Genomic DNA, 55,220 nt, shown 5'->3' with positions numbered 1-55,220 from the left:
CGCGGCCGGCTGCGCGTGCACGGCCAGCTGATCGCCTGCTTCTTCTTCGGCGGGCTGGCCGGCGCGCTGGGCTTCAAGCACCTGGGTTTCATCAGCACCCTGCCGCTGGCGCTGATGCTCCTGCTGCTGGTGATGCGCCCGGCACTGGACGACTGGCAGCGGCTGCGGGCAGCCGCCTGACGCCGCCGCTCAGCGGTTCTTGTCCAGGTCCGGGTCGCGCACCGACATCGTGCGCACCACCTTGAGGTCGGCGTCGAACACCACGGTGAAGACCTGGGACTCGCCCACGTTCGGGCTTTCGAAGTAGCGCCAGTCGTAGTGCGTCTCGCGCTTGAGCGCGTAGGTGGTGATCTTCATGGGCTTGCCCAGCATGCGGCGCACCGCCTCCATGGGCATGCCGGGCTGCACCTGGGCAAAGGTGCGCGGGTTGAGCACCTGGCGCAGCGAGGCCATCTTGCCGTCCGGGCCGATGGTGATCATGTAGTTGGTGTGGCCCGCGGGCTGGCGGTTGTACTCGTAGATCTGCGCGCCGTCCTCGCCTTCCCACACCGCCTCGGGCGCGCCGAAGCGATCGCGCACGTCGGCCTCGGTGGACACACCCTCTTCCAGCTCGCTGATGTTCTGCGGGTCGCAGGCCGCGAGCAGGCCCGCCAGGCCGAGCCCGCCCAGCAACGCCAGCGCGCCACGCCACGTCTTGCCCATCGCCGCTGTTCGCATGTCGGTCCTTGTCCAGATCAAAAGGCCAGTCTAATGCCCGACCCCATGGCTCAAGCTTGGCGGGCGGCACGAACCGTAGCCAAAGGTAACATCGGCCCATGTTCCAAGGCCTGCCGCCCCTGGCGCCGTTCCGCCCCCGCCTGCTGAAAGACCTGCAAGGCTACAACCGCGACAAGCTCGCGCGCGACGTGGGTGCGGGTGCCACGGTGGGCATCGTGGCGCTGCCGCTGGCCATGGCCTTCGCGATCGCCAGCGGCCTCAAGCCCGAGGCCGGCCTGTGGACCGCGATCATCGCGGGCTTCCTGATCTCGGCCCTGGGCGGCACATCGATGCAGATCGGCGGCCCGGCCGGCGCCTTCATCGTCATCGTCTACGGCATCGTCGAGCGCTACGGCGTGGCGAACCTGCTGATCGCCACCGCCAGCGCGGGCGTGCTGCTGTTCCTGCTGGGCCTCTTCCGGCTCGGCACGCTGGTGCGCTACGTGCCGGTGAGTGTCGTGATCGGCTTCACCAACGGCATCGCGGTGCTGATCGCGCTGTCGCAGGTGCGCGACCTGCTCGGGCTGGAAATCGCGAAGATGCCAGGCAGCTTTTTCGGCCAGATGAAGGCCCTGGCGCTGCACCTCGACAGCTTCAACCCCTTCGCCTTCGCGCTCGGCGGCCTGTGCGTGCTGGGCCTGTTCGTCTGGCCGCGCCTGTGGGCGGTGGACTTCCAGTTCCGCCGCCAGATCGAGAAGCTGGACCGGGTGAGCGCGCTCAAGGCCACCTCGCGCCTGCCCGGCCCGGTGGTGGCCCTGGTCACGCTCACGCTGCTGGCCTGGGCCCTGAGCCTGCCGGTGGAGACCATCGGCACGCGCTTTGGCGGCATCCCGCGCGGCACGCCGGCCTTCGAGCTGCCCGACTTCTCGTGGGAGACGGTGCGCCTGCTGGTCACGCCCACGCTGACCATCGCGCTGCTGGGCGCCATCGAATCGCTGCTGTGCGCGCGCGTGGCCGACCAGCTGAGCGACGCGCCCAAACACGACCCCAACCAGGAGCTGATGGCGCAAGGCATCGCCAACGCCGTGGTGCCGTTTTTCGGCGGCATGCCCGCCACCGGCACCATCGCGCGCACCGTGACCAACATCCGCTCGGGCGCCGCCTCGCCGGTGGCCGGCATGGTGCACGCGCTCACGCTGGCCGCCGTGGTGCTGGTGGCCGCGCCCCTGGCGTACCACATCCCGCTGGCGGTGCTGGCCGGTGTGCTGCTGTTCGTGGCCTGGAACATGGGCGAGTGGCGCGAGTTCGGGCGCCTGAGGCAGTTCAGCAACCACTACCGGTTGATGCTGCTGTCCACCTTCTTCGTCACCATCGTCTTCGACCTCACGGTGGCGGTCGAGCTCGGTCTGGTGCTGGCGGTGGTGCTGTTCGTGCGCCGCCAGAGCGAGATCTTCCGCGCCGAGCCGGTGGCGCGCACCGAGCAGCAGGCCACCTACAAGCTCTACGGCTCGCTGTTCTTCGGCGCCGTCGCCAAGATCGACCCCATCGTTGCGGACGTGGAGCGCTCGCCCACGCCGATCAACGTGATGCTGGACGCCAGCCACATGATCTCGCTCGACACCACCGGGCTGGACGCGCTGGAACAGCTGCACAAGGCGGTGCACAAGCGCGGCGGCCACCTGGGCATGGTGGGCCTGCACGCCCAGCCGCGTTCGCTGATCGAACGCTCGGGCTTCGCGGGGCGGCTGAACACCTTCCAGTGAGGCCTCGGGGCGGCCCGGTAAAATCGGCCTCTTTCCCCCCGCGCACCACCGAGCCCACCATGTCCATCTTCCGCCGCCCCGACTACCAATCCGACACGACGCAGTTCATCGAACAGCTCAAGGCCGGCAAGCCGGGGCTGGAGCAGTCGCAGCGCCAGGGGCGCGCCCTGCTCTGGGACAAGCAGATCGACCGCGAATTCCAGGCCAAGGCCGAGGCCGCCCGCGTGCCCCAGCAGCCCTACGTCTACCAGACCGGTTCCGACCACGCCTGACCGGCCTCCTGAATGAGCGATCCGCACACGCTCAACGAGGCCCCTCAGGGCCTGGACGATGTCCTGCCATCGGTGGTGGACCACGTGGCGCTGGCGCGGCTCTACGGCGAACCGCTGTTCGCCATGCCGCGCGACCTGTACATCCCGCCGGACGCGCTGCAGATCTTCCTGGAGGCCTTCGAGGGCCCGCTGGACCTGCTGCTCTACCTGATCCGCAAGCAGAACTTCAACATCCTCGACATTCCGATGGCGGCGGTGACCCGCCAGTACCTCACCTACGTCGATGAGATCCGCGCCAGCAACCTGGAGCTGGCGGCCGAGTACCTGCTGATGGCGGCCATGCTGATCGAGATCAAGTCGCGCATGCTGCTGCCGCCCAAGAAGACGGCCGAGGGCGAGGAACCGGAAGACCCGCGCGCCGAGCTGGTGCGCCGCCTGCTCGAGTACGAACAAATGAAGCTGGCCGCGCACCGCCTGGCCGACAGCCCGCAGTACGGCCGCGATTTCCTGCGCGCCCAGGTCTATGTGGAACAGGCGCTGGCGCCGCGCTTCCCGGACGTGAACGCGATCGACCTGCAAAGCGCCTGGCGCGACATCCTCAAGCGCGCCAAGCTCGTGCAGCACCACAAGATCAGCCGCGAGGAGCTCTCGGTGCGCGAGCACATGAGCATCGTGCTGCGCCACCTGCAGGGCCGCAAGTTCGTCGAATTCGGCGAACTGTTCGATCCCTCGCAAGGCTCGCCGGTGCTGGTGGTCACCTTCATCGCCATGCTCGAACTCGCCAAGGAAACGCTGATCGAGCTGACCCAGGCCGAGGCTTTCGCCCCCATCTACGTGCGGCTCGCCTACACCCCTGCATGAGCACCCCCACGCTCCGCCGCTGCGCGGGTCGCTGCCCCCCGAGGGGGCTGGGCCGCCTTGGGAGCGGCCCGGCGTCGGCCCTGTCCCTCTTCCTCCTCTCTCCGCCATGACCGACCAACACCGCTTCGACGTCCTCATCATCGGCAGCGGCCTGGCCGGTCTCACCGCCGCGCTGCACCTGGCCAAGACCCACCGCGTGGCGGTGATCACCAAGCGCGCGCTCAGCGACGGCTCGAGCAACTGGGCGCAGGGCGGCATTGCCGCCGTGCTGGCCGAGGGCGACAGCGTGGCCTCGCACGTGGAAGACACCCTGGTGGCCGGCGCCGGCCTGTGCGACCTGGAAGCCACGCAGTTCACGGTGGAGAACGCCCCGGCCGCCATCGCCTGGCTGCAGGAACTCGGCGTGCCGTTCTCGCTGGAAGACGGCGAGCTGCACCTGACCCGCGAGGGCGGCCACAGCCACCGCCGCATCGTGCACGCGGCCGACGCCACCGGCGCGGCGGTGCAGGCCACGCTGATCGATCGCGTGCGCGCCACGCCCGAGATCCAGCTGTTCGAGCACCACATGCTGGTCGACCTCATCACCGACCGCAAACACCCGGGCACCGATGGCCAGCCGCGCTGCTTCGGCGCCTACGTGCTGGACACCGAGCGCGACGAGGTCCTGACCTTCAGCGCCACCCATACCGTGCTGCGCACGGGCGGCGCGGGCAAGGTCTACCTCTACACCACCAACCCCGACACCGCGACCGGTGACGGCATCGCCGCGGCCTGGCGCGCCGGCTGCCAGGTGGGGAACATGGAATTCATCCAGTTCCACCCGACCTGCCTGTACCACCCGCACGCCAAGAGCTTCCTCATCACCGAGGCGGTGCGCGGCGAGGGCGGCCACCTCAAGCTGCCGCCCCACCTGGGCAGCCACCGTTTCATGCCCGACCACGACCCGCGCGCCGAACTCGCGCCGCGCGACGTGGTGGCGCGCGCGATCGACTTCGAGATGAAGAAGCACGGGCTGGACTGCGTGCACCTGGACATCTCGCACCAGCCGCCCGAGTTCCTGCACGAGCACTTCCCCAACATCCTCGCGCGCTGCGCCGAGCTGGGCATCGACATCACGCGCGAGCCGATTCCCGTGGTACCGGCCGCGCACTACATCTGCGGCGGCGTGGTGACCGACCTGGCCGGCCACACCGACATCGCCGGCCTGTACGCGGTGGGCGAAACCACCTGCACCGGCCTGCACGGCGCCAACCGCCTGGCCAGCAACTCGCTGGTGGAGTGCATGGTGTTCGCGCAAGGCGCGGTCAACGCGATCCGCAACGCCCCGGCGGCACCCGCCGCGCCGGCCGCGCCGCTGTGGGACGACAGCCGCGTGACCGACGCCGACGAGCAGGTGGTGATCTCGCACAACTGGGACGAGCTGCGCCGCTTCATGTGGGACTACGTGGGCATCGTGCGCACCAACAAGCGGCTGGAGCGCGCGGCGCACCGCATCGCGCTGCTGCAGCGCGAGATCCAGGAGTTCTACTCGCAGTTCCACGTCACGCGCGACCTGCTGGAGCTGCGCAACCTGGTGCAGGTGGCCGACCTGATCGTGAAGTCCGCCCTGTTGCGGCACGAGAGCCGCGGCCTGCACTTCAGCCGCGACTACCCCGGGCTGCTGCCCGAGGCAAAACCGACGATCCTCGTTCCCCCGAGCCGATAAACCGGGTTCAGGCCGCGCCGATGTTCGGGATGAGCGCGCCGGGGTTCTGACCGTTGCGCTGCGCACCGGTGAAGGCCAGCATGCGGTCGATCGGCCGGCGCGCCAGCGGGATCAGCGCCGGGTCGACGTGGATCTCGTTGAGGCCTTTTTCCAGGATCTGCGCCACGCCCGCCAGGCCGTTCATCGCCATCCAGGGGCAGTGCGCGCAGCTCTTGCAGGTGGCGCTGTTGCCGGCCGTGGGCGCCTCGATGAACACCTTGCCCGGATTCTGCTGGCGCAGCATGTGCATCATGCCGTTGTCGGTCGCGACGATGAACTCGGGCGCGTCCAGCGTGCGCGCGGCCTTCAGGATGGCCGAGGTCGAGCCCACGGCATCGGCCAGCGCGATCACGTCGGCCGGGCTTTCCGGGTGCACCAGCACCTTGGCCTTGGGGTGCTCCTTCTTGAGCGCTTCGAGCTCGAAGGCCTTGAACTCGTCGTGCACGATGCACGAGCCGGTCCACATCACCATGTCGGCGCCGGTCTCGCGCTGGATGTAGGCCCCCAGGTGCTTGTCGGGCGCCCACAGGATCTTATGGCCCTTCTCCTTGAGCGCCTGCACGATGTCGAGCGCGCAGCTGGAGGTGACCAGCCAGTCCGAGCGCGCCTTCACGGCCGCGCTGGTGTTGGCGTAGACCACCACGGTGCGGTCGGGGTGGGCATCGCAGAAGGCGTTGAACTCGTCGATCGGGCAACCCAGGTCAAGCGAGCAGTTCGCGTCGAGGTCGGGCATGAGCACGGTCTTTTCGGGGCTCAGGATCTTGGCGGTCTCGCCCATGAAGCGCACGCCCGAGACCACCAGCGTGGTGGCCGCGTGGTCGCGGCCGAAGCGCGCCATCTCCAGCGAATCGCTCACGATGCCGCCGGTCTCGATGGCGAGGTCCTGCAGGTCGGGGTGCACGTAGTAGTGCGACACCATGACCGCGTTGCGCTCCTTCAGCAACTGGCGGATGCGCTCCTTGAGCGCGGCGCGCTGCTTCGGGCCGGGCTCGACCGGCACGCGCGCCCAGGCATGCTGCGTGGGGCAGGCCGGCTGTTCGTATTCCACGTCGATGACGGAAGGGTCTGCGGTGTTCATGGGGTCGTTGTGTCTCGGAGTTCCGACGCCTCAGAGCGTCTGGAAACGCATGGAAAAGTCGGTGGCCTTGACGTCCTTGGTGAGGGCGCCGACAGAGATGCGGTCGACCCCGGTTTCTGCAAGGGCCCGCACGGTGTCCAGGTTCACGCCACCGGAGATTTCGAGAATCGCGCGGCCGGCGTTGAGCCGCACCGCCGCGTGGAGCGTGGGAATGTCCATGTTGTCGAGCAGCACCATGGTGGCGCCGCAGGCCAGGGCCTCTTCGAGCTGGGCCAGGGTCTCGACCTCGATCTCGACGAAACGCGCCTCCGGCGCGGTCTCGCGCACGCGCTGCAGCACCTGGGCCACGCCGCCGGCCGCGGCAATGTGGTTTTCCTTGATCAGCACCGCGTCGTACAGGCCGATGCGGTGGTTCACGCCGCCGCCGGCCTTCACCGCGTATTTCTGGGCCAGGCGCAGGCCCGGCAGGGTCTTGCGCGTGTCCACGATCTGCGCGCGCGTGCCGGCCACGGTGTCGACGAAGGTGGCGGTCTTGGCTGCGACGGCCGAGAGCAGCTGCAGGAAGTTGAGCGCGGTGCGCTCGGCCGTGAGCAGCGCCTGCGCGCGGCCTTCGATGGCGAGCACGGTCTGGTCGGCGGCGCAGCGCTGGCCTTCGCCCACGTGCCAGGTCAGCGTGGCCTGGGGGTCGAGCGCGTGCACGGCGGCTTCCACCCAGGGCGTGCCGCAGATCACGGCCGCTTCGCGCGCCAGAATGCGCGCCTGCGCGGGGCGCTGCGCGTCCACCAGCGCGGCGGTCAGGTCACCCGCGCCCACGTCTTCGGCCAGCGCCAGCGCCACGTCGCGCCGGGCCAGCTCCTGCACGTCGGCCTGGGTGAATTCAGAGAGGTGTTTCATGGGGCGCAAGCATAGCGGTTTGGTCTATAGTGCCCGATTCTCACCCACCCCCAACCCCTGCGGGATTTCCAGATGAGCACCCCCACAAACCCCACGCCCATGCGCACCCCCTACGGCACCCTGCCCGCGGCCTCGCCCCTGCCCCAGCGCAAGCCGGTGAGCCTGCCCCGGTTGAACGAGCTGCGCGAGCGGGGCGAGAAGATCACCATGCTCACCGCCTACGACGCGACCTTCGCCGCCGTGGCCGACGCCGCCGGCGTGGAATGCATCCTGGTCGGTGATTCGCTGGGCATGGTGTGCCAGGGCCTGGCCAGCACGGCCGGCGTGACGCTGGAGACCATGGCCTACCACGTGGAGAGCGTGGCGCGCGGCCTGCGCCGCGTGCAGGGCACGGCCTGGCTGCTCGGCGACCTGCCGTTCGGCAGCTATCACGAGTCCAAGGAACAGGCCATGCGCAGCGCGGCGCAGCTGGTGCATGCGGGCGCCCACATGATCAAACTCGAAGGCGGCGGCTGGACGGCCGAGACCGTGCGGTTCCTGGTGGAGCGCGGCATCCCCGTGTGCGCCCACCTGGGCCTGACCCCGCAGACCGTGCACGCCCTGGGCGGCTACCGCGTGCAGGGCCGTGGCGACGCGGCCGCGCTCACGCTCAAGCGCCACGCGCTGGAGCTGCAGGACGCCGGCGCCACCATGCTGGTGCTCGAGATGGTGCCGGCCGCGCTGTCGGCCGAGATCACCGGCCAGCTGCCGCACTGCCACACCATCGGCATCGGCGCGGGCAAGGGCACGGCCGGCCAGGTGCTGGTGATGCACGACATGCTCGGCGTCAACCTGGGCAAGAACCCGAAGTTCGTGCGCAACTTCATGGAAGGCGCCAGCAGCGTGCGCGACGCCATGGCCGCCTACGTGGCCGCGGTGAAGGACGGCAGCTTCCCCGACGACAGCCTGCACGCCTGGTAAATCAACGATCCACCCATGAAACTCGTTCACACCATCGAAGAGTTGCGCGCCACGCTGCGGCCCTTCAACGCGCCTGCCCTCGTGCCCACCATGGGCAACCTGCACGACGGCCACCTGGATCTGGTGCGCGCCGCCAAACCCCTGGGCGACGTGACCGTGGCCAGCATCTTCGTCAACCGCCTGCAGTTCGCGCCGCACGAGGACTTCGATACCTACCCCCGCACCCTGCAGGCCGATTGCGACAAGCTCGCCGCCGAAGGCTGCGACGTGGTGTTCGCCCCGTCGGAAAAGGAGCTGTACCCCGAGCCCCAGGGCTTCAAGGTGCAGCCGCCCGCCGAGCTCGCCGACATCCTCGAAGGCCATTTCCGGCCCGGTTTCTTCACCGGGGTCTGCACCGTGGTGATGAAGCTGTTCCAGTGCGTGCTGACCGAGGGCAAGGGCCCGCGCCACGCGGTCTTCGGCCAGAAGGACTACCAGCAGCAGATGGTGATCCGCCGCATGGCGCAGCAGTTCGCCCTGCCGGTGACCATCGTGAGCGTGCCCACGCAGCGCGCGGCCGATGGCCTGGCGCTGAGTTCGCGCAATGGTTACCTGAGCGAGACCGAGCGCGCCGAGGCGGTGCAGCTCTCGCTGGCCTTGCGGGCGCTGGGGCGCGACGCCCTGGCCGCCGCCGATGGCCTGGCGCGGCACCTGCCGGGGCTGGAAGAACGCGCCATGAAGGCCCTGGCCGCGCGCGGCTGGCAGCCCGACTACCTCACCGTGCGCCGCCGCGCCGACCTGCAGGCGCCGCAGGCCGGCGACCCGCTGGTGGTGCTGGGCGCCGCGCGCCTGGGCAAGACGCGCCTGATCGACAACTTCGAAATCTGAGCTCCCGGAGGTCCGCCATGCTGCAACTGCGCCCCAATTGCGAATGCTGCAACCGGGACTTGCCCAACGAAAGCACCGAGGCGCGCATCTGCACCTTCGAATGCACGTTCTGCAGCGACTGCGCCGACACCCGGCTGAACCACATCTGCCCCAATTGCGGCGGTGAACTGGTGCGTCGCCCACGCCGGCCGGCGGCGGCGCTGGCGCGGCATCCGGCCTCGACCGAGCGCGTGCTCAAGCCCGAGGGCTGCGCATCTGCGGCGGCCTAGAGGCCTTCTTCTTTCGGGTCGCGCCCCATGAGCGCGGCCACGGCCTGCGCTGGCTTGAGCCGGCCTTCGATCAAGGCCACCACGCCTTCGCTGATCGGCATGTCCACGCCGAGCAGGCGCGCGCGCTGCACCGCGGTGCGGGCGCTGTACACCCCCTCGGCCACGTGGCCCAGCGAGTCCACCGCCTGCTGAAGGCTCATGCCCTGCGCCAGCAGCTGGCCGACACGGCGGTTGCGCGAGAGATCGCCGGTGGCGGTGAGCACCAGATCACCCAGGCCCGACAGGCCCATGAAGGTCTCGGCGCGCGCGCCGAGGGCCAACCCCAGGCGCGTCATTTCGGCCAGGCCGCGCGTGATCAGCGCGGCGCGCGCGTTCAGGCCCAGGTCCAGGCCGTCGCACAGGCCGGTGGCGATGGCCAGCAGGTTCTTCACCGCGCCACCCACCTCCACGCCCACGATGTCCTCGTTGGCGTACACGCGCAGCGTGGGGCTGTGGAACGCGGCCACCAGCATGTCGCGCACGCTGGCGTGTTCGCTCGCGGCCACCAAGGCGGTCGGTTGGCCCCGCGCCACTTCCTGCGCGAAGCTCGGGCCGCTGAGCACCCCGGCCTTGAGCCGTGGCGCCACCTGGGCGCGCACCTCATGGCCCAGCAGGCCATGGTGGCCCTCGCGCGGTGCCTCGAAACCCTTGCAGAGCCAGGCCACGGGCGCGGGATGCGATGCCAGCACCTGCAACATGCCGCGCAGGCCCGACATGGGCGTGCCGATGATCAGCAGGTCGGCCTCGGCCAAGGCCTTCGAGGACGCGTCCAGCGGACCGGCATCGATGCCCACCGAGGGCGGCAGGGCCACACCCGGCAGGTAGCGCCGGTTCTCGCGCTGCGCGCGCATGTCATCGGCCTGCTGCGCATCGCGCGCCCACAGCGTCACCTGGCGGAACTCGCCGCCCTGGGCGGCCGCGCCGACGGCCAGGGCGGTGCCCCAGGCGCCCGCTCCGAGCACGACGATGTTCATGGGTCCCCCGCGAGAGGACTTACTGCGTGACGATGCGCGGTGCGTCGTCGGCGGCTTGCGCCTGCTGCTGCTCGTACATGGCCTGGAAGTTGATCTCGGCCAGGTGCACCGGCGGGAAACCGCCGCGCTGGACGATGTCGGCCACGTTGCTGCGCAGGTAGGGGTAGACGATCTGCGGGCAGGCGATGCCCATGATCGGGCCCATCTGGTCCTGCGGCAGGTTGCGGATCTCGAAGATGCCAGCTTGTTTGGCCTCGACCAGGAACACGGTCTTGTCCTTGATCTTGGTGGTCACCGTGGCGGTGACGCAGACCTCGTACACGCCATCGGCCACCGGGCTGGCTTCCACGCCGAGCTGGATGTCCACCGTAGGCTGCTCCTGCTCCAGCAGGATGGCCGGGGAATTGGGTTGCTCCAGGGACGCTTCCTTGAGGTAGACGCGCTGGATCTGGAAGATGGGGTCCTGGTTTTCTGCCATGGTGGTGTCTCGAAAGATTCGGGGAGGAAAAAACAAACCCGCCGGGGATCGAAGTCCCTGCGGCGGGCACTGCCCGGGATTATGTCAGCCCGGCAAGGCGGCTTTGTGACTCAGGCCTGCAGCATCGGCACCAGGCCGCCGCGCCCATCGAGCGCGTGCAGGTCGTCGCAGCCGCCCACATGGGTGTCCCCGATGAAGATCTGCGGCACGCTGGTGCGCCCGGTGAGCTGGGTCATCTGGGCGCGCAGTTCGGGCTTGCCGTCCACGTACACCTCTTCCAGGTCGGACACGCCCCGCCGGTCGAGCAGGGCCCGGGCCCGGCTGCAATACGGACAGTACGCGCTGGTGAACATCTTGACCTTGGCCATGCGGAAATCCTGTCGAACCCGATGAAAAACAAGCCCAGATGATCAGGCTTTTTCCACGGGCAGGTTGGCGGTGCGCCAGGCACCCATGCCACCGGTCAGGGCATGCGCGTTCTCGTAACCCAGCTTCTTGGCGATGGCCACGCCCTTGTTCGCGCTCGCGCCATTGGCGCACACGAAGATCAGCGGCAGCGCCTTGTTCTTGACCGTGGTGGGCAACTTGGCCTCCAGGTCGGCCAGAGGCAGGTTTTTCGCGCCGATCACGTGGCCCGACGCAAAACCGTCGGCGTCGCGCACGTCCACCACCACCGCCTTGTCGCGGTTCATGAGCTGCACGGCCTCGGTCGTGTTGAGGGACCCCGCGCGACCGCCGGCAGAGGCCAGCGGCCAGAGCAGGAAGGCCCCCGACGTGATGGCCACGGCAATCAGAACCCAGTTTTCGATGAAGAAACTCACAGATACACCTTTCGAGTAAGCCCGGGATTTTAGAATGCTTGGCTGTGCCGCGCCGGCCACACCCCGGTGGCACGTCACCCGACAGGCCGGTTGGCCCGGCTTGTGATCCCCCCGTCCGTCCCCATTTCCGCTCTTCAACGCACGCCCTGCCCATGTACAAACTCGTCCTGATTCGCCATGGCGAATCCACCTGGAACCTGGAAAACCGCTTCACCGGCTGGACCGACGTGGACCTCACCGCCACCGGCCTGGAGCAGGCCAAGAACGCCGGCCGTCTGCTCAAGGCCGATGGTTACGACTTCGATCTGGCCTACACCAGCGTGCTCAAGCGCGCCACGCGCACCCTGTGGCACGCGCTGGACGAGATGGACCGCACCTGGTTGCCGGTGGTGCACAGCTGGCGCCTCAACGAGCGCCACTATGGTGCATTGCAGGGCCTGAACAAGGCCGACATGGCCGAAAAAAATACGGCGACGAGCAGGTGCTGGTCTGGCGGCGCAGCTACGACACGCCACCGCCGGCCCTGGAGGCCACGGACCCGCGCAGCGAGCGCGGCGACCGGCGCTACGACCGCCTCAAGCCCGAGGAAATCCCGCTCACCGAGTGCCTCAAGGACACGGTGGCACGTGTCTTGCCCTTCTGGAACGAAGCCATGGCGCCGGCGATCAAGGCCGGCAAACGGGTGGTGGTGGCGGCGCATGGCAACAGCATCCGCGCCCTGGTGAAGTACCTCGATGGCATTTCCGACAACGACATCGTGGGCGTGAACATCCCGAACGGCATTCCACTGGTGTACGAACTCGACGCGGATCTGAAACCGATCCGGCATTTCTACCTGGGCGATGCCGAGGCGGCGGCGAAGGCCGCGGCGGCGGTGGCCGCGCAGGGCAAGGCCTGAAACCGGCGATCCGTCACGACAACCCGGGGAATACCACTGTGGAGCCCCGGGAACCGAAGCATCTCGCCATGCTCCAAGGTGTATATTGACCCGAGAGGGTCCCGCAGGCCCTGCACGGGCTTTTTTACTGGGGTATTTCGATGGCAAAACAGGTGAGTCACAAGCTGAAGATTGCAGGCTGGGTTGCGCATTGGCGTGGTCGCCGGCGCGCTGACCACGGTGCAGTTGCAGGCGGTTGCGCGCGGTGCGCTGGCCCCGCTGCCGCTGGAAGAGCTGCAGCAGCTCGCCGCCGTCTTCGGCATGGTCAAGAGCGACTATGTGGAACCGGTGGACGAGAAGAAGCTCATCTCCGAAGCCATTTCGGGCATGGTCGCGAGTCTGGACCCGCATTCGCAGTATTTCGACAAGAAGTCGTTCAAGGAATTCCGCGAAGGCACCAGCGGGCGCTTCGTCGGCGTGGGCATTGAAATCACGATGGAGGACGGCCTGGTCAAGGTGGTTTCGCCCATCGAGGACTCCCCCGCCTTCCGCGCCGGCCTCAAGACCGGCGACCTGATCACCAAGATCGACGACACCCAGGTCAAGGGCCTGAGCATCAACGACGCCGTCAAGCTCATGCGCGGCGAGCCGCGCACCAAGGTGCTGCTCAACATCTACCGCAAGGACGAGAACCGCAGTTTCCCCGTGACGATCACGCGCGAGGAAATCAAGACGCAGAGCGTGAAGTCGCGCGTGGTCGAACCCGGCTACGCCTGGGTGCGCGTGTCGCAGTTCCAGGAGCGCACGATCGAGGACTTCGCCCGCAAGATGGAAGACATCTACAAGGCGGACCCCAACCTCAAGGGCATCGTGCTTGACCTGCGCAACGACCCGGGCGGCCTGCTCGACGCGGCCGTCGCCCTGTCCGCCGCCTTCCTGCCCGACAACGTGACCGTGGTCTCCACCAACGGCCAGCTCGAGGACAGCAAGTTCACCTACAAGGCCATTCCGCAGCACTACCTGCGCCGCGGCGGCACCGACCCCATCAAGCGCCTGACCGACAACACGCAGGGTGCGCTCAAGCGCGTGCCGCTGGTGGTGCTGGTCAACGAAGGCTCGGCTTCGGCCAGCGAGATCGTGGCCGGCGCCCTGCAGGACCACAAGCGCGCCACCATCCTGGGCAGCCAGACCTTCGGCAAGGGCTCGGTGCAGACGGTGCGTCCGCTGGGCCCCGACACGGGCCTCAAGCTCACCACGGCGCGCTACTACACGCCGTCGGGCAACTCCATCCAGGCCAAGGGCATCGTGCCCGACGTGATGGTCGATGAAACGCCCGAGGGCAACGTGTTCGCCGCGCTGCGCACGCGCGAAGCCGATCTGCAGAAGCACCTGAACAACGGCACCGAGGCCGTCAAGGGCGACCAGGGCATGACCGACGCCCAGCGCGCCGCCGAGCAGCAGCGCGACGAGGCCCGCGAAGCCGCGCGCAAGCGCCTGGAAGAGGAAGCCAAGAAGAACCCGAACCAGCGCCTCGTGCCCGAGTTCGGTACCGACAAGGACTTCCAGCTGACGCAGGCGCTCAACCAGCTCAAGGGCCAGCCGGTGCTGATCAGCAAGACGCTGTCGGTGCGCACCGAAGAGAAAAAAGAAAACTGATGGATGCCGCGGGCGGTGACCGCCTGCGGCAAGACCCTTGGACGACGCCCAGCTCCTGCGCTATTCGCGCCACATCCTGCTCAACGAACTCGGGGTCGAAGGCCAGGAAGCCTTGCTGGCTTCGCACGCGCTGGTGATCGGCGCGGGCGGCCTGGGCTCTCCGGTGGCGCTCTACCTGGGCAGTGCCGGTGTCGGTCACATCACGCTGGTGGACCACGACACGGTGGACGAGACCAACCTTCAGCGGCAGATCGCGCACAACCTCGCGCGTGTGGGCCACCTCAAGGCCGAATCGGCGCGCGAGGCGATCGCCGCCATCAACCCGGACGTGCGCGTCACCACTGTCACCCAGCGGGCCGATGCGGCGCTGCTGGACCAGCTGGTGTCGCAGGCCGACGTGGTGCTGGACTGCACCGACAACTTCGCCACCCGCCACGCCATCAACCGCGCCTGCGTGAATCACCGCAAGCCGCTGGTGTCGGGCGCGGCGATCCGCATGGATCGCCAGCTCAGCGTGTTCGATCCCCGCACCCCGGGCAACCCGTGTTACGCCTGCGTGTTCCCCGAGGACGCCGGTGTGGAGGAGGCCCTGTGCGCCACCATGGGCGTGTTCGCGCCGCTGGTGGGCATCGTGGGCACCATGCAGGCGGCCGAAGCGCTCAAGCTGCTGACCGGCCTGGGCTCGCGCCTCACGGGCAAGCTGCTGATGATCGATGGGCGAGACCTGGCCTTCACGCCGATCTCGCTGCCGCAGAACCCGCAATGCGCGGTCTGCGGCCAGGCCCACTGAAGCCTTTCGTCAATCGGGCCGCGGGCAAGGCCCGTGGCGCTGGCGGAATTCGCGTGGCAACTCGGCCGAGGCATCGGCGAACAGACCCTTGCGGCCCTGCCTGGCACGCGCCTCTTCGGCCTGGAACGGCCCCAGGCTGCGGCGCCACCGGTAGGACCAGGCCTGGCCTTGCGCCACCATCCAGGCGGCGATGTCGTCGTCCTGGTGCGTGAGCCTGGCCAGCCCACGGCCGTAGTCGTCGTGATGGCGCACGCTGACCGCCACCACCTGGTTCAACACCCGCCGGGCCAGCGCATCGCGCGAGGCCGTGCCGCCGGCCTGGCAGATCTCGGGCGCGTCGATGCCATCGAGGCGCAGCTTGCGGTAACGGCCACCGTCCAGCGGCTTGACCCACAGCGTGTCGCCATCGAACACGCGGCTGACCCGGGCGGCGTACACCGTGGGTTCATCCGCCGCCGCGTGCAGCGTCCCGGCGCTCGCCAGCGCCAGGACCGCGCAGAAAAGCGCCCGCCTCAACCCTTCTTGCCGCCCAGCACCAGCAGCACCGCGCCGACCACGATGGCGCCGACACCGGCCCACACCGGCACGTTGACGGTTTCCTTCTGCTTCACCGACAGCTCCAACGGCCCCAGCTTCACGGCTTCCGTGTCCTTGGTGTAGCTGAAACTGCCATACACCAGGCCGAGCACACCGGCGACAATGAGCACGATACCGACCAGCTTGGCTGCGTTCATGGGGATTTCCTCGAAGGCTTGTGCTTCCGCCGGCCGACCCGAGTGTCGGCGGCGCAGCGCAAGCGCCCATGATGCACCAAGTGCGGGCCCGCAGAGCACGCCTTGGCTCAGTTGTGGAGGACTTCCCCGGCGATCAGGCCCGCGCCCAGCCCGCCCGCCGCGGCCCCTCCCCCGCCGCCCCCTCCACCACCTCCCGCGCCGCCACGCCCCCCCGCACCGCCGCCACCGCCGCCACCGCCTTCACCGTCCCCCCGCCCGCGCGGCGCGGCGCGCCCCGGCCCCGAGGTCGGCAACAGCAGGGTGATCGGAATGGGTTCGAGCCCCAACTGGCGGCGCAGGTCGGACCGCAGGGCTTCCACCAGGGGCTGGAAGTCCGGCGATTCGCCGCGCTTGAGCGCGGTGGCGCAGGCCGCGGCCAATTCGACCTGAGGCAGCGAGCCGAACAGCACGATCTCGGCCAGCGTTTCCTCCATCTGCGTCGCGTGCTCGACCGTGGCCGGCGAGAACGACCCCGCCAGCGCGCGGTACGCCGCCACCAGCGATTTCAGGCGCTCGGTTTCCTGGCGGTTCTCGCGCTGGCGCCGCTGCTGCACCCGCTGCATCACGAGCACGCGGATCACCAGCAGCACGATGGCGACGCCCAGCGAGGCCAGCAGGGTGAGTGGCAGGGCTCCCATGTCGGTCAGGTTCACGGTGCGGCCTCGGGCGCGGCCAGGGCTTGCTGCAGGCGCGCGCGCAGGGCCTCGTACTCGGGTCGGTGGCGGGCCTTGAGGCGCCGCAGGCCGGCCTCGACCATGTCCACCTGGGCCGCCGCGTCCTCGGCCTTGATGCGCTCGATCTCGGCCTGGATCTTCTGCAGCCGCTGGCGCGCCTCGCGGCCGGCCCGGGTGCGCGGCGGCGTCTGCGCGGCCATGTCGAGCAGCAGTTCGGTGATCAGCCCGAGCTGGCGCCCATAGGTCGCCACCTCGAAGGCCTTGCGCTCGATCACCGGATCGCCCGACGCGGTGTCGATGCCGTCAAAGAACCACTGGGTGCGGGGTTCGATACGCTGCGCCACATCGCCGCTGAAGGGCAGTTGCAGCTGCGGCGCCCACAGAAAGAGCCAAGGGTACATGGGAGTCCTCCTGAAACACGGAGGACAGCTTACCCGCTCGGGCGCTCCCTGGGGGCGGGCGCGTCAGCGCAGGCCTTTCCACCAGCGCTGGTTCTGGCGCGGGCGGCCCAGCGTCAACACCTCGCCGATCTCCGGCGTGCGCAGGGGCAGGCCTTCCCGCTCGGCGATGTCGGCCACGCGGTCCATGGGGTCGTGCCAGGTGTGGAAACCCAGGTTGAAGGTGCTGTTGTGCACCAGGTACAGCTGCTTCGCCCGCAGGTCCTTGAAGGCCTGCACGGTCTCCTCGGGCGACATGTGGGCGGACGGCCAGTAGCTGTCGTAGGCCCCGTTTTCCAGCAGGGCGATGTCGATGGGGCCCAGGCGCTCGGCAATCGCCTTGAAACCCGCGAAATAACCCGAGTCGCCGCTGAAGAAGATGCGCTCGTCGCCACTCTGGATGAACCACGAGGCCCACAGCGTGCTGTTGCGGTCCCACAGCGTGCGCCCCGAGAAGTGGTGGGCCGGCGTGGCGGTGAGCTGCACCCCCGCGTGGCGGGTGCCCTGCCACCAGTCGAACTCCTGCACGCGCTGGGGGTCCACGCCCATGCCCTGCAGGCGCTCGCGCACGCCCAGGGGCACGAAGTAGCGCTGCACGCGCTCGCGCAGCGCCTCGATGGTGGCTTGATCCAGGTGGTCGTAGTGGTCGTGCGAGAGGATCAAGCCATCGATGGGCGGCAACTCGTCCAGCGACAGCGGCGGCGCGTGGAAGCGCTTCGGGCCGAGCCACTGTACCGGAGACGCGCGTTCGCTGAACACCGGATCGATCAGCCAGTAGCGGCCCTGCAGCTTGAGCAGGTGCGACGAATGGCCCAGGCGCACGATGTGGTTGGCCGCCGGGTCCAGCGCGTCGAGCGTGGCCCGGTCCAGACGGCGAACCGGGATCGGGTCCAGCGGGACGGCGCCCACCGGGGTCTCGAACAGGAAGCGGCTCCAGATTTTCCAGCTGCCTTCGGTGGGGCGGTTGCTCGGGTCGGGCGGATTGCGGAACCGCCCGTCGTCGCCCCGCTGGGTCGAGGCCGGTGGGCGCTCGGCCTCACCGGCGCGAACGGCGGCGCAACCCGCGAACAGGCCGACAGAGGTCAGGATCAGGGAGCAGGAAACGGCCAGGTGCGACAGCAGGTGCATGAAGGGCTTCGGATGGATGAAACCCGTGCATGGTGCCTGCGCGGCGGGCCGGCGTCGAGGCCTGGCCGCGGATGTCCTCAACCCTCGCCGGGATCGCCGGATGCCATCAGCGCCGTGTAGCGGCGCTGCATCTCGTCCGTGGTCACGTCTTCGATGTGGTGGCCGATCAGCCAGCGGTGGCCGAAGGGGTCGCGCACGACGCCGGAGCGTTCGCCGTAGAACGCGTCCTGCGCCTCGCGCTCGAGCGTGGCCCCGGCCTTCAGGGCCTGCTCGATCATGCGGTCGGCGTTGTCCACGTGCAGGTGGATGGACACCGGGGTGGCGCCGATCGCCGAGGCCGAGCGGATGCCGTATTCCGGGTACTCGTCGCTGAGCATGACGGTCATCGGGCCAAAGGCCATCTCGGCGTGGCCGACGCGGCCGCTGGGCTCGGTGAGGCGGAATTTCTCGGTGGCGCCGAAGGCGTTGCGGTAGAACGCGATGGCGGCCTTCGCGTCGGACACGCAAAGGTAGGCGAACACTTCTTCGATCTTCATGGTTTCACCTCGGTGGACAGGAATGGACAGGGTTCGCATCTTCCCCAGGCACCGCGCGGGCGTATAGAAAAAAATTGACCTCAGCCACCGCCCATCGGCAGGTGGTGGATGTCGGTCCCCATGCGCTGACGGTACGCCAGCGGCGTGACACCGCTGAAGGCCAGGAACTCGCGGTTGAAATGCGACTGGTCGCTGTAGCCCAGGTCCGCCGCCAGCGCCGCCAGGGACAGCGCGGGGTCCGAGCGCAGGACCGGCAGCACGCGCTGGAAACGCAGCACGCGCAGGTAGGTCTTGGGCCCCAGGCCCACGCCCTGGCGGAACAGCTGCAGGAAGCGGCGGTGGCTGAAACCGCTGTCCTGCACGGCGGCCGCCACCGACACCCCACCCAGGAACTGCGCCAGCGCGCCGGCCACCGCGGGATGCAGGCCCTGCACGCGCGGCAGGCGCGCCGCGAGCGCGGCCTCGAACAGGGTCAATCGGTCCTGCGGCGAGCGCAGCGCCAGCAACCGCTCGCGCAGCCGATGCGCCTCAGCGCCCCACAGCGCGTCCAGCGGGGTGTGGCGTTCGGCCAGCTCGTCGGCGGTCACGCCACCGAACAGGCATTCGGCCGCACCGGGCCGCAGCACCGCGCCCACGGAGCAGGACGGCGCGAGCAACTCCCGCAGGTAGAACCGGGAGCGCATGCCGCCCACCAGCGACGGGGCCACCGTCTGCGCGCGGTCGCCGCTGCCGGCATCGGCGATGCGCAGCGGGTGGTCGGACAGCCGGATGACGAGGTGCATCGCCCCGCTGGGCAAGGCGTGCTCGCGCCACGGCGTGGCGCAGCGCGCCTCGCCCGGGTCCTCGCTCGCCCACAGCTGCGCCACGAAAGGGCGCAGGGCGGGCGAAGGCAGGCGTTGCAGCGACATGGTGAACGGCGGTTGTACCCCATCGCCCCCGCGCGCTCAAGGCGCCGGCCGTCAGGCGGCGGCGGTCGGGCTCAGCAGCGCGTCCAGGCGGCGCAGACCGGCCACGGTCTGCAGACAGGCCTGCGCGGCCTCGGTGCCCTTGACGGCGAAGTGCCGCAGGAAGTACTTGCGGTGCTCGGCGTGTTCGTGGAAGTGGTGCGGCGTGAGCACGGCCGAGATCATCGGCACGCCGGTGTCGAGCTGCACGTCCATGAGCGCCTGCACCACCGTCTGCGAGACGAAGTCGTGGCGGTAGATGCCCCCATCGACCACCAGCGCGCTGCCGACGACGGCGGCGTAGCGGCCGGAGCGGGCCAGGCGCTGGGCATGCAGCGGGATCTCGAAGGCGCCGGGCACGTCGAACACGTCGATGGCGTCGGCGCCGAAGCCGCCTTGCGCCATTTCGGCGAAGAAGGCATCGCGCGCCTGGTGCACGATGTCGGCGTGCCAGGACGCCTCGACGAACGCGAAGCGCAGGCCGGCGGGCAGGTGGAGGTGGTGGGAAGACTCGGTCTGATTCATGGTGTCCTCGGAAAAAGGAGGGGCCAACAAATCAGGGCGCACAAGCGCACGCACCACCGGCGCGCGGGCGCGCACGGGGGGTGCCTGGCTCGCGCTCTCTTTCATCCGGACTGTCAAGCGGGTCGGTCAGACCCGCTTCTTACCGTCGGTCCCGGGATCTCACCGGGTCTGCTGACCCCACGCGCCGGACGAACCGGCGCCTGGGCGCTCGCGGCACTCGTGCGGTCGTGTCGCCACGCCGCCATCACCGCCGGTGGGGAGTTTCACCCCGCCCTGAGAACGCTTGTGTCCGGCACGCGGCCGGGCCCGACGAATTCTAGGCAGTGCCGAAATCCCGCGCTGTCGCACGGGTACCAACCCGTCAGGCCGTGACGATCCAGCCTTCGAGCGGGTCGAACACCGGCAGGCCCCAGCGTGGCAGGCCGGCGCGGTGCTGCTGCTCGGCCCAGGCCGCCTGCAGCAGGCAGAGCACGGCGTCCAGCCGGTCGCCGCTGGCGTCGTCGGCCAGCGCGTCGCGCTGGGCGTGCGTGAGCCGCAGGCGCAGGCCCACGGCCTGCAGCAGCGGGGCCTGGCCGTTCTCCAGCGCGTTGATCAGCGTCTTGCGCGCGATCAGGCGCTCGGGCGTCTGCTTGGCCTTGTCGTCGCTCTTGTACGAGACCGTGCCCAGCACGCTGCGCGCGAGCAGGCCCGGGTAGGCCTCCAGCCCCACGCGGCTGCCGTCGCCCTCGAACAAGCCCGGCAGCGTGACGCCGGCGGCGATCAGGCGCGGCACGCCGGCGTGCAGCATGAAGGCCACCGGCGGGTTGACCCATTTCATGCTCGGGCTGGAGCCGGCCGGCCCGTCGGTGGCGCGGTGCGCGAACTTGCCGCCCACCGGCCGCGCATCGCAGAAGGCGGCGAAGGCCTCGCGGATCGCCTCTCGGCTCAGGCCCTCGTAGTGCGCCATGCAGGCCGCCCAGTCGGTCGGCCAGCCCAGGGTGGTGACCAGTTCGCGCGGCAGGCCGAACGGCAGGTCGAAACCGCCCACCCACCGGCCCGATGCCCCCAGGCGCTGGCTCCAGGCGTCGAGCGTCTCGAAGTGCTCCACGCCCTCGAGCACCACGCGGCCCCGGTCGGCGCGTCCCACGGCCAGCGTGATGGGTTTGCGCCGGCTCGGTGCGCTGCTGAAGTCGCAGCCCAGCAGCTGGAAGGCCGCCGTGTCGCTCACACTGCCCATTTCAACCCAGGGCCAGCGCGGTCACGCCGGCGGCGATGCACAGGGCGCCGAGGATGCGCGCCGCGCGGTCGCCCTCGCCCAGCAGGTGCGCACCGATCAGCGCCGCGAACAGCATGGACACCTCGCGCGCGGGCGCCACATGCGACAGCGGCGCCTCGCGCATGGCGTAGAGCACCAGCACATAGGCGATGGGGCTGACCACGGCCACCAGCAGCGCGTAGCGCCACTGCACGCGCCACAGCTGCCGCGCGGTGGGCAGGTCGCGCAGCACGGCGGGGGCGAGCAGGCCCAGGCGCACGAAGTTGCCCATGTAGTCGATCAGGATGGGCGACATCAGCAGCATCTTGACCGCGTAGCCGTCCACCACCGTGTAGGCCGCGATGAACACGCCCGTGAGCACGCCGTAGACCATGCCCTTGTGCACGCGGCGGCGCGCCACCGGATCGTGCGCGGCGCGCAGCAGGCCCGGGCCGCCGGCGATCAGGAACACACCGCCCACCACCCCCGCGATGCCCAGGGCGCCCAGCGCCGAAATGCGCTCGCCCAGAAACACGATCGCCACCAGCGAAGACAGCAGCGGCCCCGAGCCGCGCGCCATCGGGTAGACCACGGTGAGATCCGCCTTGCGGTAGCCGCGCAACAGGATCACGTAGTAGAAGACGTGCAGCACGCCGCTGGCGACCACGAAACCCCATTCGGTCGCGCCCCAGCGCGGCACCTCCTCGCGGCCCAGCCACCAGCCCAGCGGCGCCCAGACCAGCATCATGAGGAAGGCGTTGAAGAAGGCGAAGCGCGCGTCGCCCGCGGCCTTCTTGGCGACGATGTTCCAGCCGGCGTGGATCAGGCCGGCCAGCACGATGAGACAGAACGCGTTCAGCGACATGCAGTGGAGAAATCAAACTCAAGGGGCGCCGAGGGTCCGGCTTCGCCGGCCCAAGGTGCCGTCCCCCCTCGAAGCGCCGAAGGCGCGCCACGGAGGGGGGAAGCCGCGCAGCGGCGCAGGGGGGAGATCCTCAAGCTCTGCCGATGATGCTGGCTGTGGCCATCAACTCTTCGAGAAGAGCCAGCGACACCCGACCCGAGACGGCGTAGGGGTCGAACTCAGGGCGTTCGGAGTACTTCAGCACGATGGAGGTGTTGAGCTTGGAGAGGTTGACCTGGCCCATGGTCCAGCCACCGAAGCGGCGCTCGGTGATCTCTTCGTAGTGCAGCAGCACCACCTCGGTGTGGCGCGGGTCGGCCACGATGTGGCTGTAGAGGCCGTTCACCGCGTTGCGGCCGCCCTCGATGGCCTGCAGGAACACGCCGCCGCCGTAGCAGAGCACACCGGTGATGCCGTTGCCCAGGTTGTGCGAGCGCGACGACTCCAGGATGGATTCGATGGCTTTGGCGCAGTCCTTGTCGACAGCGCGGCTGACGTAGAGCAGGCGTACCAGCATGATGGGCCTCAGGATTGACGGGGGATGAGGGCGAGGAATTCGCGGCGCAGGTTGGGGTCCTTGAGGAACACGCCGCGCATGACCGAGTTGATCATCTTGCTGTTCATGTCCTTCACGCCGCGCCAGGCCATGCAGTAGTGGCTGGCTTCCATCACCAGCGCCAGGCCGTCGGGCTGGGTCTTTTCCTGGATCAGGTCGGCCAGCTGCACCACGGCCTCTTCCTGGATCTGCGGGCGGCCCATGATCCACTCGGCCAGGCGCGCGTACTTGGACAGGCCGATCACGTTGGTGTGCTCGTTGGGCATCACGCCGATCCAGATCTTGCCGATGACCGGGCAAAAGTGGTGGCTGCAGGCGCTGCGCACGGTGATCGGGCCGACGATCATCAGCTCGTTGAGGTGCTCGGCGTTGGGGAACTCGGTGATGCTCGGGGCCTTCACGTAACGGCCGTTGAACACCTCCTTGAGGTACATCTTGCGCACGCGGCGCGCGGTGTCGCCGGTGTTGTGGTCGTTCTCGGTGTCGATGACCATGGCATCGAGCACGCCCTGCATCTTCTCGGTCACTTCGTCGAGCAGCTTCTCCAGCTCGCCGGGCTGGATGAACTCGGCGATGTTGTCGTTGGAGTGGAAACGCTGGCGCGCGGCCTTCACGCGCTCGCGGATCTTGACGGAAACGGGCACGCCGTGGTCGTCGTCAGGGGGGGCTGCGGGGGTCATGTCGGATGCGGTTTTCGTCAGCATTGGGGCATGCTAACACCGGACCTCCCGGGGGTACCCGGCCTGGGGGCATTGGGCGCCGGGCCTCAGCCGGCCTTGCTGGCCAGCAGTTGCTCGAGGTCTTGCAGGGTGTTGGCCTCGTGCAGCGGCTTGTCGTCGCGGATGCGCTGCATGCGCGGAAAGCGCAGCGCCACGCCGCTCTTGTGGCGCGAACTGCGTGCGATGCCCTCGAACGCCAGCTCGAACACCAGCGTGGGCCGCACGCTGCGCACCGGGCCGAACTTCTCCAGCGTGTTCTGGCGGATCACCGCATCGACCGCTTTGAACTCCTCGTCGGTCAGGCCCGAATAGGCCTTGGTGAAGGCCACCAGCTGCAGGCCCTCGGGATCGGCCGGGCGGCGCTGCGCGATCGCCTCGACCACCGCCTGCGCCTCGGCGGCGTCCACCGGGGGACGGTTCCACACCGCGAAGGTGTAGTCGGTGTAGACCGAGGCGCGGCGGCCGTGGCCGGCCTGGGCGTAGATCAGCACGCCATCGATCGTCAGCGGATCGATCTTCCATTTCCACCACGCCAGCAGACCCGGGCCGTCGCCGCGTTTCTGCCGGCCGGTGCCGTAGGCGCTGTCGCGGTGCTTGAGCATCAGGCCCTCCACGTCGAGCGTCCGCGCCTGCGCGCGCCAGCGGGCCAGCGTGGCCCAGTCCCCGCCCGGGACCCGGGGCGAGAGCCACAGGCGCGGGCCCGGCGTGGCGTTGAGCGTGGCGGCCAGGGCTTCCAGGCGCAGGCGGCGTTCGTGCTGCGGCACCTGGCGCAGGTCGTCGTGGCCGGCCTCGAGCAGGTCGTAGGCCATGAAACCGACCGGCGCCTCGGCCAGCACCTTGGGGCCCAGGGTCTTGCGGCCGATGCGCTGCTGCAGCAGGGCGAAGGGTGCGGGGCCGCCCGGTCTCTCGCTGCCGGGTAGTCGGGGCGTGACCGGGTCGCCGTCGTCCCAGACCAGGATTTCGCCGTCCAGCACGGTGCCGTCCGGCCAGCGCTGCGCGAGCGCCTGCAGCTCGGGGAAGCGCTCGCTCATCAGTTCCTCACCGCGCGACCACACCCACACCTGCCCGGCGCGTTTGACGATCTGGCCCCGGATGCCGTCGAACTTCCACTCGGCCAGCCAGTCGCTCGCGGGGCCCAGGCGGGCCTCCATGGTCTGGGCCGTGCCCGCGCTCGCGATCTCCATGGCCAGGAGATCGCCGTCCGCCTCCGCGTTCAACGGACTGGCCAGGAAGAACGGATAGGGCTGGCTCGGGTCGCGCCCGCCCCGCGCCTCGCCTGCCGGCTCGGCCGGCGCCACCAGCGCGCGGTACAGCGCGGGCGTGGGCGAGCGTTTGCTGTCGGTGAAGCCCATCATGCGCGCGGCCACCAGCTTGGCGTCCAGCCCGGCGTGCGCGGCGATCGCGCGCTGCACCAGCAGCTTGCTCACGCCGACGCGAAAGCCTCCGCCCACCAGCTTGACGAGCAGGAAACGCCCCGCGGCGTCGAGCTCGCGCCACCAGGCGCCCAGGGCCATGGCCACGGCCTCGTCCCCTTGCCCGCGCAGGGGCAGCAGCCGCTCTTCCATCCACTCGCTCAACCGGGTCTGCATGCCTTCGGCCTGTGGCGGCAGGGGCAACACCAGCGCGATGGTCTCGGCCAGATCGCCCACCGCCTGGTAGCTGGCCTCGAACAACCACTCCGGCAGGCCCGAGGCGGCGATCGCCTGCGCGCGCAATTGCGCCGTCTTGATGAGCTGGCGCGGCTTCCCGCCGGCCAGGAAGTACACCGCCCAGGCCGCGTCGGCGTCGTCCACCTCGGCCAGGTAACGGCGCAGCGCGGCGACCTTGGCGTTGGTCGCGGTGGTCGCGTCCAACTCGTTGAACAGGGCCGCGAAGCGTTTCATGCGCCGGTGGCCTCGGTCTCGTCGCCGTACTCGGTGTCGAAGCTCTCGGCCTGCAGGCCCTGCTCCTGCAGGTAACGCACCAGCACCGGCACGCTGCCGTGCGTGACGATGACCCGCTCGGCCCCGCTGGCGCCGATGGCGCTGAGCAGGCCGGGCCAGTCGGCATGGTCGCTGAGCACGAAGCCGCGGTCCAGGCCACCGCGCCGCCGCCAGCCGCGCACCTGCATCCAGCCACTGGCGAAGGCGTCGGAGAAATCGCCGAAGCGCTTGATCCAGGGCGTGCCCAGGGCGGAGCCCGGGCACAGCACCAGCGCGCGGCGGAAGGTGGCGGGGTCGCTCACGTCGCTCACCTGCAGCGTGTCGGGCAGCGCAACGCCGGCGGCGCGGTAGGCGCGGTTCAGCGGTTCGACCGCGCCATGGCACACGATGGGACCGATGGACGCGTCCACCCCGGCCAGGATGCGCTGCGCCTTGCCCAGGCTGTAGCAGGAGAGCACGCTGGCCCGGCCGGTCTCGGCGTTGTCCTGCCACCAGCGGTTGATCTCGCCGAACAGCTCGGCATCGGAGCGCCAGCGGTAGATCGGCAGGCCGAAGGTGGACTCGGTGATGAAGACGTCGCAGCGCACCGGTTCGAAGGGCGCGCAGGTGCGGTCGGGCACGGCGCCGGCCGGCGTGGTGCGGTAGTCGCCGCTGCGCAGCCCACACGCGCCCCTGGTGCTCCACCCTCACTTGCGCCGAACCCAGCACGTGGCCGGCCGGGTGCAGAGAGATGCGCACGCCGTGGTGCTCCACCGTCTCGCCGTAGGCAAGCCCTTGAAGGTGGATGTCAGCCCCCAGCCGCGCGCGCAGCAGGCCTTCGGACACCGCCGTGGCCAGGTAGTGCGCGTGGCCGGTGCGCGCGTGGTCGGCATGGGCGTGGGTGATGACGGCGCGCTCCACGCGGCGCCAGGGATCGATGTAGAAGTCGCCGGGCGGGCAATACAGCCCTTCGGGGCGCTGGACGATCAGGTCGTCGGGCATGTGGCTGGCTCTAGTAGCGGTGGCCCGTCACGAACAACGTGATCCGCATGACAGCGAAGGCGACTCGGTCGAGCTGCCGCTGCACCCAGGGGCGCCGATTCAGGGCGCCCGTGTCGAGCAACTGGCCGGTGTGCTGCACCAGACCATCGAGGTAGCTGTGCAGCAGGCCGGAGAAGCGGCGGTCGTTGGTCATCACGTTGGCCTCGCGCGCCAGCAGCATGGACAGCGGATCGAGGTTGGTGGAACCCACGGTGGACCAGCGCCGGTCCACCACCGCCACCTTGGCGTGCAGCGCGCTGGGCGCGTACTCGTGGATCTCGATGCCCGCGTTCACCAGCCGCTGGTACACCGGGCGCGCCGCGCGGTACTGCAGGAAATGCTCGTAGCGCCCCTGCAGCAGCAGGCGCACGCGCACGCCGCGCGCGGCGGCCATCGTGAGCGCGCGGCGCAGCTTGCGCCCGGGAATGAAATAGGCGTTGGCGATCACCACCTCCTGGCGCGCCTCGCCGATGGCCTTCAGGTAGGCGCGCTCGATGTCGTGCCGGTGGGTCACGTTGTCGCGCAGCAGCAGCGTGGCGCGCGCGCCGTCCACCCCCAGCGGCGACGGCGCGGATTCGCCGTAAGGGCCTTCCACCCTGGCATCCTCCTGGGCCTCGGCCAGGGCTTCGATCTTCTGCAGCAGACGGGAGAAATCGCCCACCGGGCGCGAGGCCCGCAGCGCGTCCCACGCGGCCTTGAACTCGCGCTGGCGCACGCGCCGCGCGGCCAGGGTGCGCCACCAGAGCTGTTCCATGGTGTCGACCATGTCCTCCACCAGCGGGCCGGCCACGCGCAGCGCGAAGTCCAGCCGGGGCGCGGTCAGGCGGCCGAGCGCCACGTCGTCCTGGTCGTCGATGATGTTGATGCCGCCGCAGAAGCCCACCACGCCGTCGACCACGCAGAGCTTGCGGTGCAGGCGGCGCCAGTTGCGCGGCACCAGCAGGCCGAGCCGGCCCAGCGGGGCGTAGATGCGCATCACCACGCCGGCTTCGGCGAAGCGGCGCTGCCACTCCTGGGGCACCACGGGCGTGCCCACGCCGTCGATGAGCAGGCGCACCACCACGCCGCGCCGCGCCGCGCGCTCCAGGGCCTCGGCCACGCCCAGGGCCGAGCCGGCGAACTCGAAGATGTAGGTCTCCAGATGCACCACCATGCGCGCCGCGTCCATCGCTTCGATCAGGGCGGGGAAGAACTCCACGCCGCCCTGCAGCAACAGCAGCTGGTGGCCCCTTCGCATGGGCGCGTGCCGCGCGCTCGCGGAACGAAGGGGTGCCGCGCTCACAGTTCGAGCTCGGCGATCAGGGGCAGGTGGTCCGACATGCGCGACCACACCCGGCCGTGCGGCACGTGGGCCGAGACCGGCCGCAGGCCGCGCGCGAAGATGCGGTCCAGGTGCAGCAGCGGCAGGCGCGACGGGTATGTGGCCAGGCGGATGCCCTCGAAGGTGCGCAGATCCAGGGCCGCCATGGGCCGCAGCAGCTGCGCGCCCCAGTCGTTGAAGTCGCCCGCCACCACCAGCGGCGCGCTCGGCGGCACGGCGGTGGCGATGTACTCGCCCAGGCGCTGCACCTGGCGCTCGCGGCTGGCGTGGATCAGCCCCAGGTGCACCACCACCACGTGCACATCGACGCCCTCGACCAGCAGCTGCACGTGCAGCAGGCCGCGCTGCTCGAAACGGTGGTCCGACACGTCGGAGTGTTTGGTGTCGATCACCGGCCAGCGCGAGAGCAGCGCATTGCCGTGTTCGCCGTGGCGCGTGATCGCGTTGGTCCGGTAGACCGATTCGTAGCCTTCGGGGGAGAGGTAACCCGCCTGATCGAGCTCGGGCCAGCGGGTGAAGTGTTTTTCGAGCTTGCGGTTGTGGCGCCGCACCTCCTGCAGGCACACGATGTCGGCGTCGAACTGTTCCACCGCGTGGGCGATGTTGTGGATCTCCAGCCGGCGCCCTGGCCCGAGGCCTTGCACACCCTTGTGGATGTTGTAGGTCGCGATCCTGACGATGCTCATGGGCAAATCATGCCACCAAGGCGGGGCAGCCAGGCGATCGCTTCGGCGTTGGATGGCGAGAAGCAGCGTTCGGCAGCCTGCGCCCAGGGCAGCCACACCTGGTTGCGGTGTTCGCGTGGGCTCAGCCGCACCGGCACCGCGCGGGGAATGCACAGGCCGAACAGGTGCTCGGTGTTGTGCGTGACGCCCGGCGCGTAGCGGTGCCGCCACTGCGGGTAGATCTCGTACACGTTTTCCAGCCCCCAGTCGCTCAGCACTTGGCCGGGCGCATGGGCATCAAGGCCGGTCTCTTCCTGCACCTCGCGCGCCGCCGTGGCCTCGAAGCCCTCGGCCTCGGTGTCCTTGGAGCCGGTGACCGATTGCCAGAAACCGGGCGCATCGGCGCGCTCGATCAGCAACACCTCCAGCGCCGGGGTGTGAATCACCACCAGCACCGATTGCGGAATCTTCACGGGACGAACAGGTGGGTTCAGCGCCGTGGGGACGGCGGTTTCGCGCCGACCCCGCGAAGGCCCTGCACGAACTTCCAGGCCGACCACAGCCGCATGCCGAAGCTGGCCGCACGGCGCGGGCGCCACACGGCCAGCAGCAGGCTGCCGGCGGTGGCGATCAAGGGGTTGCCGCGCAACCACAGCAGGGCGTCCTGCAGGCGGTCCACCCAGGTCAGCGCGGGCTGCACCGCCTGCAACTCGGTGGTGATCTGCCGACGAAGCTGCTGCGAGCGCAGCACCAGCCGCTCCCGCCGCATCGCCAGCACGACCGCACGCGGGTTCAAGCGTCCTCCTTGGCGGCGCGCAGACCCTCACGGTCCTGCCTGAGTTCCTCGACGCTGGCCGAGAACAGGTAGGTGCCGGAGCGCACGCGCTCCCGCGCCAGCCAGGCGGCCACGCCGCCGGTGACGAGGAACAGCCCGGTGAAGATGCCCAGCGCCAACAGGCGGTGGGTGTCCCGAAAGGGCCACGGTGATCAGCAGCGCCAGCAGCACCACGCCCAGGCTGAGGAAGGCCACGGCCACGGCGCCATAGACCAGCAGCGCGCCGACGCGCAGCACCTCTTCCTGGGCTTCGATGCTGAACAGCTCCAGCCGGATCTGCACCAGTTCCAGGACCGTGGAGGCCAGTCCCCGGAGAGACGACGAAAAACGCTGCGGCGTCGGCGATGGCGCGGGCGGCCCCGATCAGCGGCGGCTGATGAGCAGGCCGACCAGCAGGCCCACACCGGCGGCGGCGCCGATCGCGGACCAGGGGTTTTCGTGCACGTAGTCGTCGGTGGCGCGGGCCATCTCCAACGTCTTTTCCTTGATGGCCTCCTCGGCATCCGCCAACTTGTGGCGGGCGTCGCGCAGGTTCTCGTTGATGCGGTCGCGCAGTTCCACCACCTTGCCTTCGGTCTGGTGGGCCGTGGCCTGCATCAGTTCTTCGGCGTCGGTGATCACGCGCTGGAGGTCGGCCACGAGCTTGTCCTTGCCATCGAGGGCGGTCGTACGAATCTTGGGCATGAGGGACTCCTTTTCAAAAGGCCATGTTACCCCGAAGGAATGGCGATGTTTGAAGGCAGATCACTGCAATCAGCGCATTGATACAAGAAAAAGGGGCGCACTCGGCGCCCCTTTCGGAGGTGTCCTACAGACAGGCTCGTCAGGCGGATTTCGCCAGGTCCACGTTGCGCAGACGGATGTGCAGCTCGCGCAGTTGCTTCTCGTCCACCGGGCTGGGGGCCTGGGTCAGCAGGCACTGGGCGCGCTGGGTCTTGGGGAAGGCGATCACGTCGCGGATGGACTCGGCACCGGTCATGAGGGTGACGATGCGGTCCAGGCCGAAGGCCAGGCCGCCGTGGGGCGGCGCGCCGTACTGCAGCGCGTCCAGCAGGAAGCCGAACTTGAGCTGGGCTTCCTCGGGCGTGATCTTGAGCGCGTCGAACACCTTCTGCTGCACGGCCGCGGTGTGGATGCGGACGGAACCGCCGCCGATCTCCCAGCCGTTGAGCACCATGTCGTAGCCCTTGGCGATGCACTTCTCGGGCGCGGTCACCATCCAGTCCTCGTGGCCGTCCTTCGGCGCGGTGAAGGGGTGGTGCACCGCGGTCCAGCGGTCGGCTTCCTCGTCGTGCTCGAACATCGGGAAGTCCACCACCCACATGGGCGCCCAGCGGTCTTCGAACAGGCCATTCTTCTTGCCCAGTTCGCTGTGACCGATCTTCAGGCGCAGCGCGCCGATGGCGTCGTTGACCACCTTGGCCTTGTCGGCGCCGAAGAAGATGATGTCGCCGTTCTGCGCGCCGGTGCGCGAGAGGATGTCGGCCACGGCCTTGTCGTGCAGGTTCTTCACGATCGGGCTCTGCAGGCCATCGCGGCCCTGGGCGGCGTCGTTGACCTTGATCCAGGCCAGGCCCTTGGCGCCGTAGATCTTCACGAACTCGGTGTAGGCGTCGATCTCGCTGCGGCTCATGTCGGCGCCGCCGCGCACGCACAGCGCGACCACGCGACCACCCTTCATGGTGGCGGGTGCCGAGAAGACCTTGAAGTCCACGTCGCCCATCACGTCGGTGAGTTCGGTGAACTCCAGCTTCACGCGCAGGTCGGGCTTGTCGGAGCCGAAGCGATGCATGGCTTCGCTGTAGGCCATGATGGGGAACTCGCCCAGGTCCACGCCCAGCGTGTTCTGGAACACCGTCTTGATCATGCCCTGGAACATGTCACGGATGTCTTCCTCGGTCAGGAACGAGGTTTCGATATCGATCTGGGTGAACTCGGGCTGGCGGTCGGCACGCAGGTCTTCGTCGCGGAAGCACTTGGTGATCTGGTAGTAGCGGTCGAAGCCGGCCACCATCAGCAGCTGTTTGAACAGCTGGGGCGATTGCGGCAACGCGAAGAAGTGGCCGTCGTGCACGCGGCTGGGCACGAGATAGTCGCGCGCGCCTTCGGGCGTGCTCTTGGTCAGCATCGGGGTTTCGATGTCGATGAAACCGTTGGCGTCGAGGAACTTGCGCACTTCCATCGCCACGCGGTAGCGCAGCATCAGGTTGTTCTGCATGTAGGGGCGGCGCAGGTCGAGCACGCGGTGCGTGAGGCGCGTGGTCTCCGACAGGTTCTCGTCGTCGAGCTGGAACGGCGGCGTCACCGAGGCGTTGAGCACCTTCAGTTCGTGGCACAGCACCTCGATCTGGCCGCTCTTGAGCTTGTCGTTGGTGGTGCCCGCGGGGCGCGCGCGCACCACGCCGGTGACCTGCACACAGAACTCGTTGCGCACGTCCTCGGCGGTCTTGAACATCTCGGCGCGATCGGGGTCGCAGACCACCTGCACATAGCCTTCGCGGTCGCGCAGGTCGATGAAGATCACGCCACCGTGGTCGCGGCGGCGGTTGACCCAGCCGCACAGCTGAACGGTTTGGCCCAGTTGGGCTTCGGTCACCAGACCGCAATAGTGGGTACGCATCGCCATTTCGACTCTTCTTTCAACAGGTTCGCGGACAGGCCCGCGGGAGAACATTCAGGAGGCTTCGGTGATGGCGCCATCGGCGGCCACCTTGAAGTGCGGGTTCTTCGGCCCGCCGGGCACGATCACGCCCATGGAGACGACGTAGGTGAGCGCTTCGTCCACGCTCATCTGCAGCTCCACGCAGGCGCTCTTGCGCACCATCACGAAGTAGCCACCCGTGGGGTTGGGCGTGGTGGGCACGTACACGCTGAAGAACTCATCGTGCTCGGCGCCGCCGGGCATGGATTGGAGGTGGGTCAGGACGTCGCCCGCAGGGGAGCCGGTGAGAAACGCGATGGTCCACATGCCTTCGTGCGGCCATTGCACCAGCATGGCCTTGCGAAAGGCGTTGCCCTTCTCGGAGAACAGCGTGTCGGAGACCTGCTTGACGCCCGAATAGATCGAGCGCACCACCGGGATGCGGTGCAGCATGGCGTGCCACCAGCTCACCAGCTTGTTGCCGATGATGTTGGACGCCAGCGCGCCGATGGACAGCACGACGACCAGGGCGAACAGCACGCCCAGGCCCGGGATGTGCACCCCCAGCAGCTGATCGGGCTGCCAGCTCGTGGGCAGGATGCGCAAGGTCTGGTCGAGCGTGCTCACCACCCACTCCAGCACCCAGAGGGTGATGATCAGGGGCACCAGGACCAGCAGGCCCGAGAGCAGCCATTTGCGCAAGGAAGGCATCAGGACAGGCTCAGGTGGAGGACGCGGGCGGGCTGGCGGGCGCCGTTGCCGGCGCGGGCGCGGCGGCCGGTGCCGGGGCGGCGGAGGCATCGGCCTTGGCCGGTGCGGGGGCCGCGGCGTCGCCGGCCGTGGCGGGCGCGGTCGTGGTGGCGGGCTTGTTGCCTTCGCGGAAGTCGGTCACGTACCAACCCGAGCCCTTGAGCTGGAAACCGGCCGCCGTCAGCTGCTTCTTGAAGCTGGCCTGGCCGCAGGCCGGGCAGACAGTGAGCGGATCGTCGGAGATTTTCTGCAGCACGTCCTTGGCATGGCCGCAGGACTCGCACTTGTAGGCATAGATAGGCATGGCGTGGACCGGAATGAGGGCTGGAGCGCCTCGGGGAATCGGACCCCGGAGGGCGCCGGACGTTCCCGTGCGGGACGTGGAACAAAACCCGTCATTATAAATTGAGGGTGTGTCCCGCGTGCGCCGGGCGTCGGCGCCCGGCGGCCCCCACCTACCAGAGCCGGACCCGCACCAGCACCTGCATGACGATCAGGCCCAGCACGAAGCCGACGCCGCCGTAGATGATGCTCTGCAGCAGGCGGTTGGTGCGGCGTTGCTCGGCCACCAGGGTGTCGAGTTCGCGCCGCAGTTCGTGTGGCTTGTGCTGCAGGTAGTCGTGCAGCAGGCGCGGCAGCGCCGGCAGCAGCTTGGCGTACTGCGGCGCCTCGGCCTTGAGTTGCTGCAGCAGCTTCTGCGGGCCGACCTGCTCCACCATCCATTTCTCCAGGAACGGCTTGGCCGTGCTCCAGAGGTCGAGTTCGGGGTCGAGCTGGCGCCCGAGGCCCTCGATGTTGAGCAGGGTTTTCTGCAGCAGCACGAGCTGGGGCTGGATTTCCACGTGGAAGCGGCGCGAGGTCTGGAACAGCCGCATCAGCACCATGCCGAGCGAGATTTCCTTCAGCGGACGGTCGAAATAGGGTTCGCACACCGCGCGGATGGCCGATTCGAGCTCGTCCACCCGCGTTTCGGCGGGCACCCAGCCCGATTCGATGTGCAGCTCGGCCACGCGCTTGTAGTCGCGCCGGAAGAAGGCGGTGAAGTTCTGCGCCAGGTATTCCTTGTCGAACTCGGTGAGCGTGCCCACGATGCCGAAATCGAGCGAGATGTAGCGCCCGAAGGTGGCCGGGGCGGTGCTGACCTGGATGTTGCCCGGGTGCATGTCGGCGTGGAAGAAGCCGTCGCGGAACACCTGGGTGAAGAAAATGGTGACACCGTCGCGCGCGAGCTTGGGAATGTCCACGCCCAGGGCCCGCAGCTCCTCGACCCGGTTGATGGGGGTGCCGTGCATGCGCTCCATCACCATCACCTCGGTGTGGCAGTAGTCCCAGAGCATTTCCGGGATCAGCACCAGGTCCAGCCCCTGCATGTTGCGGCGCAGTTGGGCTGCGTTGGCGGCTTCGCGCAGCAGGTCCAGCTCGTCGTGCAGGTATTTGTCGAACTCGGCGACCACCTCGCGCGGCTTGAGGCGCTTGCCGTCGGCCGACAGCCGCTCGACCCAGCCGGCCATCATGCGCATGAGGCTGAGGTCCTTGTCGATCACCGGGCGCATGTTCGGGCGCAGCACCTTCACCGCGACCTCGCGCCCACCGTGGCGGCCGTCCAGCAGGGTGGCGAAATGCACCTGGGCCACGGAGGCGCTGGCCACCGGCACCTGTTCGAAATGCGAGAACACCGAGGACAGCGGTTTGCCGAAGGCGCGCTCGATGCTGGCGACCGCAACTTCGCTGGGGAACGGCGGCACCCGGTCCTGCAGGCGCGCGAGTTCGTCGGCGATGTCGGGCGGCAGCAGGTCGCGCCGCGTCGACAGCACCTGGCCGAACTTCACGAAGATCGGGCCCAGGCGCTCCAGGGCCTCGCGCAGGCGGGCACCGCGCGGCGCGTCCAGGTTGCGGCCGATGGAGACGATGCGGGTGAGCAGGCGAATGGCCGGGCGCTCGAAGCTGGAGAGCACCAGCTCGTCCAGGCCGTAGCGCAACACCACCCAGACGATGAAGGCGCCGCGGAAGAGCCGGCTCATGCCGCGGTTCCGTCGGCGCGCGGAGGCACCGACGCATCGCCACCGGCGGCCGCGCGCGGCGCACGGCCGGCTGGCAGGCGCTCCACGAAGGCCTTGACGGCCTGGGCCGCCGACTGAGCGAAGCGCGCCAGCGTGTGGGCAGTGGCGTCACCGACGATGCGGGAAAGGTCTTCCTCCACGTCCCAGCGCACGTTGTCCACCAGCCAGGCCACCTCGGCGGCGAGTTGCACGTCGCCCTGGATGTCCACGCCCGGTTTCTGGCCGGCGAGCACGCTCTGGGCCAACGCCAGCGGCGAGCGCTGGGTGAGCGTGACGCTCAGTTCGGGCGTCGCATCGGGTGCACAGCGCTCCAGCAGGCCGGCGGCGCTGGGTGCGAGCGTGAGGTGGAAATCGCCCCACTGGATGCGCACGGGTTTGCCCTTCTGGCGGCGCAGGCGGTCCTGGGCCGCTTTTTCCTGCATCAGCACGTGGTTGAGGAACAGCACCACGCGGTTCTGCAATTCGTCCACCACCCATTCGGGCGGGCGGATCGCGCCGAGCAGCGATTGCAGGAAGCTCAAGGGGGCGGCGGCCGCACCGGCCCCGGAAGAAGAATCGGGTGGTTCATTTTTCATGACCACCCGATTTTGACGGATAAAGCGCGAGGCACGGCGTCAGCGTGCATCAGCCGGGCTGGCGAGGCAGCCCCTGCGGCGTCACTGCAGCGCTTGCACGCCCGCCACCAGCCAGCCACCCGGGCCGTTCTTCGGGCGGGTGATGTTCCAGACTTCGCGGAACGGGTTGGGACCGGCGGACGCTTCCTCGCGGATGAGACCGGAGAATTCGACACTGGCCATGTACTCGCCCTGCAGTTCCTCGATGCCGAGCAACTGCGCGTCCAGCATGACGACCTCGGTCTTGTTGGCGCCACTCCGGGCCTGCTCGCGCTCGGCCAGCTGGCCGCGGATCTGCTGGAGCATGTCGTCGGTCATCATCGCGCGCAGCGCGGGGATGTCGGAACGGTCCCAGGCATCCTGCAGGCTCACGAAGTTGGCTTTGGAGGCCTTGAGGAAGCCCTCGGCATCAAAACCGGCGGGAACGCCCCAGCTCTGGCTGCCGCCGAGCGCCGAACCGATCATGGAACCGCCGACGGGGCGGTGGGAGTGGTCCAGCGCGGCCGGGCCGCTGCGCTCCCAGGGCCGGGCCGAGGCGTCGTTGCCGACGTTCTGCGGGCTGTAGCTGCGCGGCGTGGCCGGGTCGTACTGCGACTGGCCGGCCGGGCCGGCGCCCTGGTAGGCCATGCCACCCGGAGCAGCCGCCGCAGGCGCGCGGCGGCGCATCACCATGCCGATCACCGCCATGACCACCATCGCCAGCAGGGCGAACAGCAGGATCTGGCGAAAGGCTTCGCCCAGGCCCAGAGAAGAGGCCAGCCAGGCCAGGCCCAGGCCGGCGGCCAGGCCCCCGAGCATGGCGCCCCAGGGGCGCTTGGGCGCCGCGGCGGCGGCGGCCGGATTGGCGGTGGCCGGACGGGCCGCCGCCGCCGCATTCTGGGCAGGCGCCTGCTGCGGCGCGGCCTGCTGGGACGGCGGCGCGCTGCTGCGCTGCGTCACGTTGCCCGACTGCTTGCCGAACGACGCGCCACCGCCCATGCGCTTGGCCCACACATCCTGGGTGCCCAGCGCCATCGCGAACACCAGCAACACCGACCACAACTTGTTCATGCTTTTGCCTCCTTCAAACAACAGAAAACCTGAAAAACCATTCAACACTTGATGCCCATGTGCAACGCCACCACCCCGGCGCTGAGGTTGTGCACGTCCACATGGCCGAATCCGGCTGTGCGCATCATCTGCCGCAACTCTTCCTGCCCCGGGTGCATGCGGATGGACTCCGCGAGGTAGCGGTAGCTGCTCTCGTCGTTGGCCACCAGCTTGCCCAACTTGGGCAGCACATTGAACGAATACCAGTCATAAGCCTTCTCGAGCGGTTTCGCCACCCGGGAAAACTCCAGCACCAGCAATTTGCCCCCCGGCTTGAGGGTCCGATGCATTTCGGCCAGTGCAAGTTCCTTGTGCGTCATGTTGCGCAGGCCGAAAGCCACTGAAACAAAATCGAACGACTCGTTGGCGAACGGCAGTTTCTCGGCGTCGCACACCATGGTGGGCAGCACCACGCCCAGGTCCAGCAGGCGCGAGCGGCCCTCGCGCAGCATGGCTTCGTTGATGTCGGTGTGCACCACGCGGCCGGTGGGGCCCACCTTGCGGGCAAACGCCAGCGAGAGGTCGCCGGTGCCACCAGCGATGTCGAGCACCTGCTGGCCCGGCTGCGGGTTGCGCCACGGTGATGGTGTAGCGCTTCCAGAGGCGGTGCAGCCCGGCCGACATGAGGTCGTTCATCACGTCGTACTTGGGCGCGACCGAGTCGAACACGCTGCGCACGCGCTGCGCCTTCTCGCCTTCGTCGACGGTCTTGAAACCGAAATGGGTGGAGGCCATGGTGGAATTTCCTCGCTTCAGTGGCTGCCGCAGGCGTGGCCGCCCTTGTCCGGCATGGGGGCGTCGCGCTCCACGCCGGCGGCCTGCAGACGTTCCAGGTACTCGGCCCACAGGTCGGCCTGCTTCGAACCCAGAAAATACAGGTAGTCCCAGGAGAAGATGCCCGAGCTGTGGCCGTCGGAGAAGGTGGGCTGCACCGCGTAGTTGCCGACCGGCTCCAGCGCCACGACGCCGACCTCGCGCTTGCCGGTCTGCAGCACCTCCTGGCCCTTGCCATGGCCCTGCACCTCGGCCGAAGGGGAATAGACCCGCATCAGCTCGAACGGGATCTTGAATTCGCGGCCGTCGGAAAAGCCGATTTCCAGCACCCGCGACTGCTGGTGCAGGGTGATCGACTGCGGCGAGGGGGTGTTCTTGTCGAGGCCAGCCATGAAAGTCTCCGTTGTCGGGCGGGTCAGACGAGCACGCGCTCGATGCCGCCTTCGTTGGCCTTCGCGCAGCGTACTCGGGCAGCCATTCTTCGCCCAGGATCTGGCGCGCCATCTCCACCACGATGTAATCGGCTTCCAGCAGGCCGGACTTGAGGTCGTCGCCATAGCGGCTCAGGCCTTGCAGGCAGCTCGGGCACGAGGTGAGGATCTTGACGTTGTCGTTCGCGCCCACGGTGCCGGCGGCGCGCAGCGCGGCCTCGCCCTTCTGGATTTCCTCTTCCTTGCGGAAGCGGACCTGGGTGGAAATGTCGGGCCGGGTCACGCCCAACGTGCCCGATTCGCCGCAACAACGCTTGCTCTCCACCACGTTGTCGCCCACCAGCGCCTTGACCGTCTTCATCGGGTCCTGCAGCTTCATCGGCGTGTGGCAGGGGTCGTGGTACAGGTAACCGCCCTGTCCGGCCGGCAAGGTGATGCCCTTTTCCAGCAGGTATTCGTGGATGTCGATGATGCGGCAGCCCGGGAAGATCTGGTCGAACTCGTAACCCTGCAGCTGGTCGTAGCAGGTGCCGCAGCTCACCACCACGGTCTTGATGTCCAGGTAGTTGAGCGTGTTGGCGACCCGGTGGAACAGCACCCGGTTGTCGGTGATCATCTTCTCGGCCTTGTCGAACTGGCCGCTGCCGCGCTGCGGGTACCCACAGCACAGGTAGCCCGGGGGCAACACCGTCTGCACGCCGGCATGCCAGAGCATGGCCTGTGTTGGCCAGGCCCACCTGCGAGAACAGGCGCTCCGAACCACAGCCCGGGAAGTAGAACACCGCCTCCGTCTCGGCCGTGGTGGCCGAGGGGTTGCGGATGATGGGCACGTAATCCTTGTCTTCGATGTCCAGCAAGGCGCGGGCGGTCTTCTTGGGCAGGCCACCCGGCATCTTCTTGTTGATGAAGTGGATCACCTGCTCCTTGATCGGCGCGGGGCCCAGGGTGGCTGGGGGCGCGCCGGTCTGCTTGCGCGCGAGGCGCTGGAGCAGGTCGTTGGCCAGGCGCTGGGCCTTGAAGCCCGCGCCCACCATGGCGCCGCGCACGAACTTGATGGTCTCGGGGTTGGTCGCGTTCAGGAAGAACATGGCCGCCGCGTTGCCGGGCCGGAAGCTCTTCTGGCCCATCTTGCGCAGCAGGTTGCGCATGTTCATGGTCACGTCGCCGAAGTCGATCTTGACCGGGCAGGGGCTCAGGCACTTGTGGCACACCGTGCAGTGGTCGGCCACGTCCTCGAACTCTTCCCAGTGCTTGATGCTGATGCCGCGGCGGGTCTGCTCTTCGTACAGGAAAGCCTCGACCAGCAGCGAGGTCGCCAGGATCTTGTTGCGCGGCGAATAGAGCAGGTTGGCGCGCGGCACGTGCGTGGCGCACACCGGCTTGCACTTGCCGCAGCGCAGGCAGTCCTTGACGCTGTCGGCGATGGCGCCGATCTCGCTGCGCTGCATGATGATCGATTCGTGCCCCATCAGGCCGAAGCTGGGCGTGTAGGCGTTGGACAGGTCGGCGCTGCGCAGGCTGGCGTCGCCCACCGGACCCTGGCGCAGCAGCTTGCCCTTGTTGAAGCGGCCCTCGGGGTCGACGCGTTGCTTGTAGTCCGCGAAGGGTTGCAGCTCCTCGTCGGTCAGGAATTCCAGCTTGGTGATGCCGATGCCGTGTTCGCCCGAGATCACGCCGTCGAGCTGGCGCGCGAGCACCATGATGCGCGCCACGGCCTCGTGCGCGGTCTGCAGCATCTCGTAGTCGTCGCTGTTGACCGGGATGTTGGTGTGCACGTTGCCGTCACCGGCATGCATGTGCAGCGCCACCCACACGCGGCCCTTGAGCACGCGCTGGTGGATGGTGGTGCATTCGGCCAGCAAGGGGCCGAACGCCGCGCCGGAGAAGATGGCCTGCAGCGGCGCGCGGATCTGCGTCTTCCAGCTCGCGCGCAGGCGGTGGTCCTGCAGCTGCGGGAACAGCGCGTCCACGTCGCTCAGCCAGCCCGCCCAGAGCGCGCGCACTTCGCGCACCAGGGCCAGGGCCTGCTGCACGCGGTCTTCCAGCAGTTCCGCGCTGGGGATGTCGCTGGCGTCGTCGGTCTTGCCCAGCGGCAGGTTGCCCTTGGCGAAGAAGGCTTCGAGCGCGTCGGCCAGCTTGATCTTGTTGCGCAGCGACAGCTCGATGTTGATGCGTTCGATGCCTTCGGTGTACTCGCCCATGCGCGGCAGCGGGATCACCACGTCTTCGTTGATCTTGAAGGCGTTGGTGTGCCGGCTGATGGCCGCCGTGCGCTTGCGGTCCAGCCAGAACTTCTTGCGCGCCTCGGCGCTGATGGCCACGAAGCCCTCGCCGCTGCGCGAATTCGCCATGCGGATCACTTCGCTGGTGGCGCGCGCCACGGCATCGGCGTCGTCGCCCACGATGTCGCCGATCAGCACCATCTTGGGCAAGGTGCCGCGCTTGCTCTTGGTGGCGTAACCCACGGCCTTGAGGTAACGGTCGTCGAGGTGCTCCAGGCCGGCCAGGATGGCGCCGCCCGGGCGCTTCATCTCGGCGAACATGAAGTCCTTGATGTCCACGATGGACGGCACGCAGTCCTTGGGATTGCCGAAGAACTCCAGGCAGACCGTGCGCACGTGGTCGGGCATGCGGTGCACCACCCAGCGCGCGCTGGTGATCAGGCCATCGCAGCCCTCCTTCTGGATGCCCGGCAGACCGCTGAGGAACTTGTCGGTCACGTCCTTGCCCAGGCCTTCCTTGCGGAAGGTCTTGCCCGGGATCACCAGCTGCTCGCTGCGCACCGGGGTCTTGCCGTCGGCCTCGAAGTACTGCAGCCCGAAGGTGGCGACCTCGGCGTCATGGATCTTGCCCAGGTTGTGGTCCAGCCGGGTGACTTCCAGCCACTGGGCCTGCGGTGTGACCATGCGCCACGACACCAGGTTGTCCAGCGCCGTGCCCCACAGCACGGCCTTCTTGCCGCCCGCGTTCATGGCGATGTTGCCGCCGATGCACGAGGCCTCGGCCGAGGTCGGGTCCACCGCGAACACGTGGCCCGCGCGGTCGGCGGCGTCGGACACGCGCTGGGTCACGACGCCGGCTTCGGTCCAGATGGTGGGCAACGGCTTGTCGTGCCCGGGCACCTTGACCCACTCCACCTCGGTCATGGCTTCGAGCTTCTCGGTGTTGATCACCGCGCTCTTCCAGGTCAGCGGAATCGCGCCGCCCGTGTAGCCGGTGCCGCCCCCTCGCGGGATGATGGTCAGCCCGAGCTCGTAGCAGCCCTTGACCAGCAAGGCCATTTCGGCTTCGGTGTCGGGCGTGAGCACCACGAAGGGGTATTCCACGCGCCAGTCGGTCGCGTCGGTCACGTGCGAGACGCGCGACAGGCCGTCGAACTTGATGTTGTCCTTGGCCGTCAGCCGGCGCAGCGCCTTGGTGGCGCGCTGGCGCAGCGCGGCCATGTCCTGGAACGAGCGGGAGAACTGATCGACCGCCGCGCGGGCCGCCGTGAGCAACTCGGCCACCAGGCCATCGCGCACCGCGTCGTCCTGTGGCGTGCGGCGCTTCTGCACCTCGGCCAGCCGGTGGTGCAGGGCGTCCACCAGCTGCTGGCGGCGCTTGGGGCTGTCGAGCAGGTCGTCCTGCAGGTAGGGGTTGCGCTGCACCACCCAGATGTCACCCAACACCTCGTACAGCATGCGGGCGGAGCGGCCCGTGCGACGCTCACCCCTCAGTTCGTCCAGCAGGCCCCAGGCGCGCTCGCCGAGCAGGCGCAGCACGATTTCACGATCCGAGAAGGAGGTGTAGTTGTAGGGAATCTCGCGCAAACGTGGCGCATCGTCGGTGGCGGTGGCGAGCAACGAAAGCGGTGTGGGTGCGTTCATGTGTGTGGCAGTCGCCAGCATGACAGTAAAGAACCCAGGATGGTACCGCAGCGCAACATTCACCCACCCCCCCTGTGGAAACCCCTGTTGTCACACCTGGGAAACGCATGTGCAATCGTTTTGACATATCGGAGCCCTACCCTACCCCCACCGGTTTCCGACCATCCATCCCAAGGAGCAACACCCATGCACAAGCGTTTTCTTCCCATGACCGGCGCCCTGGCGCTCGCCGCCCTGATGAGCGGCCCGGTCCACGCCCAGGCGCCGACCGAGATCCAGTGGTGGCACTCGATGAGCGCAGCGCTTGGCGAGTGGGTGAATGACCTGGCCAAGCAGTACAACGCCAGCCAGAGCCAGTACAAGGTCGTGCCCACGTACAAGGGCACGTACGACGAGTCCATGACGGGCGCCATTGCCGCCTTCCGCGCGGGCAATGCGCCACACATCCTGCAGGTGTTCGAGGTCGGTACCGCGACCATGATGGCCAGCAAGGGCGCCATCGTGCCCGCCGCCAAGGTGCTCAACGACGGCGGCTTCAAGTTCGACCCGACGCAGTACGTGTCGGCCGTGGCCGGCTACTACACCGCCCCCAACGGCCAGATGCTGAGCTACCCGCTCAACAGCTCGACCACCATCTTCTATTACAACAAGGACGCCTTCAAGAAGGCCGGCCTGGACCCCGAAAAAGCGCCCAAGACCTGGCCCGAAGTGTTCGCCGCCGCCTCCAAGCTCAAAGCCAGCGGCCACGCCTGCCCGTTCACCACCAGCTGGATCAGCTGGACGCAGCTGGAGAGCTTCTCGCTCTGGCACAACACCCTGTTCGCCTCCAAGAACAACGGTTTTGACGGCAACGACGCACAGCTGATGATCAACACGCCGCTGCACGTGCGCCACTTCGAGAACCTCGCCAAGGCTTCCAAGGAAGGCAGCTTTGTCTACAAGGGTCGAGGCAACGCGCCCGACGCCTCCTTCCCCTCGGGCGAGTGCGCCATGATCACGGGCTCGTCGGGCCTGTATGCCCGCGTGTCCAAGGACGCCAAGTTCGCCTACGGCATCTCCGCCCTGCCCTACTACGCCGATGTCAAGGGCGCGCCCCAGAACACCGCCATCGGCGGCGCCAGCCTGTGGGTGATGGCCGGCAAGAAGCCCGCCGAATACAAGGGCGTGGCCGATTTTCTGAACTTCCTGAACGACACCCGGGTGCAGGCCGCCAGCCACCAGCGCACCGGTTACCTGCCGGTGACCACCGCGGCCTACAAGCTGACTGAGGCATCCGGCTTCTATGAAAAGAACCCGGGCACCGACGTGGCCGTGACGCAGATGATCCGCAAGGCCACCGACAAGTCGCGCGGCATCCGCCTGGGCAACTTCGTGCAGATCCGCACCATCATCGACGAGGAAACCGAGCAGATCTGGGCCGGCAAGAAGTCGCCCAAGGAAGCGCTGGACACCGCCGTGACACGAGGCAACGAGCAGCTCGTGCGTTTCGCCCGCGCCAACAAGTAAATTCTGGCCCGAAGCCTGACGATGCCTGCCAGTCCTTTGGTCGGCATCGATAGCCCGCCACTCTGCAGACCCCCGCGGTTTGCACAGCGGCGGGTTGTCTTTTTGAAAGACTGAGAAAGACTGGACATGGAAAAGCGCGTGCTCTTTCGCTCTGCGTGGTTGCCCTGGGTGTTGCTGGCGCCCCAGCTGGCCATCATCAGCATCTTCTTCTTCTGGCCGGCAGGTCAGGCCCTGGTGCAATCGTTCCAGGTGCAGGATTCGTTCGGCTTTTCCAAGGAGTGGGTGGGCTTCGAGAACTTCAGAAACCTCTTCGAAGACCCGAGCTACCTGGCCTCGTTCAAGACCACGGCCTTCTTCTCGGTGCTGGTCGCGGGTTTCGGCATCGCCATTTCGCTGGTGCTGGCGATCTTCGCCGACCGCATCATCAAAGGCGCGCTGGCCTACAAGACCGCGCTGCTGCTGCCCTATGCCGTGGCCCCGGCGGTGGCTGGCGTGCTCTGGATGTTCATGTTTTCGCCGTCGCTCGGCGTGGTGGCCTACATGCTGCGCCAGTCGGGCTTCAACTGGAACCACATGCTCAATTCCGACCACGCGATGACGCTGATCGTGATCGCGGCGGTGTGGAAGCAGATCTCCTACAACTTCCTGTTCTTCCTCGCAGGGCTGCAGTCGATCCCCAAGTCGCTGATCGAGGCCGCCGCCATCGACGGCGCGGGCCCCTGGCGCCGGTTCTGGAGCATCCAGTTCCCGCTGCTGTCACCCACCACCTTCTTCCTGCTGGTGATCAACGTGGTGTACGCCTTCTTCGACACCTTCGCCATCGTGGACGCGACCACGCAAGGCGGCCCGGGCCGCGACACCGCGATCCTGGTCTACAAGGTCTACCACGACGGCTTCAAGGCCATGGACATGGGCGGCTCGGCCGCGCAGTCGGTGGTGCTGATGGTGATCGTCATCGTGCTCACGGTGATCCAGTTCCGCTACGTCGAGAAGAAAGTGCAGTACTGACATGGTTGAACGCAGTCCCTATCTGACGCTGCTGTCGCACCTGATCCTGGTGCTGGGCGTGCTCATCGTCGGCTTCCCGCTGTACCTGGCGTTCGTGGCGTCCACCCACACCGCGCAGGACATCGTGCAAGCCCCCATGCCTTTGCTGCCCGGCAGCAACTTCTGGCAGACCTACCGCGACACCCTGTTCGGCGGCGGCAGCGGCCCGGGCTCCAGCGCGCCGGTGGCGCGCATGATGTGGGTAAGCCTGGTCACGGCGCTCGTCATCACCTTCGGCAAGATCGCCATCTCGCTGCTGTCGGCCTTCGCCATCGTCTACTTCCGCTTCCCGTTCAAGGGCATCTGCTTCTGGCTGATCTTCATCACGCTGATGCTGCCCGTGGAAGTGCGCATCGGCCCGACCTACCAGGTGGTATCCGACCTGGGCATGCTCAACACCTACGCGGGCCTGACCGTCCCCCTCATCGCCTCCGCCACCGCCACCTTCCTGTTCCGGCAGTTCTTCCTCACGGTGCCAGACGAACTGGTGGAAGCCGCGCGCGTGGATGGCGCAGGCCCGATGCGTTTCTTCAAGGACATCCTGGTGCCCTTGTCGCGCACCTCGATCGCCGCGCTGTTCGTGATCCAGTTCATCTACGGCTGGAACCAGTACCTGTGGCCGTTGCTCGTCACCACCTCGGAAGAGATGTACCCGGTGGTGATCGGCATCAAGCGCATGATCGCGGGCGGCGACGCCGGCAACGAGTGGAACATCGTGATGGCGACCGCGCTGCTGGCCATGCTGCCGCCCGCGCTCGTGGTGATCTTCATGCAGCGCTGGTTCGTCAAGGGACTGGTGGACACCGAAAAGTAACCCGGCAACCGACAACAACACGATCACAACAACGCCATGGCTTCTCTCTCACTTCGCAACATCGTCAAGCGCTACGGCATCGGCCCCAAGGCCAATCAGGTCATCCACGGGGTGAACGCCGAGATCCAGGATGGCGAGTTCGTCGTCATCGTCGGGCCGTCGGGCTGCGGCAAGTCCACGCTGCTGCGCATGGTCGCGGGCCTGGAGGAAATCTCCGGTGGTGAACTTCGCATCGGCGACCGCGTCGTCAACAACCTGGAACCGGCCCAGCGCGACATCGCCATGGTGTTCCAGAACTACGCGCTCTACCCGCACATGACGAACTTCGACAACATGGCCTACGGCCTGAAGATCGCCAAGGTGCCCAAGGAAGAGATCCGCGCCCGTGTGGACAAGGCCGCCAAGATCCTCGAACTCGGCCACCTGCTTGAGCGCAAGCCGCGCGAGCTCTCGGGCGGCCAGCGCCAGCGCGTGGCGATGGGCCGCGCCATCGTGCGCCAGCCACAGGTCTTCCTGTTCGACGAGCCGCTCTCCAACCTGGACGCCAAGCTGCGCGCCCAGACCCGGCTGGAAATCCAGAAGCTGCACCGCGAACTGGGCATCACCTCGCTGTTCGTCACGCACGACCAGGTCGAAGCGATGACGCTGGCCGAACGCATGATCGTGATGAACGCGGGCAACATGGAGCAGTTCGGTACGCCCGAAGAGGTCTATTCGCGCCCGGCCACGACCTTCGTCGCCAGCTTCATCGGCTCGCCGCCCATGAACCTGCTGAAACACGCGCCCGGTGGGCGCCCCGGCAGCATCCTGGGCATCCGCCCCGAGCACCTGGACGTGGGTGACAGTGGCTGGGCGCTGCAGGTGGAAACGGTGGAGTTGCTGGGCGCCGAGCGCCTGGTGCACGCCCGCCTGGGCGACGAGATGCTGATCATCCGCACCCACGAGGACCAGGGTGCCCCGGCCATCGGCAGCACCATCCATGCCCAGCCGCGCGAGGACCGCCTGCACTGGTTCAACGCCGAGACCGGCCAGCGGCAATGAGTGGGAGAGAGCAGCCGGGCCACTGGCCCTACCCGCGCTGGGTCGCCCACCGCGGCGCCGGCAGGCTGGCGCCCGAAAACACCCTCGCCGCCTTCCGCCTCGGGGCCTCGCACGGCTACCGCATGTACGAATGCGACGCCAAGCTCAGCGCCGATGGCGTGGTCTTCCTGCTGCACGACGCGACCCTGGAGCGCACCACGAACGGCAGCGGCGTGGCCGGTGAGCGCCCCTGGGGCGAGCTGAGCCAGCTCGATGCCGGTGGCTGGCACTCGCGCGCGTTCGCGGGCGAGCCCCTGGCAGCCCTGGAAGCCGTGGCCCGCCACTGCCAGGCGCAGGGCCATTGGCTCAACATCGAGATCAAACCCACCCCCGGCACGGAGCTGCGCAGCGGGGCGCGCCGTGGCGGAAGCGGCCGCGCGGCTCTGGGCCAGCAACGCCGAGCGCGCGCCCTTCCTCACCTCGTTCCAGCCCGACGCGCTGCAGGGCTCGCGGGAAAGCGCTCCCCACCTGCCGCGCGGGCTGCTGCTCGACACCCTGCGGGAAGGCTGGCGGGACATGGCGCAATCTTTGGGGTGCGTGGCGGCCGTGTGCAACCACGCCCTGTGGGACAGCAGCACCGTGGCCCAGGCCCGGGAAAGCGGCCTGCGCACCCTGGCCTACACCGTGAACGACGAATGGGCCGCGCAGCGGCTGCTGGACCTGGGCTTGGACGGCATCATCACCGACCGCATCGACCTGTTTGCGCCCGGGCGCTGAGGCGAAGCGCTCAGCGCTTGCGGTGCAGCCACCAGGCCAGCGTGCCCTGAACGAACACCAGGGCGGCGTAGGTGGCCATCTTGCCGTCACGGCCAAAGAACACCAGCCCCGCCAGCAGCACCACCACACCCGCCACGACCAGCATGAAGGCCTCCAGGCCGGCGCCCTGCGCCGCACGGCCGGCGCGGCGGAAACGGGGCACCGTCCACAGGACCAGGGCCATGAAAACGGCAGGGGCGATGAAGCCGGCGATGTGCCCGAGGAAGGCCAAAGGCGTCATTCGAAGCGGGCGGCGGCGTGCATAAGGGTTCAATTTTATAATCACCCCATGTCTGTCTGGGCCCTCGGCATCAACCACAACACGGCTCCGCTCGATCTGCGGGGCCGTTTTGCGTTTGCGCTCGACCAGATCCAGCCCACTTTGCACGGCTACCGCCAGAGTCTGGCGCGCCAGCCCGAGGCCACGCTGCTGTCCACCTGCAACCGCACCGAGCTGTACGGCGCGGGCGACCAGTCGGCGGTGGACCCCACCCTGGACTGGCTGGCGCAGACCGGCGGCGTGAGCGGCCAGGTGCTGCGCGACCACGCCTACATCCTGCGCGACGACCAGGCCGCGCGCCATGCCTTCCGCGTCGCCAGCGGCCTGGACAGCATGGTGCTGGGCGAAGCCCAGATCCTCGGCCAGATGAAGGACGCGGTGCGCGCCGCCAGCGACGCGGGCGCCCTGGGCACCACCCTGCACCAGCTGTTCCAGCGCTCGTTCGCCGTGCGCCAAGGAAGTGCGCAGTTCCACCGAGATCGGCGCCCACTCCATCAGCATGACCGCCGCCGCGGTGCGCCTGGCGTCGCAGCTGTTCGAAGACCTGCGCGACATCAAGGTGCTGTTCGTCGGCGCGGGCGAGATGATCGAACTGGCCGCCACCCACTTCGCGGCCAAGACGCCCAAGGGCATGGCGATCGCCAACCGCACACTGGAGCGCGGCGAGAAGCTCGCCAGCCGCTTCGGCGCGCAGGTGATGCGGCTGGCCGACGTGCCCGACCGCCTGCACGAGTTCGACGCCGTCATCAGCTGCACCGCGAGCACGCTGCCCATCATCGGCCTGGGCGCCGTGGAACGCGCGCTCAAGAAGCGCCGCCACCGGCCCATGTTCATGGTCGATCTGGCGGTGCCGCGCGACATCGAGGCCGAGGTCAAAGCCCTGCCCGACGTCTACCTCTACACCGTGGACGACCTCGCCACCGTGGTGCAGACCGGCAAGGACCACCGCCTGGCTGCCGTGGCGCAGGCCGAGGCCATCATCGACGCGGGTGTGCTCAGCTTCATGCACTGGATGGAGCAGCGCGACCCGGCCCACGGCGTGGTGCCGCTGATCCAGCAGATCAACGCCCAGGCCGACGAATGGCGCGCCGTGGAAATGGCGCGCGCCCGCCGCCTGCTGGCCAAGGGCGAGCCGGTGGAAGCCGTGCTGGAAGCGCTCTCGCGCGGCCTCACGCAAAAAATGCTTCACGGCACCCTGGCCGAACTGCACACCGGTGACAGCACCACACGTGCCGCCACCGCGCAGACCGTTTCGCGGCTGTTCCTGCGCGACGAACCGCTCAAACCCCCGCGCAACGCGCAAAACTAGCTGACCCGGCCCGCGCACGGCGTTGCGGGCCCGCGCCCGTGTCGGCGTGCAGGGTCTCCGTGCCCCACCATGAAACCCTTCGTCCGTGACACCCTGCTGCGCCAGCGAGCCCGACTGCACGAGCTCGATGCGCTGCTGTCCGCGCCCGACGTCGTCGACCAGATGGATCGCTTCCGCGCGCTGAGCCGCGAACACGCCGAGGCCTCCACGGTGGTCGAGGTGTTCAACCGCTATCTCCAACGCGAGACCGACCTGGCGACGGCGCGGGAAATGCTCGACGACCCTGACATGGCCGAGATGGCGCAGGAGGAAATCCAGAGTGCCGAGGCCGACCTGGCGCAGCTGGACATCGATTTGCAGCAACTCTTGCTGCCCAAGGATCCGGACGACGAGCGCAACGCCTTCGTCGAGATCCGCGCCGGCACCGGCGGCGACGAGTCGGCCCTGTTCGCCGGCGACCTCGCCCGCCTGTACACGCGCTACGCCGAAAAGCAGCGCTGGCAGGTGGAGACCGTGAGCGAGTCGCCCAGCGAGCTCGGCGGCTACAAGGAAGTGGTGCTGCGCATCGCGGGCCCCGGAGCCTATGGGCGGCTGCGTTTCGAGTCCGGCGGCCACCGGGTGCAGCGCGTGCCCGCCACCGAGACCCAGGGCCGCATCCACACCAGTGCGGCCACCGTGGCGGTGATGCCCGAACCCGACGAGACCCAGGCGGTGCAGCTCAACCCGAGCGAGTTGCGCATCGACACCTTCCGCGCCAGTGGCGCGGGCGGCCAGCACATCAACAAGACCGACTCCGCCGTGCGCGTGACCCACCTGCCCACCGGCATCACCGCCGAATGCCAGGACGGCCGATCGCAGCACAGCAACAAGGCCAAGGCGCTGCAGGTGCTCACGGCGCGCCTGCAGGAAAAAGACCGCAGCGAGCGCGCAGCCGCCGAAGCCGCCACGCGCAAGGGCCTGATCGGCAGCGGCGACCGCAGCGACCGCATCCGCACCTACAACTTCCCGCAGGGCCGCCTGACCGACCACCGCATCAACCTCACGCTGTACAAGGTGCTGCAGGTGATGGAAGGTGATCTGGACGAGGTGATCCACGCCCTGCAGGTCGCGCGCGGCACCGAGCTGCTGGCCGAGCTCGAACAACGCAACGGCGCATGACCACCACGCTGCGCGAAGCCCTGACGCACCTGCAGCGCGACGGCCTGGACCGGATCGACGCGCAGATGCTGCTGCTGCTGGCCCTGCAGCGCAGCCCCCACGACCGCGCCTGGCTGCTGGCGCACGACGGCGACGCGATGGACGCCGAGGCGGCCGCCCGCCTCGCGGCCCTGGTGCAACGCCGCCGGCACGGCGAGCCCATGGCCTACCTGCGCGGCGACCAGGAATTCTTCGGCCTCACGCTCCAGGTGGACCCGCGCGTGCTCGTGCCACGGCCCGACACCGAAACCCTGGTGAGCTGGGCGCTGGATGTGCTGGATGCGCTGCCGGCAGCCGCCCGCGTGCTCGACCTGGGCACCGGCAGCGGCGCCATCGCACTGGCCCTCAAGGCCCAGCGCCCGGGCGCCGTGGTCTCGGCCACGGACGCCAGCCCCGATGCGCTGACCGTCGCCCGTGCGAACGCCGATCGGCTGGGCCTGGCGGTGGATTTCCACCTCGGGCACTGGCTCACCGCGGTGCCGGCACAGCACTTCGACCTGATCGCCAGCAACCCGCCCTACATCGCCGAAGGCGACGCCCATCTGGCGGCGCTCGGCCACGAGCCCGGCTCGGCGCTGACCGCCGGCCCCGACGGCCTGGACGACATCCGGGCCTTGGTGTCCACCGCGCCCGCCGCCCTGAACCCGGGAGGCTGGCTGCTGCTCGAGCATGGGCACGACCAGGCCGGAGCGGTGCGCAGCCTGCTCCAGGCGGCCGGCTTCACACAGGTCGGCAGCCGCGCCGACCTCCCGGGCATTGAGCGCTGCAGCGGCGGCCAGTGGCCGCAGCGGCGATAATGTGAGCCGTTTCCGGGTCTCTCCAGACCCTTCCGCAGAAGGACTTTCAGCCATGAGCGACGCGCAAACCCGAATCGACCAGCTGGTCAAATCCCACGACATCGTGTTGTTCATGAAGGGCAACGCGAGCTTCCCCATGTGCGGCTTCTCCGGCCGTGCGATCCAGATCCTCAAGGCCTGTGGCGTCGAGACGAAAACGCTGACCACCGTCAACGTGCTCGAAGACGACGGCATCCGCCAGGGCATCAAGGAATACAGCAACTGGCCCACCATCCCGCAGCTCTACGTCAAGGGTGAGTTCATCGGCGGCTCGGACATCATGATGGAGATGTACCAGTCCGGCGAACTGCAACAGGTCATCAACGGCGAAGCCTGATCCCGTTCTCCTCTCGTGCGCCAGCCAGGGCCACCTTCGGGTGGCCTTGTTGTTTCTGGTGCGCGATTTCGCACACCTCGTGCCCATCTTTCGGAATGCGGTGACTTTGCCGGGCATTTCTGCATTGAGGTCGGGCATGTTGTGTGCTTGAATGAAATCGCCACCGAACCTCAAGGAGAATCGCATGAGCTCTCGCAGCCTGGTCGCTTCACCCTCCCTCGGTCTGCCCATCGCCCAGATGCGCAGCGTGTTCAGCGCCGACGACGTCGAGCGCAAGCTGGCCCACCTGCAAGCCAGCGGCAACGAACGCGACTACGAAAGCCTTCGAAACACTTGGCAGCGCATGCTGGAGCGCGGTCCCCAGCGCTTCGCGGTCAAGCCCTCGGGCGTGCCCGACATGGCACCGCTCTACGACCTGCTGCCCAATTTTGGTGAAGTGCTCGACGATGTGAAGCGCCACGTGGCGCTGAGCCAGGACAGCCGCGACAGCCTGGAAGTCACACCCATCCTGCTGCTGGGCCCGCCCGGCGTCGGCAAGACCCACTTCGCGCGCCAGCTCGCCGACCTGCTCGGCACGAGCATGAGCCTGGTGCCCATGAGTTCCATGACGGCCGGCTGGCTGCTCTCGGGCTCGTCCTCGCAATGGAAAGGCGCCAAGCCCGGCAAGGTGTTCGAGGCCCTGGTGGATGGGCAGTACGCGAACCCGGTGATCGTGGTGGACGAGATCGACAAGGCGGCTGCGGACGCGCAGTACGACCCGCTGGGTGCGCTCTACAGCCTGCTGGAACACGACACGGCGCAGAGCTTCGTCGACGAGTTCGCGGAAGTGCCGATCGACGCCAGCCAGGTGATCTGGGTCACCACGGCCAACCACGAGCGCGGCATCCCCGAGCCCATCATGAACCGCATGAACGTGTACGAGATCTCGCCGCCCTCACCCGAGGCCGCGCGCAAGATCGCGGCCCACCTCTACCGGGGAATTCTGGGGGAGCACGACTGGGGCCAGCGTTTTGACCCCGAACCGGCCAACGACGTGCTGGATTTGCTGGCGACGCTCGCGCCGCGGGAGATGCGCCGCGCGCTCGTCACCGGCTTTGGCAATGCGCGGCTGGACAACCGCTATCGCATCGAACCCGAAGATCTGCCTCGCGCGGGCGCGGGCAAAGGCCGCATCGGCTTTCTTCAGTAAACGGCCTGGCGCGCTCAGGCGTCCGGGTGGGCCCAGTTCCTGGCCGCGGCATAGACCGCGTTCGGGTACTCGGCGCGGCCCCGGCTGCCGTTGTAGCGGCCGAGCGCCAGGAAGGTGTCACCGCGTTCGCGGTCCAGGTAGTGGCGCAGGATCACGCAGCCAAACCGCAGGTTGGTCTGCATGTTGAAGAGCCGGCTGGCATCGCCGTCGCCGATCAGGCGCGACCAGAACGGCATGATCTGCATGTAGCCCCGAGCGCCCACGCGCGAAATGGCAAACTTGCGGAACGCGCTCTCGACCTGCACCAGCCCCAGCACCAGGGTGGTGTCCAGCCCCGCGCGCCGGGTTTCGTACCAGAGGGTCTGCAGGAACTCGATGCGGGTCTGGAAATCCGGCTTGCGGCGCTGCAGCCGGTCGCTGGAAGCGCCCAGCCAGCGCAGATAGGCCAGGCGTTTTTCCAGGTCGGTGAACTCGGGCACGGGCGGCGCGCTGTTGGCGATCGCAGCGCTCAAGGCACCGCGCACCGAATCGGCCAGGGGCTCTTCCAGTTGGCCACCGGCGTGCGCGACCGGGGACAGAGAGCCCAGGCCCAGCGCGCCGGCAGCCAGCAGGCAGTCGCGGCGCGACCAGACCAGCGGCTTCATGCGCCCAGCTTGCCCTTCAGGAGCGCCACCACCTCGCCCAACGCCACCTGGGTGGCGGCGGCATCGCGGCGGTGCTGGTATTCCACCTGCCCGGCCTTGAGGCCGCGGTCGCCGATGGTGACGCGGTGCGGCACACCGATGAGCTCCCAGTCCGCGAACATGGCGCCGGGGCGCTCGCCCCGGTCGTCCAGGATCACATCCACGCCAGCCGCCAGCAGCTCGCTGTACAGCTGTTCGGCGGCGACCTTCACCTCGGGGCTGCGGTCCATGCCGATGGGGCAGACCACCACCGTGAACGGCGCCAGCGCGTCGGGCCAGATGATGCCGCGTTCGTCGTGGTTCTGCTCAATCGCCGCGGCCGGCAGGCGCGTGATGCCGATGCCGTAGCAGCCCATCTCGAAATGCGCGGGCTTGCCGTCCTCGCCCAGGAAGGTGGCGTTCATGGCCTTGCTGTACTTCGTGCCCAGGTAGAACACGTGGCCGACCTCGATGCCACGCTCGATCGCCAGCACGCCCTGGCCGTCGGGCGAGGCATCGCCTTCGACCACGTTGCGCAGGTCCGCCACCAGGGTCGGCTCGGGCAGGTCGCGGCCCCAGTTCACACCGGTCATGTGGAAGTCCGGCTCGTTGGCCCCGCAGATCCAGTCCGCCAACACGGCCACCTCGCGGTCGACCACGAGATTCACCGGCTTCTTCAGGCCGATCGGGCCCAGGTAACCTGGCTTGCAGCCGAAGTGCGCATCGATCTCGGCGCCGGTGGCGAACCGGAAGCCGGCGTTGAGCCCCGGCACCTTCGCCGACCTTGACTTCGTTCATGTCGTGGTCGCCGCGCAGCAGCAACAGCCAGACCTGGCTCTTGGCGACCTCGCCCGCCTCGTCGAGTTCGTCGGTGCGCAACACCAGCGATTTCACCGTGGTGGCCAGAGGCACGCCCAGCAGCGTGCGCACGTCGGCGCAGGTGGCCTTGCCGGGCGTGGGCGTCTTGACCATGGGGTTGGCTGCCGCGGGGCGCGGTCCAGCCGGCGCCAGCGCCTCGGCCTTTTCCATGTTGGCGGCGTAGTCGCTCGCCGGGCAGTAGACGATCGCGTCTTCCCCGGTCGCGGCGATCACCTGGAATTCCTCGCTCAGATCGCCGCCGATGGCGCCGCTGTCGGCCGCCACGGCGCGGTAGCGCAGGCCGAACCGGTCGAAGATGCGCCGGTAGGCCGCGGCCATCACCTGGTAGCTCAGCTTGGCTGTCGACTCGTCCCGGTCGAAGCTGTAGGCGTCCTTCATGATGAATTCGCGGCCCCGCATGAGGCCGAAACGCGGGCGCCGCTCATCACGGAACTTGGTCTGGATCTGGTACAGGTTCTTGGGCAACTGCTTGTAGCTGCGGAAATCCTGGCGCGCAATGTCAGTGCGCACTTCCTCACTGGTGGGTTGCACCACGAAATCTCGGTCGTGCCGGTCCTTGATGCGCAGCAGCTCGGCCCCCATCTTGTCAAAGCGCCCGGTTTCCTGCCAGAACTCCGCCGGCTGGATCACCGGCATGGTGAGCTCCACCGAACCTGCCCGGTTCATTTCTTCGCGCACGATGGCCTCCACCTTGTGGATCACGCGCAAGCCCATGGGCATGTAGCTGTAGATGCCAGCGCCGAGCTTCTTGATCATGCCGGCGCGCGTCATCAGCTGGTGGCTGACGACTTCCGCGTCGGCCGGGGCTTCCTTGAGGGTGGAAATCAGGAACTGGGAGGCTTTCATGGGCGAGCTGGGTTCTGCCGCGAGGCAGTGTTGCGGTACATCGGAGGTGGGAACCGGGAGAACGGCGCATCCGGCGATCTGGACGGCCCACCTGCGCCCGGAGATGCAACAGGTGTGTGATCACTTCGCAACTTGCATGCCGCGATGCATAATGAACACAGTTTAAAAATTTGGGGTTGATTATGCTTGACAGAGAAGGCTTCAGGCCCAATGTCGGCATCATTCTGCTCAACCAGCGAAACCAGGTGTTCTGGGGCAAGCGCATCCGCTCACACTCCTGGCAGTTTCCGCAAGGTGGCATCGACAGAGGCGAGACACCTGAGCAGGCGATGTACCGCGAGTTGCACGAGGAAGTCGGGCTCATGCCCGAGCACGTGAGCATCGTCGCCCGCACGCGCGACTGGTTGCGCTACGAAGTGCCGGACCGCTTCATCCGCCGCGATGCACGCGGCCACTACAAGGGGCAGAAACAGATCTGGTACCTGCTGCGCCTCGTGGCGCAGGACTGGAACCTGAACCTGCGCGCGACCAGCCATCCGGAGTTCGACGCCTGGCGCTGGCACGACTACTGGGTACCGCTCGACGTGGTCGTGGAGTTCAAACGAGGCGTCTACGAAATGGCGCTCACCGAACTCTCGCGCTACCTGCCCAAGAACGACACCCGCAACCGCTACCTGCGCGGTGGCTCCCGCCACCGCCACGACGAAAGTCCCGAATCCTCGTCCCTGTCGGCCCCACCGCCGGGCCTGGAACTGCCCCCGGGCGCCAGTTTTGATCCCGACCCGCAGAGCGGCTCCCGCTCTGCCCACATCGAACACAAATGACTTCTGCCCGCCACCGGTTGCCGCGATGCCTGTCCGTCGCAGCGGCCCTGATTTCGTTTCTGGGTTTCAGCCCTGCATTGCAGGCCCAATTGCGAGACGACCCGGACGCCCCTGCGTGGCAGGAAGCGGCGGTCAAGCCGCCGCCCACTTTCAGCATCGACCAATTGCAGGCCTTCGAGGTCTCAGCCGGTACGGCGTTGA

The 55,220-nt window shown here is 68.3% G+C and carries 54 protein-coding genes, 9 pseudogenes and 1 riboswitch (2 of these 64 cut by a window edge); of the genes and pseudogenes, 23 read left to right on the top strand and 40 right to left on the bottom strand.

Features of this window, described 5'->3' with window-relative positions:
* Positions 1-180, top strand: the 3' end of a protein-coding gene (locus ACFJI0_RS03240) for a YoaK family protein (protein WP_291115017.1). Its footprint begins 564 nt before the window's first position; only the last 180 of its 744 coding nucleotides appear in the window; its start codon lies beyond the left edge, outside the window; its stop codon occupies positions 178-180.
* 9 nt (positions 181-189) lie between these two features.
* Here ACFJI0_RS03240 and bamE read toward each other — a convergent pair whose 3' ends face one another.
* On the bottom strand, positions 190-717 hold the full coding sequence (gene bamE / locus ACFJI0_RS03235) for an outer membrane protein assembly factor BamE (RefSeq protein WP_382323411.1): 528 nt from the start codon (positions 715-717) through the stop codon (positions 190-192).
* 98 nt (positions 718-815) lie between these two features.
* Here bamE and ACFJI0_RS03230 point away from each other — a divergent pair, with 98 nt between their 5' ends.
* From ACFJI0_RS03230 to nadB, 4 genes are all read left to right on the top strand, one after another.
* Positions 816-2,459 (top strand): SulP family inorganic anion transporter, encoded by a 1,644-nt coding sequence (locus ACFJI0_RS03230; protein ID WP_382323410.1) that lies wholly within the window; start codon positions 816-818, stop codon positions 2,457-2,459.
* 59 nt (positions 2,460-2,518) lie between these two features.
* On the top strand, positions 2,519-2,731 hold the full coding sequence (locus ACFJI0_RS03225) for a DUF3460 family protein (RefSeq protein ID WP_297398212.1): 213 nt from the start codon (positions 2,519-2,521) through the stop codon (positions 2,729-2,731).
* A gap of 12 nt (positions 2,732-2,743) precedes the next feature.
* Positions 2,744-3,592, top strand: a complete 849-nt coding sequence (locus tag ACFJI0_RS03220) for a segregation and condensation protein A (protein ID WP_382161177.1) — start codon at positions 2,744-2,746, stop codon at positions 3,590-3,592.
* Between the two features lie 106 nt (positions 3,593-3,698).
* Positions 3,699-5,297 carry an L-aspartate oxidase gene (nadB, locus tag ACFJI0_RS03215; RefSeq protein WP_382323409.1) on the top strand — a complete coding sequence of 533 codons (1,599 nt, stop codon included), beginning with the start codon at positions 3,699-3,701 and terminating at the stop codon, positions 5,295-5,297.
* Positions 5,298-5,304: 7 nt separating this feature from the next.
* Here the strand turns inward: nadB and nadA are convergent, their stop codons facing one another.
* Entirely contained in the window at positions 5,305-6,414 is a 1,110-nt protein-coding gene (gene nadA / locus ACFJI0_RS03210; RefSeq protein WP_382323408.1) for a quinolinate synthase NadA, read from the bottom strand.
* Between the two features lie 30 nt (positions 6,415-6,444).
* The gene (gene nadC, locus ACFJI0_RS03205; protein ID WP_382323407.1) at positions 6,445-7,308 is read right to left on the bottom strand and encodes a carboxylating nicotinate-nucleotide diphosphorylase; all 864 of its coding nucleotides are present in this window, start codon (positions 7,306-7,308) and stop codon (positions 6,445-6,447) included.
* A 72-nt stretch (positions 7,309-7,380) separates the two neighbouring features.
* Between nadC and panB the strand changes: the two genes are divergently transcribed.
* The 3 genes from panB to ACFJI0_RS03190 are packed head-to-tail and all read left to right on the top strand — an operon-like array spanning position 7,381 to position 9,404.
* Entirely contained in the window at positions 7,381-8,268 is an 888-nt protein-coding gene (panB, locus tag ACFJI0_RS03200) for a 3-methyl-2-oxobutanoate hydroxymethyltransferase (RefSeq protein ID WP_382323406.1), read from the top strand.
* Positions 8,269-8,283: 15 nt separating this feature from the next.
* Positions 8,284-9,135, top strand: coding sequence for a pantoate--beta-alanine ligase (gene panC, locus ACFJI0_RS03195; protein ID WP_382323405.1), 852 nt, complete (start codon positions 8,284-8,286; stop codon positions 9,133-9,135).
* A 17-nt stretch (positions 9,136-9,152) separates the two neighbouring features.
* On the top strand, positions 9,153-9,404 hold the full coding sequence (locus tag ACFJI0_RS03190) for a DUF1272 domain-containing protein (protein WP_382323404.1): 252 nt from the start codon (positions 9,153-9,155) through the stop codon (positions 9,402-9,404).
* Here ACFJI0_RS03190 and ACFJI0_RS03185 read toward each other — a convergent pair.
* The 4 genes from ACFJI0_RS03185 to ACFJI0_RS03170 form a co-directional block, all read right to left on the bottom strand.
* Positions 9,401-10,417, bottom strand: a complete 1,017-nt coding sequence (locus ACFJI0_RS03185) for an NAD(P)H-dependent glycerol-3-phosphate dehydrogenase (RefSeq protein ID WP_382161195.1) — start codon at positions 10,415-10,417, stop codon at positions 9,401-9,403. The genes ACFJI0_RS03190 and ACFJI0_RS03185 overlap by 4 nt on opposite strands.
* Before the next feature lie 19 nt (positions 10,418-10,436).
* Positions 10,437-10,895 carry a protein-export chaperone SecB gene (gene secB, locus ACFJI0_RS03180; RefSeq protein WP_291114995.1) on the bottom strand — a complete coding sequence of 153 codons (459 nt, stop codon included), beginning with the start codon at positions 10,893-10,895 and terminating at the stop codon, positions 10,437-10,439.
* Between the two features lie 110 nt (positions 10,896-11,005).
* Positions 11,006-11,263: a glutaredoxin 3 gene (grxC, locus tag ACFJI0_RS03175; protein WP_291114993.1), complete on the bottom strand. Its 258-nt coding sequence runs from the start codon at positions 11,261-11,263 to the stop codon at positions 11,006-11,008.
* A 42-nt stretch (positions 11,264-11,305) separates the two neighbouring features.
* A complete protein-coding gene (locus tag ACFJI0_RS03170) occupies positions 11,306-11,716 on the bottom strand; it encodes a rhodanese-like domain-containing protein (RefSeq protein ID WP_382161198.1) in 411 nt (136 codons plus the stop codon).
* Between the two features lie 152 nt (positions 11,717-11,868).
* Between ACFJI0_RS03170 and gpmA the strand changes: the two are divergent.
* From gpmA to ACFJI0_RS03155, 3 genes and pseudogenes are all read left to right on the top strand, one after another.
* Positions 11,869-12,614: pseudogene (gene gpmA, locus ACFJI0_RS03165) on the top strand (2,3-diphosphoglycerate-dependent phosphoglycerate mutase).
* Positions 12,615-12,766: 152 nt separating this feature from the next.
* A pseudogene (locus tag ACFJI0_RS03160) lies at positions 12,767-14,249 on the top strand (S41 family peptidase).
* Between the two features lie 37 nt (positions 14,250-14,286).
* Positions 14,287-15,039 (top strand): HesA/MoeB/ThiF family protein, encoded by a 753-nt coding sequence (locus ACFJI0_RS03155; protein ID WP_382323403.1) that lies wholly within the window; start codon positions 14,287-14,289, stop codon positions 15,037-15,039.
* A 9-nt stretch (positions 15,040-15,048) separates the two neighbouring features.
* Here the strand turns inward: ACFJI0_RS03155 and ACFJI0_RS03150 are convergent, their stop codons facing one another.
* The 30 genes and pseudogenes from ACFJI0_RS03150 to ACFJI0_RS03005 form a co-directional block, all read right to left on the bottom strand.
* Complete coding sequence (locus ACFJI0_RS03150; RefSeq protein ID WP_382323402.1) at positions 15,049-15,555, bottom strand: thermonuclease family protein; 507 nt, start codon at positions 15,553-15,555, stop codon at positions 15,049-15,051.
* Positions 15,552-15,773 (bottom strand): hypothetical protein, encoded by a 222-nt coding sequence (locus ACFJI0_RS03145; RefSeq protein WP_291114983.1) that lies wholly within the window; start codon positions 15,771-15,773, stop codon positions 15,552-15,554. Before ACFJI0_RS03145 ends, ACFJI0_RS03150 begins: the two co-directional genes overlap by 4 nt.
* Positions 15,774-15,880: 107 nt before the next feature.
* The gene (locus tag ACFJI0_RS03140) at positions 15,881-16,465 is read right to left on the bottom strand and encodes a preprotein translocase subunit YajC (protein WP_382323401.1); all 585 of its coding nucleotides are present in this window, start codon (positions 16,463-16,465) and stop codon (positions 15,881-15,883) included.
* Positions 16,462-16,887 carry a hypothetical protein gene (locus ACFJI0_RS03135; RefSeq protein ID WP_382323400.1) on the bottom strand — a complete coding sequence of 142 codons (426 nt, stop codon included), beginning with the start codon at positions 16,885-16,887 and terminating at the stop codon, positions 16,462-16,464. Before ACFJI0_RS03135 ends, ACFJI0_RS03140 begins: the two co-directional genes overlap by 4 nt.
* Before the next feature lie 63 nt (positions 16,888-16,950).
* Positions 16,951-18,051 carry an MBL fold metallo-hydrolase gene (locus ACFJI0_RS03130; RefSeq protein WP_382323399.1) on the bottom strand — a complete coding sequence of 367 codons (1,101 nt, stop codon included), beginning with the start codon at positions 18,049-18,051 and terminating at the stop codon, positions 16,951-16,953.
* Positions 18,052-18,128: 77 nt separating this feature from the next.
* Complete coding sequence (locus ACFJI0_RS03125; protein WP_382323398.1) at positions 18,129-18,587, bottom strand: VOC family protein; 459 nt, start codon at positions 18,585-18,587, stop codon at positions 18,129-18,131.
* Between the two features lie 80 nt (positions 18,588-18,667).
* Positions 18,668-19,495 (bottom strand): helix-turn-helix domain-containing protein, encoded by an 828-nt coding sequence (locus ACFJI0_RS03120; RefSeq protein WP_382323397.1) that lies wholly within the window; start codon positions 19,493-19,495, stop codon positions 18,668-18,670.
* A 51-nt stretch (positions 19,496-19,546) separates the two neighbouring features.
* A complete protein-coding gene (locus ACFJI0_RS03115; RefSeq protein WP_382323396.1) occupies positions 19,547-20,056 on the bottom strand; it encodes a 6,7-dimethyl-8-ribityllumazine synthase in 510 nt (169 codons plus the stop codon).
* 89 nt (positions 20,057-20,145) lie between these two features.
* A riboswitch (FMN riboswitch) is annotated at positions 20,146-20,341 on the bottom strand.
* 76 nt (positions 20,342-20,417) lie between these two features.
* On the bottom strand, positions 20,418-21,272 hold the full coding sequence (locus tag ACFJI0_RS03110; RefSeq protein WP_382323395.1) for a DUF429 domain-containing protein: 855 nt from the start codon (positions 21,270-21,272) through the stop codon (positions 20,418-20,420).
* Between the two features lies 1 nt (position 21,273).
* Positions 21,274-22,155 (bottom strand): EamA family transporter, encoded by an 882-nt coding sequence (locus tag ACFJI0_RS03105; RefSeq protein ID WP_382323394.1) that lies wholly within the window; start codon positions 22,153-22,155, stop codon positions 21,274-21,276.
* Positions 22,156-22,285: 130 nt separating this feature from the next.
* A complete protein-coding gene (locus ACFJI0_RS03100; RefSeq protein ID WP_382161236.1) occupies positions 22,286-22,711 on the bottom strand; it encodes a BLUF domain-containing protein in 426 nt (141 codons plus the stop codon).
* Between the two features lie 8 nt (positions 22,712-22,719).
* A complete protein-coding gene (gene folE, locus ACFJI0_RS03095; protein ID WP_382323393.1) occupies positions 22,720-23,454 on the bottom strand; it encodes a GTP cyclohydrolase I in 735 nt (244 codons plus the stop codon).
* 62 nt (positions 23,455-23,516) lie between these two features.
* Positions 23,517-25,352: an ATP-dependent DNA ligase gene (locus tag ACFJI0_RS03090; protein WP_382323392.1), complete on the bottom strand. Its 1,836-nt coding sequence runs from the start codon at positions 25,350-25,352 to the stop codon at positions 23,517-23,519.
* Positions 25,349-26,372 (bottom strand): annotated as a pseudogene (locus ACFJI0_RS03085) (ligase-associated DNA damage response exonuclease). Before ACFJI0_RS03085 ends, ACFJI0_RS03090 begins: the two are co-directional and overlap by 4 nt.
* A gap of 10 nt (positions 26,373-26,382) precedes the next feature.
* Positions 26,383-27,648, bottom strand: a complete 1,266-nt coding sequence (clsB, locus tag ACFJI0_RS03080; protein WP_382323391.1) for a cardiolipin synthase ClsB — start codon at positions 27,646-27,648, stop codon at positions 26,383-26,385.
* Positions 27,649-27,689: 41 nt separating this feature from the next.
* On the bottom strand, positions 27,690-28,418 hold the full coding sequence (locus tag ACFJI0_RS03075) for an endonuclease/exonuclease/phosphatase family protein (protein WP_291114956.1): 729 nt from the start codon (positions 28,416-28,418) through the stop codon (positions 27,690-27,692).
* Positions 28,415-28,870, bottom strand: a complete 456-nt coding sequence (gene nudB, locus ACFJI0_RS03070; protein WP_382323390.1) for a dihydroneopterin triphosphate diphosphatase — start codon at positions 28,868-28,870, stop codon at positions 28,415-28,417. The genes ACFJI0_RS03075 and nudB overlap by 4 nt, the downstream gene beginning before the upstream one ends.
* Positions 28,871-28,887: 17 nt before the next feature.
* Complete coding sequence (locus tag ACFJI0_RS03065) at positions 28,888-29,193, bottom strand: YqjK family protein (RefSeq protein ID WP_382323389.1); 306 nt, start codon at positions 29,191-29,193, stop codon at positions 28,888-28,890.
* Positions 29,190-29,306 carry a hypothetical protein gene (locus ACFJI0_RS03060; protein ID WP_382323388.1) on the bottom strand — a complete coding sequence of 39 codons (117 nt, stop codon included), beginning with the start codon at positions 29,304-29,306 and terminating at the stop codon, positions 29,190-29,192. Before ACFJI0_RS03060 ends, ACFJI0_RS03065 begins: the two co-directional genes overlap by 4 nt.
* A gap of 121 nt (positions 29,307-29,427) precedes the next feature.
* Positions 29,428-29,514, bottom strand: a pseudogene (locus ACFJI0_RS03055) (hypothetical protein); the annotation flags it as partial.
* A gap of 81 nt (positions 29,515-29,595) precedes the next feature.
* A complete protein-coding gene (locus tag ACFJI0_RS03050) occupies positions 29,596-29,916 on the bottom strand; it encodes a YqjD family protein (protein WP_382323387.1) in 321 nt (106 codons plus the stop codon).
* Positions 29,917-30,055: 139 nt separating this feature from the next.
* Positions 30,056-31,858 carry an aspartate--tRNA ligase gene (gene aspS / locus ACFJI0_RS03045; RefSeq protein ID WP_382161261.1) on the bottom strand — a complete coding sequence of 601 codons (1,803 nt, stop codon included), beginning with the start codon at positions 31,856-31,858 and terminating at the stop codon, positions 30,056-30,058.
* A gap of 48 nt (positions 31,859-31,906) precedes the next feature.
* On the bottom strand, positions 31,907-32,584 hold the full coding sequence (locus tag ACFJI0_RS03040) for a DUF502 domain-containing protein (RefSeq protein ID WP_382161264.1): 678 nt from the start codon (positions 32,582-32,584) through the stop codon (positions 31,907-31,909).
* 10 nt (positions 32,585-32,594) lie between these two features.
* Positions 32,595-32,927, bottom strand: a complete 333-nt coding sequence (locus ACFJI0_RS03035; protein WP_382161267.1) for an FmdB family zinc ribbon protein — start codon at positions 32,925-32,927, stop codon at positions 32,595-32,597.
* A gap of 151 nt (positions 32,928-33,078) precedes the next feature.
* A complete protein-coding gene (gene ubiB / locus ACFJI0_RS03030; protein WP_382161270.1) occupies positions 33,079-34,644 on the bottom strand; it encodes a ubiquinone biosynthesis regulatory protein kinase UbiB in 1,566 nt (521 codons plus the stop codon).
* Positions 34,641-35,258 carry a hypothetical protein gene (locus tag ACFJI0_RS03025; RefSeq protein WP_382323386.1) on the bottom strand — a complete coding sequence of 206 codons (618 nt, stop codon included), beginning with the start codon at positions 35,256-35,258 and terminating at the stop codon, positions 34,641-34,643. Before ACFJI0_RS03025 ends, ubiB begins: the two co-directional genes overlap by 4 nt.
* An 81-nt stretch (positions 35,259-35,339) precedes the next feature.
* Positions 35,340-36,347: a Tim44 domain-containing protein gene (locus ACFJI0_RS03020; RefSeq protein ID WP_382323385.1), complete on the bottom strand. Its 1,008-nt coding sequence runs from the start codon at positions 36,345-36,347 to the stop codon at positions 35,340-35,342.
* 41 nt (positions 36,348-36,388) lie between these two features.
* Positions 36,389-37,121: pseudogene (gene ubiE / locus ACFJI0_RS03015) on the bottom strand (bifunctional demethylmenaquinone methyltransferase/2-methoxy-6-polyprenyl-1,4-benzoquinol methylase UbiE).
* Between the two features lie 17 nt (positions 37,122-37,138).
* A complete protein-coding gene (locus ACFJI0_RS03010; protein ID WP_382323384.1) occupies positions 37,139-37,552 on the bottom strand; it encodes a gamma-butyrobetaine hydroxylase-like domain-containing protein in 414 nt (137 codons plus the stop codon).
* Between the two features lie 23 nt (positions 37,553-37,575).
* Positions 37,576-41,457 (bottom strand): annotated as a pseudogene (locus ACFJI0_RS03005) (DUF3683 domain-containing protein).
* Between the two features lie 186 nt (positions 41,458-41,643).
* On the opposite strand from ACFJI0_RS03005, the gene ugpB reads away from it, so the two are divergent.
* From ugpB to ugpQ, 5 genes and pseudogenes are all read left to right on the top strand, one after another.
* Entirely contained in the window at positions 41,644-42,963 is a 1,320-nt protein-coding gene (gene ugpB, locus ACFJI0_RS03000; protein ID WP_382323383.1) for a sn-glycerol-3-phosphate ABC transporter substrate-binding protein UgpB, read from the top strand.
* 126 nt (positions 42,964-43,089) lie between these two features.
* The gene (gene ugpA, locus ACFJI0_RS02995; RefSeq protein WP_382323382.1) at positions 43,090-43,971 is read left to right on the top strand and encodes a sn-glycerol-3-phosphate ABC transporter permease UgpA; all 882 of its coding nucleotides are present in this window, start codon (positions 43,090-43,092) and stop codon (positions 43,969-43,971) included.
* 1 nt (position 43,972) lies between these two features.
* Entirely contained in the window at positions 43,973-44,824 is an 852-nt protein-coding gene (gene ugpE / locus ACFJI0_RS02990) for a sn-glycerol-3-phosphate ABC transporter permease UgpE (RefSeq protein WP_291114924.1), read from the top strand.
* Between the two features lie 36 nt (positions 44,825-44,860).
* Entirely contained in the window at positions 44,861-45,865 is a 1,005-nt protein-coding gene (gene ugpC / locus ACFJI0_RS02985) for a sn-glycerol-3-phosphate ABC transporter ATP-binding protein UgpC (protein ID WP_382323381.1), read from the top strand.
* A pseudogene (gene ugpQ, locus ACFJI0_RS02980) lies at positions 45,862-46,621 on the top strand (glycerophosphodiester phosphodiesterase). The gene ugpC and the pseudogene ugpQ overlap by 4 nt, the downstream one beginning before the upstream one ends.
* A gap of 10 nt (positions 46,622-46,631) precedes the next feature.
* Here ugpQ and ACFJI0_RS02975 read toward each other — a convergent pair.
* A complete protein-coding gene (locus tag ACFJI0_RS02975; RefSeq protein ID WP_291114918.1) occupies positions 46,632-46,901 on the bottom strand; it encodes a hypothetical protein in 270 nt (89 codons plus the stop codon).
* Between the two features lie 48 nt (positions 46,902-46,949).
* Here ACFJI0_RS02975 and hemA point away from each other — a divergent pair.
* The 5 genes and pseudogenes from hemA to ACFJI0_RS02950 all read left to right on the top strand — a co-directional run bounded on the left by hemA (position 46,950) and on the right by ACFJI0_RS02950 (position 51,808).
* Positions 46,950-48,249, top strand: a pseudogene (gene hemA / locus ACFJI0_RS02970) (glutamyl-tRNA reductase).
* Positions 48,250-48,318: 69 nt separating this feature from the next.
* On the top strand, positions 48,319-49,407 hold the full coding sequence (gene prfA, locus ACFJI0_RS02965) for a peptide chain release factor 1 (protein ID WP_382323380.1): 1,089 nt from the start codon (positions 48,319-48,321) through the stop codon (positions 49,405-49,407).
* Positions 49,404-50,243, top strand: coding sequence for a peptide chain release factor N(5)-glutamine methyltransferase (gene prmC, locus ACFJI0_RS02960; protein ID WP_382323379.1), 840 nt, complete (start codon positions 49,404-49,406; stop codon positions 50,241-50,243). Before prfA ends, prmC begins: the two co-directional genes overlap by 4 nt.
* 52 nt (positions 50,244-50,295) lie before the next feature.
* The gene (gene grxD / locus ACFJI0_RS02955) at positions 50,296-50,619 is read left to right on the top strand and encodes a Grx4 family monothiol glutaredoxin (RefSeq protein ID WP_291114910.1); all 324 of its coding nucleotides are present in this window, start codon (positions 50,296-50,298) and stop codon (positions 50,617-50,619) included.
* A gap of 184 nt (positions 50,620-50,803) precedes the next feature.
* The gene (locus tag ACFJI0_RS02950; protein WP_382323378.1) at positions 50,804-51,808 is read left to right on the top strand and encodes an AAA family ATPase; all 1,005 of its coding nucleotides are present in this window, start codon (positions 50,804-50,806) and stop codon (positions 51,806-51,808) included.
* Between the two features lie 14 nt (positions 51,809-51,822).
* Here the strand turns inward: ACFJI0_RS02950 and ACFJI0_RS02945 are convergent, their stop codons facing one another.
* The gene (locus ACFJI0_RS02945; protein WP_382161318.1) at positions 51,823-52,452 is read right to left on the bottom strand and encodes a lytic transglycosylase domain-containing protein; all 630 of its coding nucleotides are present in this window, start codon (positions 52,450-52,452) and stop codon (positions 51,823-51,825) included.
* Positions 52,449-54,195, bottom strand: a pseudogene (locus ACFJI0_RS02940) (proline--tRNA ligase). The gene ACFJI0_RS02945 and the pseudogene ACFJI0_RS02940 overlap by 4 nt, the downstream one beginning before the upstream one ends.
* A gap of 182 nt (positions 54,196-54,377) precedes the next feature.
* Between ACFJI0_RS02940 and ACFJI0_RS02935 the strand changes: the two are divergent.
* Complete coding sequence (locus ACFJI0_RS02935; protein WP_291114902.1) at positions 54,378-55,019, top strand: RNA pyrophosphohydrolase; 642 nt, start codon at positions 54,378-54,380, stop codon at positions 55,017-55,019.
* Positions 55,016-55,220, top strand: the beginning of a protein-coding gene (locus ACFJI0_RS02930; protein ID WP_382323377.1) for a CNP1-like family protein. It continues 332 nt past the right edge of the window; 205 of the gene's 537 nt are visible here — the first part of the coding sequence; it begins with the start codon at positions 55,016-55,018; its stop codon lies beyond the right edge, outside the window. Before ACFJI0_RS02935 ends, ACFJI0_RS02930 begins: the two co-directional genes overlap by 4 nt.

Origin of the sequence: Hydrogenophaga sp. UC242_53, from assembly GCF_042696965.1 — a bacterium.
Taxonomy (GTDB): Bacteria; Pseudomonadota; Gammaproteobacteria; order Burkholderiales; family Burkholderiaceae_C; genus Hydrogenophaga.
This window is presented reverse-complemented; position numbering and strand designations above follow the sequence as displayed.

Coding starts and splice junctions, on each gene's coding strand:
- bamE (WP_382323411.1), bottom strand. CDS start 717: ATGCGAACAGCGGCGATGGGCAAGACGTGGCGTGGCGCGCTGGCGTTG.
- ACFJI0_RS03230 (WP_382323410.1), top strand. CDS start 816: ATGTTCCAAGGCCTGCCGCCCCTGGCGCCGTTCCGCCCCCGCCTGCTG.
- ACFJI0_RS03225 (WP_297398212.1), top strand. CDS start 2,519: ATGTCCATCTTCCGCCGCCCCGACTACCAATCCGACACGACGCAGTTC.
- ACFJI0_RS03220 (WP_382161177.1), top strand. CDS start 2,744: ATGAGCGATCCGCACACGCTCAACGAGGCCCCTCAGGGCCTGGACGAT.
- nadB (WP_382323409.1), top strand. CDS start 3,699: ATGACCGACCAACACCGCTTCGACGTCCTCATCATCGGCAGCGGCCTG.
- nadA (WP_382323408.1), bottom strand. CDS start 6,414: ATGAACACCGCAGACCCTTCCGTCATCGACGTGGAATACGAACAGCCG.
- nadC (WP_382323407.1), bottom strand. CDS start 7,308: ATGAAACACCTCTCTGAATTCACCCAGGCCGACGTGCAGGAGCTGGCC.
- panB (WP_382323406.1), top strand. CDS start 7,381: ATGAGCACCCCCACAAACCCCACGCCCATGCGCACCCCCTACGGCACC.
- panC (WP_382323405.1), top strand. CDS start 8,284: ATGAAACTCGTTCACACCATCGAAGAGTTGCGCGCCACGCTGCGGCCC.
- ACFJI0_RS03190 (WP_382323404.1), top strand. CDS start 9,153: ATGCTGCAACTGCGCCCCAATTGCGAATGCTGCAACCGGGACTTGCCC.
- ACFJI0_RS03185 (WP_382161195.1), bottom strand. CDS start 10,417: ATGAACATCGTCGTGCTCGGAGCGGGCGCCTGGGGCACCGCCCTGGCC.
- secB (WP_291114995.1), bottom strand. CDS start 10,895: ATGGCAGAAAACCAGGACCCCATCTTCCAGATCCAGCGCGTCTACCTC.
- grxC (WP_291114993.1), bottom strand. CDS start 11,263: ATGGCCAAGGTCAAGATGTTCACCAGCGCGTACTGTCCGTATTGCAGC.
- ACFJI0_RS03145 (WP_291114983.1), bottom strand. CDS start 15,773: ATGAACGCAGCCAAGCTGGTCGGTATCGTGCTCATTGTCGCCGGTGTG.
- ACFJI0_RS03135 (WP_382323400.1), bottom strand. CDS start 16,887: ATGTACCCTTGGCTCTTTCTGTGGGCGCCGCAGCTGCAACTGCCCTTC.
- ACFJI0_RS03130 (WP_382323399.1), bottom strand. CDS start 18,051: ATGCACCTGCTGTCGCACCTGGCCGTTTCCTGCTCCCTGATCCTGACC.
- ACFJI0_RS03125 (WP_382323398.1), bottom strand. CDS start 18,587: ATGAAGATCGAAGAAGTGTTCGCCTACCTTTGCGTGTCCGACGCGAAG.
- ACFJI0_RS03120 (WP_382323397.1), bottom strand. CDS start 19,495: ATGTCGCTGCAACGCCTGCCTTCGCCCGCCCTGCGCCCTTTCGTGGCG.
- ACFJI0_RS03115 (WP_382323396.1), bottom strand. CDS start 20,056: ATGAATCAGACCGAGTCTTCCCACCACCTCCACCTGCCCGCCGGCCTG.
- ACFJI0_RS03110 (WP_382323395.1), bottom strand. CDS start 21,272: ATGGGCAGTGTGAGCGACACGGCGGCCTTCCAGCTGCTGGGCTGCGAC.
- ACFJI0_RS03105 (WP_382323394.1), bottom strand. CDS start 22,155: ATGTCGCTGAACGCGTTCTGTCTCATCGTGCTGGCCGGCCTGATCCAC.
- ACFJI0_RS03100 (WP_382161236.1), bottom strand. CDS start 22,711: ATGCTGGTACGCCTGCTCTACGTCAGCCGCGCTGTCGACAAGGACTGC.
- folE (WP_382323393.1), bottom strand. CDS start 23,454: ATGCTGACGAAAACCGCATCCGACATGACCCCCGCAGCCCCCCCTGAC.
- ACFJI0_RS03090 (WP_382323392.1), bottom strand. CDS start 25,352: ATGAAACGCTTCGCGGCCCTGTTCAACGAGTTGGACGCGACCACCGCG.
- clsB (WP_382323391.1), bottom strand. CDS start 27,648: ATGCGAAGGGGCCACCAGCTGCTGTTGCTGCAGGGCGGCGTGGAGTTC.
- ACFJI0_RS03075 (WP_291114956.1), bottom strand. CDS start 28,418: ATGAGCATCGTCAGGATCGCGACCTACAACATCCACAAGGGTGTGCAA.
- ACFJI0_RS03050 (WP_382323387.1), bottom strand. CDS start 29,916: ATGCCCAAGATTCGTACGACCGCCCTCGATGGCAAGGACAAGCTCGTG.
- aspS (WP_382161261.1), bottom strand. CDS start 31,858: ATGGCGATGCGTACCCACTATTGCGGTCTGGTGACCGAAGCCCAACTG.
- ACFJI0_RS03040 (WP_382161264.1), bottom strand. CDS start 32,584: ATGCCTTCCTTGCGCAAATGGCTGCTCTCGGGCCTGCTGGTCCTGGTG.
- ACFJI0_RS03035 (WP_382161267.1), bottom strand. CDS start 32,927: ATGCCTATCTATGCCTACAAGTGCGAGTCCTGCGGCCATGCCAAGGAC.
- ubiB (WP_382161270.1), bottom strand. CDS start 34,644: ATGAGCCGGCTCTTCCGCGGCGCCTTCATCGTCTGGGTGGTGTTGCGC.
- ACFJI0_RS03025 (WP_382323386.1), bottom strand. CDS start 35,258: ATGAAAAATGAACCACCCGATTCTTCTTCCGGGGCCGGTGCGGCCGCC.
- ACFJI0_RS03020 (WP_382323385.1), bottom strand. CDS start 36,347: ATGAACAAGTTGTGGTCGGTGTTGCTGGTGTTCGCGATGGCGCTGGGC.
- ACFJI0_RS03010 (WP_382323384.1), bottom strand. CDS start 37,552: ATGGCTGGCCTCGACAAGAACACCCCCTCGCCGCAGTCGATCACCCTG.
- ugpB (WP_382323383.1), top strand. CDS start 41,644: ATGCACAAGCGTTTTCTTCCCATGACCGGCGCCCTGGCGCTCGCCGCC.
- ugpA (WP_382323382.1), top strand. CDS start 43,090: ATGGAAAAGCGCGTGCTCTTTCGCTCTGCGTGGTTGCCCTGGGTGTTG.
- ugpE (WP_291114924.1), top strand. CDS start 43,973: ATGGTTGAACGCAGTCCCTATCTGACGCTGCTGTCGCACCTGATCCTG.
- ugpC (WP_382323381.1), top strand. CDS start 44,861: ATGGCTTCTCTCTCACTTCGCAACATCGTCAAGCGCTACGGCATCGGC.
- ACFJI0_RS02975 (WP_291114918.1), bottom strand. CDS start 46,901: ATGACGCCTTTGGCCTTCCTCGGGCACATCGCCGGCTTCATCGCCCCT.
- prfA (WP_382323380.1), top strand. CDS start 48,319: ATGAAACCCTTCGTCCGTGACACCCTGCTGCGCCAGCGAGCCCGACTG.
- prmC (WP_382323379.1), top strand. CDS start 49,404: ATGACCACCACGCTGCGCGAAGCCCTGACGCACCTGCAGCGCGACGGC.
- grxD (WP_291114910.1), top strand. CDS start 50,296: ATGAGCGACGCGCAAACCCGAATCGACCAGCTGGTCAAATCCCACGAC.
- ACFJI0_RS02950 (WP_382323378.1), top strand. CDS start 50,804: ATGAGCTCTCGCAGCCTGGTCGCTTCACCCTCCCTCGGTCTGCCCATC.
- ACFJI0_RS02945 (WP_382161318.1), bottom strand. CDS start 52,452: ATGAAGCCGCTGGTCTGGTCGCGCCGCGACTGCCTGCTGGCTGCCGGC.
- ACFJI0_RS02935 (WP_291114902.1), top strand. CDS start 54,378: ATGCTTGACAGAGAAGGCTTCAGGCCCAATGTCGGCATCATTCTGCTC.